We start from the raw sequence: 53,370 nt of genomic DNA on the forward strand, positions 1-53,370 counted from the left end.
CGAAATACATCGCATGGCGGTCGCGCGGGATCACCTGCGTCGAGACCGGCTCCGGCTCCAGCCCGAGCTTCTCGCAGACATATTCCTCGACGCGCGGGTCGATATTGGCGAATGTGCCGACTGCACCCGAAATCGCACCGGTGCGGATCTCGTCTTTCGCGGCTTTCAGACGGCGCAGGTTGCGGTCCATCTCGGCGTAAAACCGTGCGAAGGTCAGGCCCATCGTGGTCGGTTCGGCATGGATGCCATGGCTGCGGCCGATGCGGACGGTGTCCTTGTGTTCAAAGGCGCGGGTTTTCAGCGCGGCCAGAACCCGTTCGACGCCCGCGATCAGGATGTCGGAGGCGCGCACCAGCTGGATGTTCAGCGTGGTGTCGAGCACGTCGGAAGAGGTCATGCCCTGATGAACAAAGCGCGCCTCATCTGCGCCGATGATCTCGGCCAGATGGGTGAGGAAGGCGATCACGTCATGTTTGGTGACGGCTTCGATCTCGTCGATCCGGGCCACGTCAAAGGCCACATCCTTTGCCTTCCAGACGGCGTTCGCATTCTCGCGCGGGATCACGCCGAGATCGGCCTGGGCGTCGCAGGCATGGGCCTCGATCTCGTACCAGATGCGGAATTTGGTCTCGGGCGACCAGATGGCGACCATTTCGGGGCGGGAATAACGCGGGATCATCACGGACCTCTGACTGGCGGCTTGGTTGGCCTTCCCTTAAAGAGCGGTCGGGGCAGGTGCAAGCAATCGCAGGAACAGATGCGCAGAAATGGCGCACAGAAATGGCAGGTCGAAATGGCAGGACGGATGTGGAAAGCCGGGGCGCTGGTGTTGAGCCTTGCGACCGGTATGGCGCATGCGGCGGCGGACTGGGCCACGGTGCCGGATGACCGGGTCGAGACGGTGCTGGCCGCACGGACCATCGGTTTTCCGGATGGCGTGACCTGGGGGTTCTTTGCCGATGGCCGTGTCCTCTCAGGGGAAACCTGGGGGCGGTGGAGCCTCGGCGACGAGACGGTCTGCCTGTTATGGCCCGGGGCCGAGGCCGTTTGCTACCGGCTTGACGAAAAGGGCATCGACCTGCGGTTTACCCCGGTTTCTGGCGGTGCGGCGCGGGTGGGGCGCTATATCGACCTCTGACGCACGCTCAGGGGGGGCGCCGTTGGTGCCGCAGCAGCCGCAGGAAAGGCCCTGGAATGCGCGGCGGCTTGCAGCGATTCCTTAACTTTCGGGCTTCAGTCTCCGGGGAAGGACCCTATGGCGACTGAAGGAACCCGCGATGAGACTGCTGCTGCGACCAGAGGACCGGAGCGACCGACACGACCGGAAAACCTCTCCCTGCGGCCAGGTCTTTGTTTCGGGCGGCATTCATCGCGCCATGTCGCAACGGCCGCCGGGACAGGGTGGATCCGCCATGGCCGACACCGGCCCGAAGACACTGGTCGAGGCCGGCCTGACACAGATGCCCGCGACCGCCTGGCGGGTGCCCGGTTTCACCCGGCCCGCGCGGCTGAGCCGCAGTGACTGGCTGATCCGGGCCTTTGCATTGCTCGCCCGATCCGGGCATCCTGCGCTGAATATCGCGGTTCTCTGTGATTGCCCGGGGGCATCAAGGGCCGGGTTTTACGGTTTTTTTCCCGATCTGGCGGCCTATCGTCTCGAAGTGATTGCGCTGTGGGAGCGGACCTCGCAACAGCAGGTTCTGTCTCTCGCCCCGGCTGAAAGCGGCGCCCCCCGGCTGGCTTTGGCGCGCCTGCTGGATTTGGCGGATGAGGCCATGGCCCCCCAATTTGCCACAATCAGAGATGGCGACCCCGACGCGCCTTGCGCCGTGATGATCGAACGCGCGATTCGCGACTGGGCGCGGTGTGATGTCATGGTGGCGGCGGCGCTTGCGCGTGTTGATGGCTGGCGGCTTGCGCAGGTGCAGGATCTGCTGGTCAGAGCAGGCCTGTCACAGCGCCGCGCGGCAGAGCGGGCGGCGGTTTTCTACGCGGCGCGGCTTGGCTTTGACCGGCTGCGCGACAGCACCGATATCGTCGCGGCGTCGCCGATGCGGGCGCTGGCGCTGGCTATTCTCGGCGGACGGGACATGGGCGGGGCGATGCCGATGTGCTGAGCCTGCCCGGTGCGGCATTCGGGGATGGTGGCCAGGTGAAGCGCGCATACTGATCCGGGTGTTGCCCGCTTTCGGACGGTGAGCAGGTCCGGGCCGAACTGCCTGCGAAACCCGGAACAATGCCATGATTGTGCCGGTTTCAGGTCTTTTCCCAGGCGCATTCCTGCCGCCTGACATTCCGGCAGGAGGGGCCCTGAGCAGGGGGCCGTCCGGGGCGTGAGTTGTGCAAGGGCCGGGGCCGCTGGTGTGGTTTCGCGATTTATGTGAACGACGGATTTAACGATGATGAAAAGTGACAGTGATGAGTCCCGTCCGGCAATCTGGGCAGAGGGCAGTCAGAAGCCCCCGTTCGAGCCGCGCGCTTTTGCCCGCGTCGCCCTGAAGATCGGGCGCGAGACTGTTTCTGGCATCCTTGCGCGCTGTGGCAGCAGTGCCAGAGATATCGGCGGCGATCTGCGCGCCGGAAGATTGCGGATCCCCGAAGAGCGGCTCGGCCATACCGGTCGCTTTCTGCCTTCGGCGTCCGGCACCGGGCGCGCGGTCCTGGGCGGGGCCGGAATTTTGCACCGCGCGTCAGAAATTACCCGGCCCAATGCATTTGTCCGCGCGCCAAAAGACATCGACGCCGCCTATCGCGACCTGTTTCGGGGGCGCGTCGCGCCTGCAGAGGCCGCACCCCTGGCGCAGCCCTTGACGGATCAGCTTGCCGCGATCCGGGATATGCTGCGCAACCCGCAGCAGGATGCGGCGGAGACCGCGAGAAAACCGGGCCACAATGACGGCGCGCCGGAGCAATTGCCCGGGGCCCGCGCAGAGAGCATCTCTTTGACACGCAGGCTGCGCCATGCGGCCGGGGAAGGGGCTGCGCTCATCCTCGGCTGCTGGATGATCGCTTTCGCGTTACCCTATGGTGCGATCCGTGCCGGGCTTGCCCATTTCAGGGGTGAAGACCTGCGCAAGATCCGCAGCCGCGGCGAATAATCCGCAGACTTTGCGGGTGGGGCGAGGGGCGCGTTCCCCGACGCCGGTCAATGCACCGCTGCCAGCAAGGCGGCATGTTCGTCCGCCGTCACCGTATCGGCCCGGACCAGCCAGGTATGGATCGCAAACACCACTGCCCTGGTGACCGGCAGCCGGATCAGGGCCTGCTTCTCGCAGCGGATATAGCGGTGCTCTTGTGGCCGTGGGCGCGGCTGGCTTTCGGGGCGCGGCTGATGCAGCTCCGGATCGTCATAGGTCAGGTAATTCATCCGCCAGAGCGGCTGTTCCGGCCGGATCGCATCAAAGAGCCGCTGCACCCCCCGGGCGAGGCGCTCATCATAGGGCTCGACCGGCTCATGGATGCGCAAAAGCGAGCGACCGATCTTTTGCGAGAGCGTCCAGCCCGCCGGGAAACACAAAAGCGCGCCGGTCAGACGGTGGCTGTCCTCGCCGGTCTCTAAAATGCAGAGATCCTCCTGCACCAGCCGCCCGAGCGTCAGCAGCGGCTGGCGAGAATCGGGGCGAATGGTCACCCCATCGGGGCGCGTGATCGCAGCACTGTCTGCCGAAAACCGATAGCCCGGATCGCGAGCCAGCCGCGCCAGCACCATGTCATACAGCTCGCACGCGGCAGGTCCGGCCTCGGGCAAAAGCGCGTGGACGCGGTCGGGGATATCAGAGATCAGGGTGTCGCGCCGCGCCATCTGGCCGGCGAAAGCCTCGTCGCGCGCGATCCAGCTGTCATCGGTCAGGGGCTGGATGCCAGGCAGGCGGGTACTGCGCGGATCCATCCAGGGCAAAAAGGGCAGGCGGGTCTGCAGGATGGCGGAATCGGCTGTCACTGTCGTGTCGGTCTCAAAGGGGTATTGCCGCAGACCCTAATCCGGCTGGTCGCGCCAGGGCAAGGGCAGAGCCGGACGAGGAACCGTCCAAAGAAAAAGGCCGCCCCCGAAGGTGCGGCCCGTTTTCATCGACTGACAGGAAGATCAGAGCTCGTCGAGAGCCTCGACCGCCTTTTGCAGATCGTCTTTCGAGACGTCTTTCTCGGTCACTTTCGCGAGGCCGACGATGTGATCGACAACCTTGTCTTCGAAGATCGGTGCGCGCAGCTGCTGCTGGATCTGCGGGTTTTTCTGCACGAATTCGAAATAGGCGCGCTCCTGGCCCGGATACTGGCGGGCAGTCTGGATCACGGCCTGGGTCATCTCGGCATCGGACACGGTGACCTCAGCCTTGCGGCCGATTTCAGCGAGCAGCAGCCCCAGACGCACGCGGCGCTCGGCGAGCTTCTTATGCTCGTCGGTTGCTTCGATATTGCCGTGGTTATGGCCATGCTCTTCCGGGTGCTCTTCATGCCAGAGCTGATGCGCGATCTGGCTGGCTTCCGCCTCGACCAGTTTCGACGGCAGCTCGAACGACACGAGACCATCCAGCTGGTCCAGCAGGGCACGTTTCAGAACGGCGCGCGAAGCACCTTTATATTCGGCTTCGAGACGCTCACCGATCTGGGTTTTCAGACCTGCAAGATCTTCGGCGCCGAATTTCTTCGCCAGCTCGTCGTCGATCTCGGCGGCTTTCGGCGCCTTGACCTCATGCACGGTGCATTTGAAGAGGGCTTCTTTTCCGGCCAGATGTGCCGCGCCATATTCGGCCGGGAAGGTCACTTTGACCTCAACCTCGTCACCGGCTTTGGCACCGGTCAGCTGATCCTCGAAACCGGGGATGAAGCTGTTCGAGCCCAGAACCAGCGGATAGCCTTCGCCCTTGCCGCCCTCGAAAGCTTCGCCATCGACGAAACCTTCAAAATCGATCACGACCTGATCGCCCTCTTTGGCTTTCGAGCCTTTCTTGCGGGCTTCGAAATCTTTCGCATTGTCGGCGAGGTTTTTCAGCGCTTCGTCCACATCGGATTCGGCGGCCTTCACGACCAGCTTTTCCAGTGCGACTTTCGCGGTGTCGAGTTCCGGGATCTCGGGCAGGGTCTCATAGGCGACCTCGACCACGACGTCCTTCTCGGGCGACCAGCTTTCGCCGCCTGCCATCTTGACTTCGGGCTGCAGCGCCGGGCGGTCACCGGTTGCCTCGAAATGGTCCTTCATGGCACCATCGACGGCATCCTGCATGGCTTCGCCCATCAGGCGGTCGCCAAACTGCTTGCGCAGGATCGCCAGCGGCACTTTGCCCTTGCGAAAGCCCTTGATTTCAATGTCGGGCTGCGCTTCGAGCAGCTTTTCCTGCACTTTCGCATCCAGCTCTGCCGCGGTCACCGTGATGGTATAGCCGCGCTTCAGGCCGTCTTTCAGGGTCTCGGTGACCTGCATCTGTTTACCTTCCCAATCCTCAAATGGTGCGGGTGGAGGGACTTGAACCCCCACGCCGTAAGGCGCCGGAACCTAAATCCGGTGCGTCTGCCAATTCCGCCACACCCGCATCGCTCATGTTCTTCCAGGATAACGAAACGGGGACCAGACCCTGATGTGACAGGCCGGCCCCCGCATATGCCCGGAAAATCCGCGCCCTTCTAGCAAAGGCCCGATTGGGATGCGAGCGGAAAATCATCGCAACAATCCTGCCGGAAGGCGGACATTCCTGCCACAAAACCGGTGCATCTGGCGGCAAAAGCCTGGAAATAAGCGCAGCCCTGACCAATTCCTGCCATAGTTCGGGGCAAAACTGGGCCGGATAGCGCGAAGATCAGGGATTGAGACCATGATGATCGAAAGCCTCCTCAGCGTTGAAACCGGCCTTGCGGCTGTCGAAGCCACCGCAGAGGCCGGTCTTACGGTCGGCACCACGGTTCTCACCCTTGAGGGCGATTTGCCGGTTCAGTTTCTCGCCCCGGGCGACCATGTTGTCACCCGGTCCGGCGCTAAAATTCTGAAATCGATCAAAGTTTCGGTGATGCGCGATGCCGGTATGATCCGCGTCAACGCGTCGGCGCTTGGCCATGACCGCCCGGAAGCCGATTGCTTCCTTGCGCCGGGCCAGAAAATCATGCTGCGCGACTGGCGGGCCCGGGCCCTTTATGGTCAGGACGTTGCCATGATCGAGGCACAGCGCCTGTGCGACGGCGATTACATCCGCTTTGAGACAGTGTCGGAGATCCGCCTTTTCACGCTGGCCTTTGATGGCGACGAAATCATCTATGCAAATGGCATGGAACTGCATTGCGCCGGTGCCCCGGTCACCGCCTGATCCGTGCTCCTGGTTTAAAGGCGTGGCGCGACCCGACCTGCCGCGCTTTGCCATGTCACCCTGACACAATTACGCCTGCCGGAGGCGGCCCGAAGGCAGCCTGAGGCCCGCTCCACCGCCCTGTCGCGCTGAGAACCTTTGGCAGCGCCTCAGGCAGATCTTCCGCGATCAGCCCCGGCCCAAAGCTGCGCGCCGCTTCGACATGAAGCCAGGCGCCGAGACAGGCAGCCTCAAATGCCCCGATCCCGCGTGCCAGCACTCCGGTGATGATCCCGGCAAGGACGTCCCCCGATCCTGCTGTCGCGAGCCAGGGCGCCTCTCGTCCATAGGCTGCCGAATTGATGACCACGGCGCCAGCAGGATCGGCGATCACAGTGTCGCGCCCCTTCAGCAAAACGATACAACCCGCCTGCCGCGCCGCCGCGCGCGCGGCGTCTATGCGCGAACAGGCTGGTGCCGGGCCGGGTGGTGCCGTCAGTTGCGCTGCAATTTCAGGAAAGAGACGCACGAATTCGCCACCATGCGGAGTCAGAACCATATCCTTATGCAATCGCGCAAAGAGGTCGGGATGGCCTGCCAGCAGGGTCAGTGCATCTGCATCCAGCACCGCGGGCCGACCGGTGTCCAGCACCGCCCGAAGCAGCCCGGCCTCGCGAGAACCGGTCCCAAGGGCAGGGCCAATACAAAGCGCGTTGATCCGCGGGTCTTCAAGCAAAGCGGTCAGGGCCGCCGGATCGGCGACCGGTGACAGCATGATCGCATCAAGCCGCGCCGCATTCTCGGCCATTGCCTCCGGCGGGCTTGCCAGGGTCACAAGGCCTGCACCGATCCGCAACGCGCTGCGGGCCGAAAGCCGCGCCGCGCCGCTGCGCCCGGCGGCCCCGCCTGCGACCAGCGCATGGCCATGGCTGAATTTATGGCCGCCGGTGTCTTGCCAGCCCTTGTCGAGCCTGCCTTTCCTGCCCGAAAATCCCGGGCGTAGGCTGCGGCCATCCTCGATCCGGATCAGCGCAGACATGTCATATTCCCCGTGCCTGCCGTTGGTATAACTGCGGCGAAAAAGCCGTGACGGCGCCTGCGGATCCAGCCCGATATCGCAGCAGACAAGCCTGCCGGAAAAGGAGGGGCCGTCTGCGAGAAAATGGCCGCATTTGAAAAAGCCGAAGGTGACGGTCAGGTCGACAGCGATCAGGTTGCCGAAGGCCTTACCGCTGTCAGCACAAAGCCCCGAGGGAAGATCAACCGCGAGTGAAAGCACCTCTGCCAGCGCCACCGCCTCGCTGAGCTTTTCCAGCGCCGCGAGCATTGGCCCGGATATCGGGCGCGAGATGCCGGTCCCGAGCAGGGCATCCACCACCAGATCCGGGCGGGTATCCCAGGGATCGCAGGCGGCAGGGTCCCGGATCGGGCCGAGTTGCAGCCAGCGGTCGCGGTTGATGCGCGCATCCGCCGGCAGGCGTGCCGGATCGCCGGTCAGAAATACATCAACGCTCCAGCCCTGATCATGCAGCAGCCGCGCGATGACGAACCCATCGCCGCCATTATTGCCCGGGCCGCAGAAGATCATGGCACGTCCCGACAGCGGTCGCGCGGCGGGCCATGAGGCGATAATCGCATCAACCACCGCCTGACCGGCGCGCTCCATCAGTTCCAGGCCGGTGACCGCACCCGAGGCAATGGCGTCATTTTCAACCGCCCGCATCTGCGCCGAGGTCAGAACTATGCTCATTTTTTGCCTGTTTGCTGCATGGGCGTTCCAGCGTCGCCTGTTTTTGTGACTGTGTGCTTAATTATTGTGCATGTCGCGCGAATTTCCGCCCGGCTTGCGCGCTTGCCGGGGCATCGCGATTGCCCGTCTGATGCGAAAATGGTCGATGGTCAGAGACAAGAACGGAGGAGTCGGCGGATGAAGAAGGTTGAGGCGATCATCAAGCCCTTCAAACTTGATGAGGTCAAGGAAGCCCTGCAGGAAGCCGGAATCCAGGGGCTCTCGGTCACCGAGGTCAAGGGATTCGGTCGCCAGAAGGGCCATACCGAACTTTATCGCGGGGCCGAATATGTTGTCGACTTCCTGCCCAAGGTGAAGATCGAAGTGATCCTGGCGGATGACATGGTCGAGGCGGCCGTCGAGGCCATCGTTTCGGCCGCGCGCACCGACAAGATCGGCGACGGTAAGATCTTTGTCTCTCCGGTCGAACAGGCGATCCGCATCCGCACCGGCGAAACCGGCGATGATGCGATCTGACCCGATGATCTGATCCGGCGATCTGATCATACGAATTTCCGAATACGGGCAGGCGCAGACGGCGCGGGCCCGGCGAGTGTTAACCCTGAACGAAAGGCAGTCAGATGAGCGCGGTTGCGAAGGCTCTCAAACTGATCAAGGACGAGGAAGTCGAATATGTCGACGTCCGCTTCACCGACCCGAAAGGCAAGCTCCAGCATGTCACGCTGGTTGTTGATCTGATTGATGAAGACTGGTTCGAAGAAGGCTTCATGTTCGACGGCTCGTCGATCGCGGGCTGGAAGTCGATTGACCAGTCCGACATGAAACTGATCCCGGATCCGACCTCGATCTATCTCGACCCCTTCTATGCCGAGAAAACGCTCGCGGTGCATTGCAACGTGGTCGAACCCGACACCAACGAGGCCTATGACCGTTGCCCGCGTCAGACCGCGACCAAGGCAGAGGCCTATCTGAAAGCCACGGGAATTGGCGATACGGCTTTCTTCGGCCCGGAAGCTGAATTCTTCATCTTCGACGACGTGCGCTATTCGATCACGCCGCAGAAGGTGTCGTTCCAGATCGACGCCGAGGCGGCTGCCTGGAATACCGATGCCGAAATCGAAGGTGGCAACCTTGCCCATCGCGCCGGCCATAAGGGCGGCTACTTCCCGGTCAATCCGGTGGATGAGGCCCAGGACCTGCGCGGCGAGATGCTCTCGACCATGAAGCGTATGGGCATGAAGGTCGACAAGCATCACCATGAGGTCGCCACCTGCCAGCACGAGCTGGGGATGATCTTCGGTGGTCTGGTCGAACAGGCCGACAACATGCAGAAATACAAGTATGTGATCCACAATGTGGCGCATGCTTACGGCAAGACCGTGACCTTCATGCCAAAACCCATGAAGGGTGACAACGGCTCGGGGATGCATGTGAACATGTCGATCTGGAAGAACGGCAAGCCGCTCTTCGCAGGCGATAAATATGCTGACCTGTCACAGGAAGCCCTGTGGTTCATCGGCGGCATCCTCAAGCATGCGAAAGCGCTTAATGCGCTGACCAACCCGTCGACCAACAGCTACAAGCGTCTGATCCCGGGCTTTGAAGCACCGGTTCTGCGGGCATATTCGGCCCGCAACCGCTCGGGCTGCGTTCGTATTCCGTGGACGGAATCGCCGAAGGCAAAGCGTGTTGAAGCGCGTTTCCCCGATCCGGTCGCGAACCCCTATCTGGCGTTTGCAGCGCTGCTGATGGCTGGCCTTGATGGCATCAGGAACAAGATCGATCCGGGCCCGGCATCGGATAAAGACCTTTACGACCTGCCGCCCGAAGAACTGGCCGCGATCCCGACCGTTTGCGGCTCGCTTCGTGAGGCTCTGGAAGAGCTGGAAAAGGACATGGACTTCCTGGTCGCAGGCGATGTGTTCACCAAAGACCAGCTGCAATCCTATATCGCCCTGAAATGGGAAGAGGTTTATGCCTATGAGCATACGCCGCATCCGATTGAATATGCGATGTATTATTCCTGCTGATCGGCGGGAACGAATTGGAAAGGGCGGCCTTCGGGCCGCCCTTTTTTCTTTGGTCTGCTTTGTTTGCCTGCCTCGTTTCTGTGTTGTGCGGGGTCAGTGCGCGTTCATCTCGGAGACGATCTCTGCCCCGCTGAGACCGGCCGGATAATAGGTGGGCCAGTTGGTCAGCTCTTTCAGCAGTTCTGCACGGTCATCGCCGAAATAGAGATGGAAATGCCCGGATTTTTCGGGCGCGATGATATGGTCGCTGAACTGGATGAAGCCTGGCGCCTGCGCATCGCCGGCGGTCTTTCTGAAGATGAAGCGAACACCCCGATTGCCCTTCTCATAGGTCAGGATCTCATAACCATCCGCGGCATAGGTGCCGGTTGCCGCGCCGCCAGCGGTCTGGAAGGTGATCTGGTCGCCGGTGATGGTGATGCGGTCGGTTTCGGTGGCATAGCCAGTCTCGTAATAGGCTTTGTATTCTGCCGCAGATTTGTCGCCATGCGCGGCCTTTTCAGCCATAACGGGGTCAAGCGTGCCGTCTTTCAGCAGCGGATAGACCGATTGCCAGTCGCCTTCCCAATCGGAAAGCGCGCGGTCGCCGATCTGGCTGTCTTCGAAATATCCCTTGTAAATCTGGCTCTTCGCCTCGTCATGGCTGTGGGAATGGTCATGCGAATGGTCATGATCTTTCTTTGCAGTATCGGCCATGGCAAGCGAAAGCGAGGCGGTGAAAGCAAGCACGCCGAGGAGCAGCGGGCGGTGAAGGAGGGTGGCCATGGTCTTTATCCCCTGGATCGGGCGGAAGGCTCCGCGATTCGTTATGTGATAGTATAACTATTTTTGACTAACGAGGAGCACAGGGCAGGGCAAGGGAAACCTGCCGGCCGGGGCAGGGATCCGCCGCAGGGATCCGCGAATGAAAAAGGCCGCGCCCGGTGGGGCGCGGCCTTTCGATCCGGAGATCCGGATTTGATTATTCGTCTTCCGACGCGGCAGAGCCCATCTCGTCGAACAGCTCGGAGATCTCGAATTCCGCCTGGGCTTCCGCCTCGGCTGCGAGTTCCTGGACCGACTTGCCCGAAGCCTGCAGAGCAGCTTCTTCGACCGAACGGGCCACGTTCACCGAAACGCTGACCGAAACTTCCGGATGCAGCACGACGGTGATCGGGTGGATGCCGAGATACTTGATCGGCTGGTCCTGTGCGACCTGGCCACGGGCGATGGTGTAGCCCGCAGCGGTAGCCGCTTCGGATACGTCACGACCGGTGACCGAACCGTAAAGCGCGCCCGATTCGGAGGCCGAACGGATCACGATGAAGGTCTGACCGTCGATCTTTGCAGCGGCGGCTTCGGCTTCTTTTTTGGTCTCGAGGTTGTCGGCTTCGAGCTGCGACTTGCGCGCCTCGAAGGACTTGATGTTGGCCTCATTGGCGCGCAGCGCCTTGCCTTGCGGCAGGAGGTAGTTGCGGGCATAGCCCGGCTTGACGTTGACGACTTCGCCCATCTGGCCGAGTTTCGCCACGCGCTGGAGCAGGATCACTTGCATGGTTCGGTGCTCCTCACTTCACGGCATAGGGGAGAAGCGCGAGGAAACGTGCGCGCTTGATGGCCCGTGCCAGTTCACGCTGTTTCTTCGCCGAGACGGCGGTGATGCGCGACGGAACGATCTTGCCGCGCTCGGATACGTAGCGCTGCAGGAGACGGGTGTCTTTGTAGTCGATTGCCGGTGCATTGTCGCCCGAGAAGGGGCAAACCTTGCGGCGGCGGAAAAACGGTTTATTCGCCATGGTTTATGGACCTTTCTTCAGGCGTTGATCAGCGACGCTCGCGGCGTTCGTAACCGCCACGGTCGCCGCCTTCGCGGTCGCCACGGCCTTCACGCTCGTCACGTTTCTGCATCTGAACCGAGGGGCCGTCGGTATGCTTATCGACCTTGATGGTCAGGATACGCATCACGTCGTCATGCAGACGCATCAGACGTTCCATTTCCTGCACTGCAGCAGCCGGAGCATCCGACTTCAGCAGGGTGAAATGGCCCTTGCGGTTCTTGTTGATCTTATAGGCCATCGTTTTGACGCCCCAGTACTCGTGCTCGACGACTTTGCCGCCGTTATCTGCGAGAACCGTGGAGAAATGTTCGATGAGGCCTTCGGCCTGCGCGTTGGAGAGATCCTGGCGCGCGATGAAGACATGCTCGTAAAGCGGCATGAGGCTTCCTTGCTGACAGGGCGGCTTCATAGGACGGGCAAAGACCTTTCCGGGCCCGTCCACGAGAGGCTACGCCGGTTCATGGGTATTCGGAAAGGATGGGGCCTTATACAGGGAAAGCAGAGGGGCGCAAGGACGAAGGGCGGCAGCCGGGACAATGGCAAAAGCCCGCCGTTCACGGAAGGTCTGGCGGAATTGTGACTGTTCACAGGTGCAGGGATGCTGTTCGCTCCTGCCGGATTGTGCGGCTGCAGCATGACCGGCAGTCTCGCACCATCTTAAGTCCATTCATGGAGACAGGTATGAACCGTCCGCTTTCTTTCGCTCTTGCCGCCGCCCTGGCTGCTTTCACCGCCCCCGCTTTTGCAGAAGCCGTGAAGTACAATGTCGATCCGGGGCACAGCCAGATCCTTTTCAGCTATAATCACCTTGGTTTCTCGACCAATTACGGCATGTTCTCGGGCTTTGACGGCGTGGTGAATTTCGACGCGGATGCACCGGCGGAATCGTCGGTGGAAGTGTCTTTCCCGGTTTCGACCCTGATCACCGGTTTCCAGGCGCGCTATGATCACTTCATGACCGCCGATTTCTTCAATGCCGAAGTGAACAAGGACGTGACCTTCAAATCGACCTCGATCGAGGTGACCGGTGAGAAGACCGCGAAGATCACCGGCGACCTGACGCTGAACGGTGTGACGAAATCGGTGGTGCTTGACACCGTGCTGAACCAGGCCGGCGAGCATCCGATGGAGAAAAAGCCGTGGATCGGTCTGACCGCGACCACCACGCTGATCCGGTCGGAATACGGCCTGGGCATGGTGGCGCCCTTTGTCAGCGACGAAGTGCCGGTGACGATCAACCTCGAGGCCGGCAAGGCTGACTGACCGGTTTCGACGCAGGAAGATATCAGGCCGTCCGGAGAGATCCGGGCGGCCTTTTTCTATGGCGGTCGGGGAGGCTTCCGGCGGGAGTATTCTTCGCACGAGGAAGTTGCGGCTTGTGTGTTTTGCGAAAACCCGGGGGCGTACAAATACGCGCGCCCGTGGAGGAGGGCGCGCGTATAAATTGGACGGCGGGGGGCTGTCAGTTCTGGCGTTTCGCGGTCAGTTCGATGGTGACGAGGACCGGGAAGCCGACCTGGGATTCGTCGCCGAAGCTGGTGCCCATGCCGAAATCACGGCGGTCGATGGTGGTTTCGCCTTTCATCACGGCGGTATCGCCGGTGATCGTGAGGCTGAAGGGCAGGCTGACCGGTTTCACCTGGCCGCGCAGATCAAGCGTGCCTTCGGCGATATAAGCCGTGCCTTCGGGGCGGATAGTTGCGGTGAAGGTGGCACCGGGATGGTTGGCCACGTCGAAGAAATCGGCACCTTTCGCCTGGTCGGAGACCGAGCCGAGGCTGAGGCTCCTGGTGTCGATCTTTACGGTGACGGTGCCGTTGCGGCCATCGGTCGGGGTTTCCTCGAACGCGATATCGGCGGACCAGGTGGCGAACTGGCCTGCCACGGCGCTGCCCATTTGCTGCACCGAAAGCGCGAGGCTGCCGCTTTCCACCTGCCAGGTATTGGCGCCGGTGTCGGCGGGGGACACAGGCTGCGATTGCGTATCCGGGGTGGGGGCAGAGGCTACAGCCGTATTGGGCAGGGTGGTAGCGGGGCGGCTGATCTCCCATGCGGCAAAGCCGGCGGCGGCCCAGAGCAGGAGCGCGGCCAGGACAGGCGCGCGGGCCTGATGCGGATGGCCAGCCATGGAGGGCGTGCCTTTGACCATGCGCGCCAGCGTTTCATCGCGGTCGATGATCACATGTTTCAGCGCCCCGGCAATATGGAGGACCAGCGAGGCCAGCAGGATCCAGACGAAAAGCCCATGGGCTGCACCGAAGACCTGGCCGATGGTTTCGGATTTCGGCACGAAGGGCAGGTTTTGCCCAAAGGGCCACAGGATCGGGGCAAAGCCATCGACCGCCGCGTGATGGATCCAGCCTGTCAGGGGCACGAGCACCAGCGAGATATAGAGCGACCAGTGGACCGCTTCGGCCGCGAAGGTTTCGAGTTTGCGGCCGGGATGGACCGGCGCGGGGCGGGTCTCGGTCAGGGCCCAGAGGATGCGGGCCAGCGCCACGAAGAACACCGTGACCCCCAATGTCTTATGGATCGAGAAGAGCTGCGCCTTGAGCGCGAGTTCTTCCGAGGTGGCATAGGGCAGGTTTTCGGCGATCAGGCCGAGGGGGAAGGTGGTGATGATCAGGGCGGCGGTCAGCCAGTGGAAGATGCGGCTGACGCGGCCATAACTGGCAACCGTGTTGCGGGCTTGCATTATGGGCTCCGGAATTGGTCTGAAGAGGTGTCTGGCTGGCAGAGTAGCAGTTTCGGGGCCCAGGTGACATCGCGGATCAGGGCACAGCGTCTGTGCGGCGCTTTTGCTCAACATTGCGAGAGGGGGGGGATCGCGCTATCTGAGGGGAAATTCATGGAGGATCACGCATGAGCCGTGCATTTGTTTTTCCCGGTCAGGGCGCTCAGGCGATCGGGATGGGAATGGAACTGGCCGCGACCTGGCCGGTCGCGCAAGCCGTCTTTGATGAGGTGGACGAGGCTTTGGGCGAAAAGCTCTCGGTCCTGATCCGCGAAGGCGATATCGCCGAACTGACGCTGACGCAGAATGCGCAACCGGCGCTGATGGCCACATCGATTGCGGCAGTGCGGGTGCTGGAGGCCGAGGGCTTTCCGCTGAAGGGCACGGCGGATTTCGTGGCCGGGCACAGCCTTGGCGAATATTCGGCGCTTTGTGCAGCGGGCAGTCTGAGCCTTGCGGATACGTCGCGGCTGCTCCGGGTGCGCGGCGTCGCGATGCAGGAGGCGGTGCCGGTGGGCGTCGGCGCGATGGCTGCGCTCCTCGGGCTTGATTTCGCGACGGCCTCAGAGGTGGCGGCAGAAGCGGCGCAGGGCGAGGTCTGCCAGGCGGCGAATGACAATGACCCCGCCCAGGTGGTGGTGTCCGGCCATAAGGCCGCGGTCGAGCGTGCGGTCGAAATCGCAAAAGCGCGTGGCGCGAAGCGGGCGATCCTTTTGCCGGTCAGCGCCCCTTTCCATTGCGCGCTGATGCAGCCTGCGGCGGCCCGGATGGCAGAGGCACTGGCCGGGGTGGTGATTTCCGACCCGGTGGTGCCGCTGGTCGCCAATGTTCGGGCCGAGGCGGTGACGGAGGCGTCGAAGATCACCGATCTTCTGGTGGCGCAGGTGACCGGCTCGGTCCGGTGGCGTGAATCGGTTCTGTGGATGGAACGTGCGGGCGTCACGGAATATTGGGAAGTCGGCGCCGGTAAGGCTCTGGCGGGGATGATCCGGCGGATCCAGAAAGAAGCCGTTGTGAAGCCTGTGGGCACGCCTGCGGATGTGGCGGCGCTGAAGGGCTGAGGCTTTCGAAAGGGGGCACGGGTCGGGAACCGGCCCCCTGCGACAATCGGTTTCCCGAACCAGTGGCACGGGCAATGGTCCCGCCCCGGGATGTTTAAAGACAGATGAAAAGGCCTCAGGCCTTTGGGAGAATGGTTTATGTTTGATCTGACGGGAAAGACGGCGCTGGTAACCGGCGCTTCTGGCGGGATCGGCGCGGATATTGCGCGGGCGTTGCACAAGGCCGGCGCGGTTGTCGGGCTGTCGGGGACGCGGGTTGCGCCTTTGGAGGCGCTGGCGGCAGAACTTGGCGCGCGGGCGCATGTGCTGGAATGCAATCTCTCGGTCGCGGAAGAGGTCGAGGGTCTGGTGAAACGCGCAGGCGAGGCGATGGGATCGGTCGATATCCTCGTCAACAATGCCGGGATCACCCGTGACGGGCTTGCGATGCGGATGTCGGATGAGGATTGGGCCAGCGTCATCGACGTCAATCTGACCGCGAGCTTCCGGCTCTGCCGTGCCGCGATCCGGGGGATGATGAAAGCGCGCAAAGGGCGGATCATCAATATCTCATCCGTCGTCGGCACCACCGGCAATCCGGGCCAGGCGAATTACTGCGCCTCGAAGGCGGGGCTGGTGGGGATGTCGAAAGCCCTTGCTACGGAAGTCGCAAGCCGGGGCATCACCGTGAACTGCGTGGCACCTGGCTTTATTGAGACCGCGATGACCGACAAGCTGAATGAGGCACAGAAGGGGGGGATTCTCTCGGCGGTGCCTGCGGGTCGGATGGGGCGCCCCGAAGAGATTGCGGCGGCGGTGATCTATCTGGCTTCGGATGAGGCAGGCTATGTCACGGGCGCCACTTTGCATGTGAATGGCGGAATGGCGATGATCTGAGCCAGGACACAGGCGCTGATATGAGGTTTTCTGGGTCTTCGGACGGGTTCGGCGGGGCGTCGGCACTTGACCTTTGGCCTGGAAAGCATTTGCCATGGAGCGCGGCTGTGCTATAGCGCCCGCCAGAATCCGGGGGCTCGCCCCGGTGCTGCCGTGATCGGGGAGTCCATCCCCGGTGCGGATAACCAGGCCGGGGGCATGACCCCGCGAACGGAGTAGAGGACGAAACATGAGCGACATCGCAGATCGCGTGAAAAAGATCGTTGTCGAGCATCTCGGCGTTGAAGAGGACAAGGTCACCGAGACCGCTTCCTTCATCGACGACCTGGGTGCTGACTCGCTGGACACGGTCGAGCTGGTCATGGCTTTCGAAGAAGAGTTCGGAATCGAAATTCCGGATGACGCCGCTGAAACCATCCAGACCTTCGGCGATGCGGTCGGCTTCATCTCGAAAGCTGTCTGATCGTTTTGTCCCTTTCGGGATAAGAGAGGCTCCCCGGTTTCGGGGAGCCTTTTTGTTTGCGCAGGTTTGCGCTGCGCCCTGCTAAGTTGCGGGCGAGGGGCGGGAAATCCTGACCTCTGGCAGTGGACCCCGCCGATGCCGGCTGACCCGGGCTCTGGGCTGTGCAACCCTGCGGCGGTGAGGGATTTGGTCAGGGGGAACGGGGATGAAATGGCATCTGGCGCTGGGGCTGGCGATTTTGCAGGCAGGGACAGATGCTGCGCGGGCGACGCCGCCGGATATCATCGATCTGCGTGACGAGATTTTCGGCTTCAGCGAGCAGAGCATTTTCCTGCTGCGCAGCACCTGGGACAATCTGGGCGTCTACAGTTCCGAGCAGCGCGAGGTGTTTCTGGTGGTGGTCGATCGTCAGAGCGGGGCGGAAAGCCTTGCGCCAGTCTACCAGGTGCGCCGTGACGAGGATCAGGCGCGAGAGGCATCCGGGCCAGGCACGACCTGGTGGATGACGCGGGCGGTTGTGCCTGCGGAGGCGGTCAATCCCTGGCAGGTGCTGGCAGAGGCGCGGGGTGTTCCCTACGGGGCCGGCGGGCAAGGGGATTCGGGTCCGGCGCCGGTTGAAGGGTCACTGGCCCCGGGGGGAGAGATCCATATCGGCCTGGAAACCGGCTGGTCCTGGCGCGGCGAGGGGGCGGTGCTGGTCGCGGGGATCGGGTCGCGGCTTGACGGGATCGCGGCGGCGCTGGGCGAGCCGCAACGGATCGCGCCGGTGACGGTCAGGGATTTGCTGGCGGGGCAGGTTTTCACCGATCAGGATTGCGATATCGCCGGGGGGCAGGTGCTGGATCGGGCGGCGGGCGGGCCGCCTTCGGCCCTGGTGCGGATTGACTGCGTTGAGGGGGAAGGCGGGCAGCTGGCCTCGCTCCTGATTGTCTTGCCCGAGGCATGGCGCGTGGCAGCTGCGCCCTGAAGGCCGCATTCGTATCCATAAGGTTGGCGTTGCTTTGCCCGCCTTCTACCCCTTCTGTTGCGGGCGCGCGGGCGCGCGTGTATCAGGCGAAGGGAAATGATCGCCTTTCGAGGGAGTGCAGATATGCGCCGTGTCGTCGTTACGGGTCTGGGAATGGTCACACCGCTGGCCTCCGGTGTGGAAGAGACCTGGAGCCGCCTGCTGGAGGGGAAATCCGGCGCGGGCCCGATCACGCGGTTTGATGCGTCGAATGTGGTTACGCAATATGCCTGTGAGATCCCGCGGGGCGATGGCAGCGATGGCACCTTCAATCCCGATAACTGGATGGAGCCGAAAGAGCAGCGCAAAGTCGATGACTTCATCCTTTACGGGGTGGCGGCGGCGGTGCAGGCGGTCCGGGATTCGGGCTGGGAGCCGGCTTCTGAAGAAGACCGCGAGCGCACCGGCGTGATGATCGGCTCGGGGATCGGCGGGCTTTCGACGATTGCGGACACCGCGCTGCTGATCAAAGAGAAAGGGCCGAAGCGGGTTTCGCCCTTCTTCATCCCGGCCGCGCTGATCAACCTGATCTCGGGCCAGGTCTCGATCCGTTTCGGTTTCAAGGGGCCGAACCATGCGGTTGTCACGGCCTGTTCGACCGGGGCGCATGCGATTGGCGATGCGGCGCGGCTGATCAGCTTCGGCGATGCCGATGTGATGGTGGCGGGCGGGGCGGAGAGCCCGATCTCGGAAATCGGGATTGCCGGGTTCAACGCCTGCAAGGCGCTGTCGACGAAACGCGCCGATGATCCGACCAAAGCCAGCCGGCCCTATGACGCGGACCGTGATGGATTCGTGATGGGCGAGGGCGCGGGCGTGGTGGTGCTGGAAGAATATGAGCACGCAAAAGCCCGCGGCGCGAAGATCTATGCCGAGGTTCTCGGCTATGGTCTTTCGGGTGATGCCTATCACATCACCGCACCGTCGGAAGATGGCGATGGTGGCTTCCGTTCGATGAAAGCGGCGCTGGCACGGGCCGGGATCACGCCCGACCAGGTGGATTACATCAACGCACATGGCACCTCGACCATGGCGGATACGATTGAGCTGGGGGCGGTGGAGCGCCTTCTGGGCGATGCGGCGGGTAATGCGGTGATGTCGTCGACCAAATCCTCGATCGGTCACCTGCTGGGGGCGGCCGGAGCGGTAGAGGCGATTTTCTGTATCCTCGCAATCCGCGACCAGGTGGCGCCGCCGACGATCAATCTTGATAATCCGGCAGTGGCGCCGAAGCTGAATCTGGCTGCGAACAGGAAGGTCGAACGCAAGATCGATATCGCTTTGTCGAACAGCTTTGGCTTTGGCGGCACCAATGCGAGCCTTGTTCTTGGTAAGGTCAAGTAATCTATGTGGAAAAGTATCGCCTCTAACGCGCTGACGTTATTCATCGTTCTGTTGATCGCGGCGGCGGCGCTGGTGGCCTGGGGGCGCAATGTCTATGTCAGCCCCGGGCCGCTGACGGAGGCGGTCTGTGTGCAGGTCGAGCGGGGCGCAAGCCTCGCCTCGGTCTCGCGCACCCTTGAGACGCGCGGTGCGGTGGCCGATGCGCGGATCTTCCGGATCGGCGCGGAATATTCGGGGCGGGCCAAGGATCTGAAATTCGGCTCTTACCTGATTCCTCCCGGTGCCACGATGGATGACGTGCTGGGGGCGCTGACGCTGGGCGGGGCTTCGACCTGCGGGCAGGAGATCCAGCTGGTGATCGGTGTGGCCAGCGCGAATGTGGTGCTGCGCGAGCTGGACCCGGCGACCAACCGATTTGTCGAAGTGGCGAAATTCGCGCCCGATGCGGTTGAGCGGCCGGCGGACTATACCGAAGCGGCGGCAAAGCCCGATATGCGGTTCACGGTGACGGTGGTGGAGGGCGTGACCTCCTGGGCGGTGGTTGATGCGCTGAAAAAGGTGGATTTCATGTCGGGCGAGATTGCCGGCGTGCCACCGGAAGGATCCCTTGCACCGCAAAGCTATGACGTGGTTCGCGGCGGCGACCGGGCGGGCCTGATCGCGCAGATGAGCGCCAATCAGGAACGGATCATGGCCGATCTGTGGATGGGGCGCGACGAGGATCTGCCCTATGACACGCCGGAACAGGCGATGATCATGGCCTCGATCATCGAGAAGGAAACTGCGGTTCCCGACGAGCGCGGGCTGGTCGCCAGCGTCTTTGTCAACCGGCTGCGGCAGGGGATGCGGCTTCAGACCGACCCGACGGTGATCTATGGGATTACCAAGGGCGAGGGCGTGTTGGGCCGGGGGCTGCGGCAAAGCGAGCTGCGCCGTTCCACCCCTTATAACACCTATGTTATTAACGGGTTGCCGCCGACCCCGATTGCCAATCCGGGGCGGGCCTCGATTGCTGCGGCACTGCATCCGGACCAATCGGATTATGTGTTCTTTGTTGCGGATGGCACTGGCGGACATGCCTTTGCGGTGACCCTTGCAGAGCATAATGAGAATGTCGCGCGCTGGCGCAAGATTGAGGCGCAGCAGGGGCAGGCGGGTCAGGGCGGCGTACAGAGTGCGGAGTGAACGGACCTGAATTCTTAACAAATCGTAAACGTAGAGACCGTTTAAGATATTGGTTTCGTTGGTAATTTTTCTTGACTCTGCGCCCGCTCTGACGTAGAGATTATGACATGCTGAAAGAGGTGAGAAAGCGGCCAGGGGGCGACCCCGGGGCCGCTTTTTTATGTCGCAGGTTCGCAGGCCCGAGACGGCCCGCAACCAGCAGGGCTGGCTTTTGAAGGCGCGGCAAAAGGGCGGCATCTATGACGATCATATTTGCGGAAGGGGGCGGCGACCCCGCCCGCGCGCGTGAGGCGGCGGGCGCGCTGAACCTGACTGAAGAGCTTTACCGGATCGCGGTGGAGGAGCTGAACGAGGCTTTCGCGGGGATCCGCGCGGGCCGGTTCGAACTGGCAAAAGAGGGCCGCAGGGCGGTCAGGGATCTCACCGATTTGTCAAAGGCGCTGCTGGAGGAGAGAAGGAATGTCGAGAAACTCCGCAAAGAGCTTGCCGGCGGGGGCGCAGGAGACGGCGAACTCGACCTCGGGGCGGCGCGGGATGAGATCGGGCGCCGACTGGCTCGCCTCCGCGCTGCCCGGGGAGATTGATGAATTTCTGGGCGGCTTGAGTGACAATGCGTTGCGGGCGCTGCCGTGGATCTTCGATTTCTGGGCGCTGCCGCATCAGCTGCCGCCTGAAGGCGCGTGGAAATCCTGGGTGATCATGGGCGGTCGTGGTGCGGGGAAGACACGCGCCGGAGCGGAATGGGTGCGTTCCATGGTCGAGGGTGACACGGCTGAAGCGCCGGGGCTGGCGCGGCGCGTGGCGCTGGTCGCGGAAACGCTGGAGCAGGCGCGTGAAGTGATGGTGCTGGGAGAAAGCGGCATTCTGGCCTGCTCGCCGCCGGACCGGCGACCGAAATGGATTGCGTCCAGGAACCGGCTGGAATGGGTGAATGGCGCGGTGGCGCAGCTTTTTTCGGCGCATGATCCGGAACGGCTGCGGGGGCCGCAATTCGACGCGGCCTGGGCGGATGAGCTGGCGAAATGGCCGAAGGCAGCAGAGACATGGGATCAGCTGCAGTTCGGTCTGCGGCTGGGGGATAATCCGCAGCAGGTGGTGACGACGACGCCCCGGAATGTGGCGGTGCTGAAGGCGATTTTGCAGAACCCTTCGACGGTGGTGACCCATGCGCCCACCGAGGCTAACCGGGCCTGGCTGGCCGAGAGCTATCTTGAGGAGGTGAAGGCGCGCTATGGCGGCACCTCGCAGGGGCGACAGGAGCTTGAGGGGCTTTTGATCGAGGAGGCCGAAGGGGCGCTCTGGTCACAGGCGATGATCACCGAGGCGCAGGCGGCGGCCGAGGTCCGGCCGCTGCGGGTGGTGGTGGCTGTCGACCCTCCGGTGACGGCGACCAAGAAATCCGACGAATGCGGCATCGTGGTGGTGGGCGCGGATACGAGCGGAGCGCCCGGCGAGTGGCGGGCAGTGGTGATGGCGGACCGAACAGTGCGCGGCGCGAGCCCGGATGGCTGGGCGCGGGCGGCAGTTGCGGCGATGGAGGAATTTTCGGCCGAGCGGCTGGTCGTCGAGGTGAACCAGGGCGGCGATCTGGTCGCGGGTGTTGTGCGCCAGGTTGATCCGCTGGTGCCGGTGCGCGAAGTGCGGGCGATGCGGGGCAAGATGCTGCGCGCCGAACCGGTGGCGGCTTTGTACGAACAGGGCCGGATCGCGCATCGGCGGGGGCTCGGGGATCTCGAGGCGCAGATGGTCCGGATGACGCGGACCGGCTGGCAGGGGCAGGGAAGCCCGGACCGGCTGGACGCTCTGGTCTGGGCACTGACCGAGCTGATGATCGTACCTTCTTCGCGGATCGGACAGCCGGGGGTGCGCACGATCTGAGGCTGCGCTGCGGAAGTGCGGCCGGGGACCCTCGCCCGGACCCCCGGAGTATTTGGATCAAAAGGAAATGAGCGGCGGAGTGCCTTTTCGGGGCGGCTTTCGCATGGCTTACAAAAGGAGCGGCTTTGTGTTCGATTTCCTGAAAGGCAGGTCGAGGGTGCCGCCGGTGCCCGGGCAGAAGGCGAGCGCGACGGGGCGGGTGATCGCCCGCAGCGTGGTGACGGGAAGTGGAGGCCGGGTTGCGGGCGGTGCGCGCGACGCCGTCTCGCTGACCCGGGCGGGGTTTCAGGGCAATCCGGTCGGATTCCGTGCAGTCAGGATGATTGCCGAAGCAGCGGCGGCTTTGCCGGTGATCTGTCAGGATTGCGAGCGTCGCTATGAGGCGCATCCGGTGCTGGCGCTGCTGGCGCGGCCCAATGGGGCGCAGGGGCGGGCGGAGCTTCTGGAGGCGGTTTACGGCAATCTTTTGCTCAGCGGCAATGCCTATGTGGAGGCGGTGCCCGGGCCGGGCGAGCCGGGAAGCGGTGCGCTGCCGGGGGAACTGCATGCTTTGCGCCCCGACCGTATGTCGCTGGTGCCGGGGGCGGATGGCTGGCCGGTGGCGTTTGACTATACGGTGGCGGGCCGGGTGCATCGCTTTGATGTCACTGAAGGGCTGAGCCCGGTCTGCCATATTCGTAGCTTCCATCCGCAGGATGATCATTATGGCCTGTCGCCGATGCAGGCGGCGGTGGCGGTTGATGTGCATAATGCGGCATCGGCCTGGTCGAGATCGCTTCTGGACAATGCGGCGCGGCCTTCGGGGGCGATCATCTATAAGGGCGCCGACGGGCAGTCCGTTCTGACGCCGGACCAGTATGACCGGCTGGTGTCTGAGATGGAGGCGCATCATCAGGGGGCGCGGAACGCCGGACGACCGATGCTGCTGGAGGGTGGGCTGGACTGGAAGCCGATGGGGTTCTCGCCCTCGGATATGGAATTTCACGAGACCAAGCTTGCGGCGGCGCGCGAAATTGCGGTCGCCTTTGGGGTGCCGCCGATGCTGATGGGAATCCCCGGCGACGCCACTTACGCCAATTATCAGGAGGCGAACCGGGCCTTTTACCGGCTGACGGTCTTGCCGCTCGCGTCGCGGGTGCTGGCAGCGCTGTCGCATTGGCTCGCCGGATTTGGGGGGGAGGCGGTCGGGCTGCGGCCTGATCTGGACCAGATCCCGGCACTGGCGGTCGAGCGCGACCAGCAATGGGCACGGGTTGGGTCGGCATCTTTCCTGAGCGAGGCGGAGAAACGCGCGCTTCTGGGTCTGCCGCGTCTGCCGGAGCCGGATGAGGAACCGGGCGATGAGGGGAGCGCATGAACCAGCGCAAAGAGGGGGCGGGGTCGCGCTTTATCTTTGACAGTTTTGACGCCGCCCATGCCCGGATCGAGGCCAATGAACGGGTGATGGAGGAGCGTTGGGCGGCGCTGGAATTCCGCCTTGGCCAGATCGACGCGGCGCTGGAGCGGCTGGAGCGGCGGATCTGGCTTGGGGTCTGCGGGGGGGCGGCGTTTTTGCTGGCACAGGGCGCGGAAGCGGTAATCCGGGCGGCGATGAAATGAGGGTGAGCGATGCTGGAACATAAATTCTGCCGGCCCGAAGCAGGGCTGACCCTGAGCGAGGGGTGCGAGTTGTCGGGCTACGCCTCACTGTTCGGGGTGAGGGACCAGGGCGGTGATCTGGTGGCGCCGGGGGCCTACGCGAAATCGCTGGCGCGTCTTAAGGCGAAAGGCGGCAGGGTGCGGATGCTGTGGCAGCATGATCCGACCCAGCCCATCGGCATCTGGGATGAGGTCCGCGAAGATGCGACCGGGCTTTGGGTCAAAGGGCGCCTCCTGACCGAAGTGGCAAAGGGGCGCGAGGCGGCGGCTCTGCTGGAAGCGGGCGCGCTGGACGGGCTGTCGATCGGTTACAGGACGCTGCGGGCCGAGCGCGAGGGCGCCGGTCAGAGTGCCGGCAAGGGCAAGGGGCGCAGGCTGTTGGAAGTCGAGCTTTGGGAAGTTTCTCTGGTGACTTTCCCGATGCTGAGCGAGGCGCGGGTGGCGGCAAAATCCGAAGAGGTGACGTCGGTTTTCGACGGGCTCGCCGCGCTGTTTGAGAGCGCAAGGCGTGACCTTGCAGGGCGCTGAGCGCGCCCCCGGGAATTCTGCCAGACAAAAGGAAGAACGGATGACGGAGAAAGAGATCCGGGCCGGGGAGATCACCCCGGGCCTGAGCCCGGCTGCCGAGGTGAAAACCGCTATGGCCGGATTCCTGAAGGAATTCAGTTTCTTTCAGGCTGACGTGAAACAATCGCGGCAACATCAGGAAGAGCGACTGACCATGCTTCAGAAGAAAACCATGGCCTGGGGTCGTCCGGCACTTTCCGCCGTGCCGGAGGAAAACGCGCCGCATCGCCAGGCGTTCAATGCCTATCTGCGATCGGGCGATGACGAGGGCTATCGCGGGCTGAGCCTTGAGGGCAAAGCAATGTCGACGGCCGTGGCGGCGGATGGCGGATATCTCGTCTCGCCGCAGACGGCCGATCAGATCCGCTCCATGCTGGTCTCGACCTCGAGCCTGCGCTCGGTGGCCAATGTCGTGCAGGTCGAGGCGACCTCGTTCGACGTTCTGGTGGACCGTTCCGAGGTCGGCTCGGGCTGGGCGACTGAGGCGGCGGCGACGACCGAGACGGCAACCCCCACGCTTGAGCGGATCCAGATCCGGTTGCATGAGCTCTCAGCCATGCCGAAGGCCAGTCAACGGCTGCTTGATGACAGTGCCTTTGACGTGGAAGGCTGGCTTGCGGGCAAGATCGCCACGCGTTTCATCCGCGCCGAGGCTTCGGCCTTTATCAACGGGGATGGCGTTGACAAGCCGAAGGGCATCCTGCTGCCGGCCAAGGTGGCAAATGCCTCCTGGGCCTGGGGCAATCTCGGTTATGTGCCGACGGGGGCTGCGGCGGATTTCGCGACCAGTAATCCCGCCGATTGCATCATCAACCTGGTCTATGCTCTGGGCGCCGATTACCGCGCCAATGGCACTTTCCTGATGAATTCCAAAACCGCCGGCGCGGTCAGGAAGATGAAGGATGCCGATGGCCGTTTCCTGTGGTCGGATGGACTGGCGGCGGGTGAGCCCGCGCGTCTGATGGGCTATGCTGTGCTGATCTGCGAGGATATGCCTGACGTCGGCGCAAACAGCTTCCCCATCGCGTTCGGGGATTTCCACGCCGGCTATACCATAGCTGAGCGCCCGGATCTGCGCATTCTGCGCGACCCGTTCTCGGCCAAGCCGCATGTCCTCTTCTATGCCACCAAGCGCGTGGGCGGTGACATTGCTGATTACGCAGCCATCAAACTGCTGCGTGTTGCGACCTCCTGACGACCTGATGCCGGGCCGTTCGCGGCCTGGCCCGCTTTCTTCGGCTGAGAGTATTGGGGGGCGCAGGTTATGAGACTGACGGAAGAGACGGTGGTGCCGGTGGCGAGCCTGCCGCTGGACGCGCTGAAGGAACATCTGCGTCTTGGCAGCGGGTTTGCGCTGGCGGCGGATCAGGATGCACTGCTGGAGAGCCATCTGCGCGCGGCGATTGCGGCGATCGAAGGGCGGGTTGCCAAGGCGCTGGTCCGGCGGCGGTTCCTGCTGGAGATGGAGGTCTGGCGCGATGCCGATGCCCAGGCTTTGCCGCTGGCGCCGGTCACGTCTTTGGTGAGTGTCGAACTGGTCTCGCCGGCGGGTGTCGCGAGTGCGGTCAATCCGGCGCGCTACCGGCTGATACAGGATCAGCATCGCCCGCGGGTCGCAGGGACGGGTGCCGCGCTGCCGGAACCTGCGACCGGGGGCGGGATAAGGCTGCTGTTCGAGGCAGGTTTCTCGGCGACCTGGGCCGGGGTGCCTGCTGATCTGCAACAGGCGGTGATGCTGCTTGCAGCAGAATATTACGAATTCCGGCATGATCCGGGCACGCGGGGTGCGGGTCTGCCAGGCGCGGTCGAAAGCCTGATCGGGCGCTGGCGGCTGATCCGCGTGCTGGGCGGGGGGCGGCGATGAGGGTGCCGCAGCTGCGCCAGCAGCTCGCGCTTGAGGAGGCGAGCCGGCTTCCGGACGGCGTCGGAGGGTTCACGCTGAGCTGGGCGCTGGTGGGTCTGCTCTGGGCAGAGATGGTGGCGGGCAGTGGCCGCGATCCTTCGGGTGAGGAAGTAATCCTGTCCTCGGTGGCCTGGCGGATCACAGTGCGCGGCGCAGCCGTCGGGACGCCCGCCCGCCCGCGCCCAGAACAGCGGTTCAGGCTGGGGGCCCGCATTTTTACCATCCTCGCGGTGGCCGAGAATGAGCAGGGCGGCCTGTGGCTGACCTGCACCTGCCGCGAGGAGGCGCCGAAATGAGCTATGCCGCAGCAGCAGCCCTGCAAATGGCGGTCTTCCGGCGGCTGAGCACGGCGCCGGCTCTGGCGGGGGTTGCGGTGCATGACGCACTGCCGCCATCGCCGCCGGGGCTTTTCGTGCTGATCGGGCCGGAGGAGGTCCGCGATGCTTCGGATCAATCGGGAGAGGGCGCGGATCACCGGCTGGTCATCAGTGTGATCAGTGATGCCGAGGGGTTTCTGGCGGCAAAAACCGTTTCAGTGGCGATCTCGGATCTTTTGGCGGGGCCGATGCCGACGCTGTCGCGCGGACGGCTGGTGCGCCTTTCCTTTGACCGCGCTGTGGCGAGACGGATCGGCGAGGGCGCTGTGCGGCGCATCGACCTGACCTTCCGGGCGCGGATCGAACTCTGATCTCCGCATTCACTCTTTCAAGGAGACAACCATGGCAGTTCAGGCCGGGAAAGACCTTCTGATCAAGATCGACCAGACTGGCGATGGCCAGTTCGAAACCATTGCCGGCCTTCGGGCAACCCGCGCCAGTTTCAATGCTGAAACGGTGGAGGTCACCAGTCTTGAGAGCTCGGGTGGCTGGCGAGAATTGCTGGCGGGGGCGGGGGTGAAATCGGCGAGCATCTCTGGGTCTGGCGTGTTTCGAGATGCAGAAACCGATGAGCGCGCCCGCCAGATCTTCTTTGACGGTGAGATCCCGTCCTTCCAGGTGGTGATCCCGGATTTCGGCGTGGTGCAGGGACAGTTCCAGATTACCAGCCTTGAATATTCCGGCAGCCATAATGGCGAGGCGACCTATGAGGTCTCGCTCGCCTCGGCGGGCGCCCTCAGCTTCACGGCGCTCTGATGGTGAACCCTTATGCGGGTGAGGTGGAGATCACGCTTGATGGGGTGCCGCATGTGGCAAAGCTGACGCTTGGCGCGCTGGCGGAGCTGGAGGCGGGGCTGGGTGACGCCTCGCTGATGGATCTGGTCGAGCGATTCGAGGGGGGGCGGTTTTCGGGCCGTGACGTGCTGGCGCTGGTGGTTGCGGGCCTGAGGGGCGGCGGCTGGAGAGGACAGGCGGGCGATCTGGTCGCTGTCGAGATCGGCGGCGGGCCGGTGGCTGCGGCAAAGGCCGCAGCGGAGCTTCTGGCCCGGGCTTTCTCCCTCGGAGAGACGAAATGAACCGCAGCTTCGACTGGCCGGGGCTGATCCGGGCGGGGCTGCATGGGCTGGGGCTGGAACCGCGCGTGTTCTGGAGCATCACGCCGGTCGAGTTGCGGATCATGCTGGGGGCGGAGCGGGGGACTCCGCCCCTGACGCGGGCGCGGCTGGCAGAACTCGCCGCGTCTTTCCCCGATCGGGGGGCAGCACGAATGAAAGGGGACGAAAATGGCGGAACCGGATCTGCTGGCGGAACAGCTGGCGGGGCTTGAGGACAGGCTGGGGGCCTCGGCTGCGATGGTCGCGGCTTTTGATGGTGAGCTGGCACGGCTGAGGGATAGTGCGACCTTCACCTCGCGCGAAGTTTCGACGTTGTCGAATGGTATTGCGGGGGGCCTCAGGCGGGCGTTTGACGGGCTGGCCTTTGACGGGCTGCGGCTCTCGGACGCGCTGAGGGGGGTGGCTCAGACGATTGTGGATACGGTCTATTCGGTCGCGATGCGGCCTATCCACACTGCGGCCGGCGGGGCGATTGCAAATGGGATCAACGGGTTGATGTCGGGGCTGATGCCTTTTGCCAATGGCGCGGGTTTTGCGCAGGGGCGGGTCATGCCTTTTGCCAATGGTGGTGTGGTTTCGGGCCCGGTGTCGTTTCCGATGCGGGGCGGGCATGGGCTGATGGGCGAGGCCGGTCCGGAGGCCATCATGCCACTGAGCCGCGGCGCGGATGGGAGGCTCGGGGTGCTGACCCAAGGCAGCGGCCGGCCTGTGCATGTGGTGATGAACATTTCCACCCCCGATGTGACGGGGTTCCGGCGCTCGGAAAGCCAGATCGCGGCACAGCTGGGGCGTGCGCTGGCACGCGGTCAGCGCAATCGGTGAGGAGAGGCGCATGTTTCATGAAGTAAGGTTCCCCGCCAATCTGAGCTTCGGTTCGGTCGGCGGGCCGGAGCGCCGCACCGAGATTGTGACGCTCACCAACGGGTTCGAGGAGCGCAACACTCCCTGGGCTCATTCGCGCCGGCATTACGACGCGGGGGTCGGGCTCAGATCACTGGACGATCTGGAGGCGCTGATCGCCTTTTTCGAGGCGCGGCGCGGGCAGTTGCATGGGTTTCGTTGGAAGGACTGGTCGGATTATCGTTCCTGTCTGCCATCGGGGAAAGTTGGTCCCCTGGATCAGTTTCTCGGACATGGGGATGGGGTAAATACGGCTTTCCCGCTTCTGAAGTCTTACAGATCGGGTGCGGAAGATTATTCGCGGCCGATCCGCAAGCCTGTGGCGGGGTCCGTGCTGGTCGCGCTGGCCGATGATCCAAAGGTCGGGGGCATCGAGTTCACGGTCGACAGCGCGAAGGGCGAGGTCCTTTTCGAAGTGCCTCCTCCTTTGGGCGCAAGGGTCACTGCGGGGTTTGAGTTCGATGTGCCGGTGCGGTTCGACGCCGACCGGATCCAGGTTTCCGTCGCGAGCTTTCAGGCCGGCGATGTTCCGAATGTCCCGGTGGTGGAGATCAGACTGTGAGACTTGCGCTGGACGAGCATTTGCAGACCGGGGTGACGGGCCTTTGCCATCTGTGGACCATTGAAAGGCCGGATGGCGAGGTGCTTGGCTTCACCGATCACGATTGTGATCTTGCAGTCGAGGGAGTGATCCATCGCGCGGGGTCGGGTCTGACCGCAAGCGCACTTCAACAGGCCACAGGCCTTGCGGTGGACAATTCCGAGGTTGTCGGGGCACTCAGTGCTGCGGCGATCACGGCTGAGGATCTGGATGCGGGGCGGTATGACGGTGCCGAGGTGCGGATCTGGCTTGCAGCCTGGGCGCAGCCCTCAGAGCGGCGCGAGTTGTTTCGTGGCTCGCTGGGCGAGGTGAGCCGGCGTGGCGCGGCATTTCGGGCGGAGTTGCGCGGCCTTGCTGAACCGCTGGGGCAGCCGGGGGGCTTTGCCTATACGCGGAGTTGCTCGGCCGTGCTGGGGGATGTTCGCTGCAAGGTCAGCCTCCAGACCCCTGGCTATTTCTGCGACATCGGACTGCAGCAGGTCAGCGATGATCGCAGAGAGTTCACCTTTGAAGCCCTGCCGGGCTTTGATCCGCGCTGGTTTGAACATGGCCGCCTGAACGTGCTCAGCGGTGCTGCAGCCGGTCTCAGCGCGATGATCCGCTCGGATGATCTGCGGCCCGGGGGGCGGCGCGTCGTACTTTGGGAGGGCATTCGTGCGCCGCTGATGGCGGGGGATCAGCTTCGGCTCTTTGCCGGTTGCGATAAACAGGTTGGAAGTTGTCGGGATAAGTTCAGAAATTTCAATAATTTTCGAGGTTTTCCTCATGTTCCGGAGGAGGATTGGCTGACAAGCTACCCGCGCTCTGACCGACCCGCGACCGGGGGCCGGCGCGTCTTGCCGATCTGGGCGAATACAAATGGGAGAAACTGACGCAACGGTCCGCACGGCATTGCGCGCGGTTTCGGAGGCGCGGCTCTGGCTTGGAACTCCCTATGTTCATCAGGCGAGTTGTGCCGGCGCCGGTGCCGACTGTCTCGGTCTGATCCGGGGCATCTGGCGCAAACTTTACGGGGCCGAGCCCTGTGCGCTGCCAGCCTACAGCGCCGACTGGGCCGAGGCCGGCGCAGGCGAGGTTTTACAGGAGGCGGCCTTCACCTGGCTGATCGCCAAAGAGACCGCGCCTGCCATTGGCGACGTGCTTTTGTTCCGGATGCGGGACGGGGGGGCGGCAAAGCACCTTGGGCTCCAGTCGGCCACGGGGCGCGATGCACGGTTCATCCATGCCTTTTCCGGTCACGCGGTCAGTGAAAGCGCACTCACATTCCCCTGGGCGCGGCGCATTGCTGCGCGCTTTTCCTTTCCGCCGATCTGACAGACGGAGCGATACACGATGGCAACGCTTTTGCTCTCGGCGGCCGGAGCCGCATTTGGTGCGGGCTTTGGCGGCACTGTTCTGGGCCTTTCGGGCGCCGTTATCGGGCGCGCAGTCGGGGCTACTGTAGGTCGGGTCATTGACCAGAAGATCCTCGGCGGGGGCGCGGATGCAGTTGAGGTCGGTCGCATTGACCGGCTCCGGCTGATGAGCGCGGGTGAGGGCAAAGCCATCGCAAAGCTCTGGGGCCGGATGCGGCTGGCGGGCCATGTGATCTGGGCGTCGCAATATGAGGAGCACAGCCGTTCCCGGCGGGGTGGCAAGGGGGCGCCGTCGGGGCCGTCGGTGACGGAGTATTCTTACACCGTCAGCCTCGCGATCGGGCTTTGCGAGGGCGAGATCCTGCGCGTTGGCCGGATCTGGGCCGATGGTACCGAGATCGAGCCGCGCAGCCTTTCGCTCCGGGTCTATCATGGTACCGAGGCGCAACTGCCCGACCCCATGATCGAAGCGGTCGAGGGCGAGGGGGAAGTGCCGGCGTTTCGCGGTCTTGCTTATGTGGTGATCGAGGATCTCGACGTGACCGCTTATGGCAACCGGGTGCCGCAGTTCAGTTTCGAGGTGGTGCGCAGTGCGCAGGGGCCGCATGTGGCCCCAGAGGATACGCTTTCCGGACTGGTGAGTGCTGTCGCGATGATCCCCGGAACCGGAGAATATGCGCTGGCGACGACCCCGGTCCATTTCAGCTATGGCCCGGGCGAGAATGTCGCGATCAACAGCACCTCGCCCTCGGGCCATACCGATTTTCGAACCGGGCTCGATCAGCTCTCTGGCGAGTTGCCGAATTGTGGTTCGGTGTCACTGGTCGTGTCCTGGTTCGGAAGCGATCTGCGCTGCGGCAGGTGCGAGATCCGTCCCAAAGTCGAACAGCGCGACCATGATGGTCAGGGGATGGCCTGGCATGCGGGGGGCGTGACACGGGCAACAGCCGGCGAAGTGCCCAGGCGCGACAGCGGCCCCGTCTATGGCGGCACGCCTGCCGATGCCTCGGTCATCGAGGCGATACGTGCCATCCGGGCGGATGGGAAAGAGGTGATGTTTTATCCGTTTATCCTGATGGAACAACAGCCGGAAAACCGGCTTCCCGATCCCTGGTCGGGCGCGGCGGATCAGCCCGTCATGCCCTGGAGGGGACGCATCACCACCGATCAGGCACCGGGGCGTCAGGGGAGCACGGATCGAACGGCACTGGCCGACACCGAGGTTGCGGCCTTTTTCGGCACGGCACAGCCGGCGCATTTCAGCGCGGCGGGCACTCATATCCTGTATTCTGGCCCGGAAGAATGGGGCTATCGCCGCTTTATCCTGCATTATGCGCATCTTTGCGCCCTTGCCGGTGGCGTCGATGCGTTCTGTATCGGGTCTGAGATGCGCAGCCTGACGCAGATCCGCAATGGAGACGACGCTTTCCCGACTGTGGCAGCATTGATGAAGCTTGCGGCTGAGGTGCGGGTGATCCTCGGGCCGGCGGTCAAGATCAGCTATGCCGCTGACTGGACCGAATATGGCAGCTATGTCGCGGATGGAAATCTCTACTTCCCGCTGGATGATCTCTGGGCGCATCCGGCGGTAGATTTCATCGGGATCGACAATTACATGCCGCTGTCCGACTGGCGCGATGGCGAAGATCACGCCGACGCCGACTGGCTGGCGGTCTGGAACCTGGACTATCTGAAGGCCAATATCGAGGGCGGCGAGGGGTTCGACTGGTATTACGACAGCCCGGAGGGGGAGGCGGCCCAGCTCCGGCTGCCCATTGAAGATGGCGCCTTTGCGGAGCCCTGGGTATTTCGGGTCAAGGATCTGCGCAGCTGGTGGCAGATGCCGCATCACGGCCGGGCAGATGGGGAACGTTCACTCACCCCGACGGCGTGGGAGCCGCAATCAAAGCCGATCCTCTTTACCGAATATGGCTGTGCGGCGGTCGACAAGGGCACCAACCAGCCGAATAAATTCCTCGATCTCATGTCCTCGGAATCGGCATTACCGCGGGCCTCGAACGGGGCGAGGGATGATCTGATCCAGATGCAGTATCTGCGCGCCATGAACAGCTATTGGCGCGATCCGGCGATCAATCCGCGATCCTCGCTCTATGACGGGCGGATGATAGATATGAGCCGCGCCCATGTCTGGGCCTGGGATGCGCGGCCTTTCCCGGAATTCCCTGGCCGCGTGGATAAATGGACCGACGGGCCGGCCTATCTGCGCGGCCACTGGCTGAACGGGCGGGCGACCGGCCAGCCGCTTTCGGCCGTGATCAGAGAGATTTGCGGCAGCCATGGCATCGCGATGGCGGATACGGTGACGGCTCAGGTTGTTCTGCGCGGCTATCTGGTGGATCAGGTGCAAAGCGGGCGCGCAAGCCTGCAACCGCTGTTGCAGATATTCGGCGTCGATGCTTTCGACCTTGGTGGCAAACTGGTCTTCCAGCGCCGTTTGCCAGGCATTGATCACCGGCTCGACCCCGAACTCTATGCGGTGGACGAACTGGAGGGCCAGGCCGAAGTGACGCGCGCGCCAGTGGTCGAGATCGGCGAGTCGATCCGTCTTGGCTTTATCGACGCAGAGGCAGGTTACGAGGCGCGGATGGCCGAGACCCGGCACCCCGGGGACAGGTTGCACCGCGTCGCGGGGACCGAGGTTTCGCTTGCGATGACATCGGCGGAGGGGGTTGGTGTGACCCGGCGCTGGCTGGCAGAATCGCGGATCGCGCGGGATGGTTTGCGCCTCAGCCTGCCGCTTTCGCGTATGGATGTCGGGCCGGGGGATCGGATATCAACGCAAGATGGCTCAGCCTGGCGGGTGGAGCGCGTAGAGCAGACCGAACAGCGCCGTATCGAGGCAGTGCGAATTGAGGGTGGGATCTATGAGGTCCGCGATGAAGGCAGCGTGCCGTCCTCCCTGGCACCCTTTGTCTCGCCGGTTCCGGTCTGGCCGGTGTTTCTCGACCTGCCGCTGCTCAGGGGGGATGAACAACCGCATCGGCCCTATATTGCAGTGGGAGCACGCCCCTGGCCGGGCTTGGTCGCGCTCTGGTCGCAGACTGCGGTTGGCGGCTTTACCTTAAACCGCATTGTCACCGCACCGTCGGTCATCGGGCGTACTGAGACCGAACTTCTTGCCGCGCGGCCGGGCGTCTGGGACCGGGGAGAGCCGCTGCGGATCCGGCTGAGTGCTGGCGTGCTGAGTGCGGCCGATCCGGTTGCGGTACTCAATGGCGCCAATGTGATGGCGATCGGCGATGGCTCTGCCGGCAATTGGGAGGTGATCCAGTTTGCCGGGGCCGAGTTGGTCGCGCCCAGAACCTGGGAGGTTTCGCTCCGGCTGCGCGGCCAGGCGGGGACGGATGGGGTCATGCCTGCAGCCTGGCCCGTGGGCAGTACTGTTGTGCTGTTGGATGGGGTGCCGGCGCAAATGGAACTGGCAGGGGATGCTCTGGGCCTCTCGCGCCGATACCGGATCGGTGCATCTGGGCGTGGCTATGATGATCCGAATGTGGTTGAGATCGCGACGGCTTTCGACGGGATCGGCTTGCGGCCAATGCCAGTCAGCCATTTGCGCAGCGCTGCGCAGGCCGGCCGGGATCTGAGTCTAAGTTGGATCCGGCGGACGCGGATCGGGGGCGACAGCTGGCAACAGACCGAAGTGCCGCTTTCCGAAGAAAGCGAGGGATATATGGTGCGAATTCTCGTCGCGGATGTCATCAGACGAGAGGTGGCAACATCCGCGCCTCACTATGCCTATTCGCTGGCGCAGCAGGTGGCGGATGGCGCGCAGTCCGGCTTTACGGTGATGGTCGCCCAGCTGTCGCCCTCCTTCGGAGCGGGTCCGTTTCGGTCACTGGCAGTGGCCCCCTGAGCCTGGCCGGAACATCTTCCTTTCCGGATTGCCGATTCTGCCTGCATCGGAGATAATCCTTGCTGTTTCCGCCCGCTGATTGCGGCGGCTCGTTACGGGGATTGCCATGGCCGAAACCAGACAACGTGTCACGACGCTCGATCCGGTCTGGACGAGGATCTGCAGCGAAGCGGTGGAGGCTGTCCGCGCCGAGCCGCTGCTGGGTGCCCTGATCCATTCGGGCCTGCTGCACCACGCCACTTTTGAGCGGGCCCTGGCTTACCGCTTTTCGCTAAAACTCGCCTCGGGTGAGATGAGCGAACAGATCCTGCGCGAAATCGCCGATGAGGCCTATGGTGCCGCGCCCGAACTTGGCGCGGCGGCACGTGCCGATCTCATGGCGGTCTATGAACGCGACCCGGCCTGCCATCGCTACCTGCAGCCCGTTTTGTTCTTCAAGGGCTACCAGGCGGTGCAGGCGTACCGGATCGGCCATTGGCTTTGGGAGAAGGGGCGCGTCGATCTGGCCTATTTCGTGCAGATGCGGGTGTCCGAGGCCTTTGGGGTCGACATCCACCCCGCTGCCCGGATCGGTAAGGGCATCATGATCGACCATGCGCATTCCATCGTGATCGGAGAGACTGCGGTCGTTGGCGACAATGTCTCGATGCTGCATTCGGTGACACTCGGCGGCACCGGGAAGGAAGACGGCGACCGGCATCCCAAAATCGGCAATGGTGTGCTGATCGGAGCGGGCGCCAAGGTTCTGGGTAATATCCGGGTCGGCAATTGCTCGCGGATCGCGGCTGGTTCGGTCGTGCTTGAGGAAGTGCCGCCGGAAACCACTGTCGCCGGGGTTCCGGCGCGTGTTGTTGGCAAGGCCGGCTGCGCCCAGCCTGCGCTGAGCATGGATCAGCAATTCAGGGCGGAGTGAGCAGGGCATTTGACGGCAGGTAATGGTTCCAGGGTAAAGGCTTTCTTGCGCAAATCGGCTGCCGCTTTTGCCGGCAGCGCAATCACCCTTTTCGCGCGGATCGTAACTGCTCCGCGCGCTATCTGGTCGGGGATCGAGCCGCTGCCAAAGCAGCGCGTCTATTTCGCCAACCACACTTCCAATGCCGATTTCGTGCTGCTCTGGACGGTGCTGCCGCCGATGCTCAGGGCGCGCACCCGGCCGGTCGCTGCGCTGGAATACTGGCTGAAAACCCCGCTTCGCGCCTTTATTGGCCGCGATGTCTTCAACGCCGTGCTGATTGACCGCCGCCCGGAAGAGCGGGTCGAGGATCCGGTTGCCCTGATGGGCAAGGCCCTGGCCGAGGGATCTTCGCTGATCCTCTTTCCCGAAGGCGTCCGCAATATGACCGAAGAGCCGCTCTTGCCCTTCCGCACCGGCCTTTACCATCTTGCCCGACAAAATCCCGAAATTGATCTCGTGCCGGTCTGGATTTCGAACCTCAACCGGGTGATGCCCAAGGGGGAGATCATTCCGCTGCCGCTGATCTGCACCCTGACCTTCGGCGCCCCGCTGCATCTGGGCGAAACCGAAGAGAAGGCAGATTTCCTCGCCCGCAGCCATGCTGCGCTGATCGCGCTGAAAGAGACGGTGCCGGCATGAGCGCGACTCCGCATCTCATCTGGCTCTTGCTTGGCGTGGGCGTGATCCTGGTGATCGCCACCCTGATCGGCGAAGCTTTGCGCGCAAGGATCGCGCCGGATGGCGACAATCCGGTGATCGAGAACCTGAACGCCCGGATCGCGGCCTGGTGGGGAATGGTGATCCTTTTGTCGCTGGCCTTTCTGGCTGGCAGACCGGGAGTGGTTATCCTTTTCGCGGTGCTCTCTTTCTCGGCGCTCAGGGAGTTTCTGACCCTGACGGCCAAGGCCCGCGCCGATCACTGGTCGCTGGCCGGGGCGTTTTTCATTGTGCTGCCGGTGCAATACTGGCTGGTAGGTCTCGACTGGTACGGGCTCTATGCGATTTTCATCCCGGTCTATGCCTTCCTGCTGATGCCGGTCGTCTCGGCGCTCAGGGGCGAGACGAAAAGCTTCCTGACCCGCGTTGCTGAAACCCAATGGGCGCTGATGATCTGTGTCTATTGCGTGAGCCATGTGCCCGCGCTTCTGACGCTGCATATCGAAGGGTATGAGGGCCGTTCGGTTATCCTGATCGCCTGGCTTATCTTTACGGTGCAGCTTTCAGATGTGATGCAATATGTCTGGGGCAAGCTGTTTGGCAGCCGCCTTGTGGCACCGCAGCTCTCGCCCTCGAAAACCTGGGAAGGGCTGATCGGCGGCGTGATGACCGCAACCACCGCCGGGGCCGCACTTTGGTGGATGACGCCTTTCTCCATGCTCCAGGCGGCCGGTATGGCGCTTGCGGTGACGCTGATGGGGTTCTTTGGCGGATTGGTGATGTCTGCGATCAAACGCGACAAGGGCGTGAAGGATTGGGGGCACCTGATAGCAGGTCATGGCGGGTTTCTCGATCGGCTCGATTCAGTTGTCTTTGCCGCGCCAATTTTCTTCCATCTCACCCGCTGGTTCTGGACCTGACCCATGACAGATGACGACATGCAAGATCCCCGTGCCATCTTTCAGGCGGAACCCCGGCCGGATGCCGAAGCGGCGAACCGTCGCCCGATCCGTGCCCGCCGCAACCGGCTGATGGTCCGCCTCGCGCAATCCCTGGTGCAACGCCAGGTCACGCCGAACCAGATTTCCCAGGCTTCGGTGGTCTTTGCCGCGCTTGGGCTGCTCTTTTTCTGGGCGGCCTCGGCTTCGGGGCCGATCGGGCAGGGGCTCTTGCTTGTACTTGCCGCCCTGACGATCCAGCTGCGCCTTTTATGCAATCTGCTCGATGGCATGGTCGCGGTTGAGGGTGGCACGGCGACCCCCTCTGGCGCTTACTGGAACGAAGCCCCGGACCGCGCCGCGGATCTGTTGCTTTTCTGGGGGGCAGGGCTGTTCGCGGCGGCGCCGGCACTCGGCCTCGGGGTCGGAGCGCTCGCGCTGATCACCGCCTGGCTGCGGGAACTGGGCCGCGCCGAAGGCTTTGCGCCCGATTTCCGTGGCCCGATGGCGAAGCCGCACCGGATGGCGGCGCTGACCGTTGCCGCTTTGCTCGCCGCTTTTTTGCCGGTCAGCACCGATGGCGCGACCCTGATGACCTGGGCGCTCTGGCTGATCGGAGCGGGCGTCATCGCAACTGTCGCACGCCGCAGCATCACCCTGTTGAAACATCTCGAAGCACGTGGCTGATTTCATCTGCGCCTGAATATCCCGGGGAAGCCTTCGCATTGAAAATGCGAAGGCGGGGGCAGAGCCCCCGCCTTGTGCGGTTTCCAGATATTCTGCGGGCTCAGGCCAGCATGGTGACCGGGTTCTCAAGCGCCTCGACCACCGCCTTGAGGAACTGAGCCCCCAATGCGCCATCGATGACGCGGTGATCGACGGAAAGCGTCATCGACATCATCGTCGCCACGCCAATCGAGCCATCATCAGCCACCACCGGCTTTTTCAGCCCGGCCCCGACGGCAAGGATCGCGCCGTGTGGTGGGTTGATCACGGCGTCGAAATTCTCAATCCCGAACATGCCGAGATTGGAGATCGCAAAGCTTCCGCCCTGATATTCATGCGGTGCAAGCTTTTTCGATTTCGCGCGATGTGCCAGATCCTTCATCTCAGCCGAAAGCGCCGAAAGCGATTTCTTATCCGCATCGCGCAAAACCGGCGTGAAGAGCCCGCCCTCGATGGCCACGGCAACAGCGACATCCGAGGGTTTCAGCTTCAGGATCCGGTCGCCGGCCCAGACCGCATTGGCATCAGGCACCTCCTGCAGCGCAATCGCGCAGGCTTTGATGATGAAGTCATTGACCGAGAGCTTCACACCGCGCCCGGTGAGGGCGTGGTTCAGCTCGGCCCGGAAGGCTATCAGTGCATCGAGTTTCACGTCGCGGCGCAGGTAGAAATGCGGGATGGTCTGTTTGGCCTCGGTCAGACGCGCGGCGATCGTGCGGCGCATGCCGTCGAGCGCGACTTCTTCGAACTGGCGATCCTGATACATTTTCAGAACCGTCTCCGGCGAGAGCCCGGCGGGTGCGGCCTTTGCCGGGGCCGGGGTCGCCGTCGCTGCGGGTATCGAGCCCGCAGCGACGGCCGCTGCCGCAGGCGCCGTTGCCGGCGCGGTCCCCGATTTCGCCTGTTCCACATCGGCCTTGACGATGCGGCCATGCGGCCCGGTGCCCTTCACCGCTGTCAGATCGACGCCTTTGTCTTTCGCAATCCGCCGCGCGAGCGGCGAAGCAAAGACGCGCGCGCCGCTGGCGACCGGTGCCGCAGCAGGTGCCGGTGCTGTAGCCGAAGCCACGACCGGGGCCGTCTCGGCCGGGCTTTCCACTGCTGCGGCTTGCGCTGCAGCGGCGGGCGCAGAGGCTGCCGAAGCATCCTCGCCCTCTTCCAGCAGCACGGCAATCGGATCATTGACCTTTACGCCGGCAGTGCCTTCCGCGATCAGGATCTTGCCGATCACGCCCTCATCGACCGCCTCGAACTCCATCGTCGCCTTATCGGTCTCGATCTCGGCGATGATCTGGCCCGATTTGACCACATCGCCCTCTTTCACCAGCCATTTCGCCAGCGTGCCTTCCTCCATGGTCGGGGAAAGCGCGGGCATCAGGATCTGAATTGCCATCTTTTTTCCTCCCTCAGCGGTAGCAGACCGATTTCACGGCAGTGACGATTTCGGCAGGCGTGATCAGCGCCAGCTTTTCCAGATTGGCCGCATAGGGCATCGGCACATCCTTGCCGGTGCAGGTCACAACCGGCGCGTCCAGATAGTCAAACGCGCGCTGCATGATCGTCGATGCCAGGTGATCGCCGATAGAGCCCACCGGGAAGCCCTCTTCGACCGTCACGCAACGATTGGTCTTCTGCACCGAGGCCAGCACCGTGTCATAGTCAATCGGCCGCAGGGTGCGCAGGTTGATCACCTCTGCCTCGATCCCCTCTTTGGCCAAAAGCTCCGCTGCGGCCAGCGAATGGGCAACGCCGATTCCGAACGAAACCAGTGTTACATCTGTCCCCGTCCGCATCACCGAGGCCTTGCCAAAGGGGATGGCGAAGTCATCGCCCACCGGCACCTCGAAACTCCGCCCATACATGATCTCGTTTTCGAGGAAGATCACCGGGTTGTTGTCGCGGATCGCCGTCTTCAGCAGGCCCTTCGCATCCGCCGCCGAATAGGGCATGGCAACTCTCAGCCCCGGGATCGCCGCATACCAGGCCGCATAGTCCTGGCTGTGCTGGGCGCCAACCCGGGCTGCCGCCCCGTTCGGGCCACGGAACACGATGGGAGATCCCATCTGACCGCCCGACATATAAAGCGTCTTCGCGGCCGAGTTGATGATGTGGTCAATTGCCTGCATGGCGAAGTTGAAGGTCATGAACTCGACGATCGGGCGCAGCCCCCCCCAGGAGGCGCCGACCGCAATCCCGGCAAACCCATGCTCGGTGATCGGGGTGTCGACCACGCGCTTCGGGCCGAACTCGTCCAGCAAACCCTGGCTGATCTTATAGGCGCCCTGGTATTCGCCAACCTCTTCCCCCATCAGGAAGACATTGCCGTCCCCGCGCATCTCTTCCGCCATGGCCTCGCGCAGCGCTTCCCGCACGGTCATGGTCTTCGTCGCCACACCTTCGGGCAGGTCGCTGTGCGGCCAGCCTTTGGCGGCTTCCACCGCCACCGGGCGTGCGGCAGCTGCCGCCGGGACGGCCTCGATGGCCGGCGCGGCGGCGGCCACCGGAGACGCAGTCGGAGCAGCGACCGGGGCAGGGGCGGCAGCCACGGCATCCGCGCTTTCGCCCTCTTCTACCAGAACCGCAATCGGCGTGTTCACTTTCACGCCTGCGGTGCCCTCGGTCACCAGCAACCGGCCGATGATCCCCTCATCCACCGCCTCGAATTCCATCGTTGCTTTATCGGTCTCGATCTCGGCAATGACCTGGCCCGATTTGACCACGTCACCCTCTTTCACCAGCCATTTCGCCAGCGTGCCTTCCTCCATCGTCGGAGACAAAGCCGGCATCAGAACTTCAACTGCCATGATCTCTCTCCCCCTCAGACGGTAATATCGGTCCAGAGATCGCTCAGCGGCGGCTCCGGGCTTTCTTTCGAGAATTCAGCCGCCTCATTCACCAGCGCCTTAATCTCTTTGTCGATGTTCTTCAGATCGTCTTCCGAGGCCAGACCGCCCTGCAACAGCAGATCGCGGACATGCTCGATGCAATCCTTCTCGGTTTTGATCTTCTCGACCTCTTCACGCGTCCGGTATTTCGCCGGATCCGACATCGAGTGACCACGATAGCGATAGGTCATCATTTCGAGGATATAGGGGCCCTTGCCCGCACGGCAGTGGGCCACGGCCTTCTCGCCTGCCGCCCTGACCGCCAGCACATCCATCCCGTCAACCTGCTCACCGGGGATTCCGTAGGCCACGCCGCGCTCGAACAGGGTCGTCGATTTGGTCGAGCGCTTCACGCTCGTCCCCATGGCATACTGGTTGTTTTCAATGACGAAAATCACCGGAAGATCCCAGAGTTCCGCCATGTTATAGGTCTCATAGACCTGGCCCTGGTTGGCCGCGCCATCGCCGAAATAGGTGAAGGTCACATTGTCATTGCCGAGATATTTATCGGCAAATGCCAGCCCCGCGCCCAGCGGCACCTGTGCACCAACGATCCCGTGGCCGCCGTAGAAATGCTTCTCTTTCGAGAACATATGCATCGAGCCGCCCTTGCCCTTCGAGTAGCCCCCGATGCGCCCGGTCAGCTCTGCCATGACGCCTTTCGGGTCCATGTCGCAGGCCAGCATATGGCCATGGTCGCGGTAAGAGGTCAGGCGCTTGTCACCCTGCTTGGCCGCAGCCTCCAGGCCCACGACCACAGCTTCCTGGCCGATATAGAGGTGACAGAACCCCCCGATCAGCCCCATGCCGTAAAGCTGGCCCGCCTTTTCCTCAAAGCGGCGGATCAGCAGCATCTCGCGGTAGTATTTCAGAAGATCTTCTTTCGAGACATTGGGTCTCGCATCGGGCTTGCGTGCCATTGGGCTCCTCCCCGGAGTAGGTTCAGCAAATGGTTTAGCGTTAAACCATCTATACAGCATCGGGGATTATTGGGTCAAAGTGAAAATGAGCGCAAGCTGCGCGGCGCGGTGAGAGGCGTCTGGCCTTCCTCCGGGCCTCTGCCTATGCTGCCACAAAGTGAACAGTGACCCCGTGCAACCGGATGTCTGCCCATGTCAGAGCGACTGAATTATTATAAGGCGGCCCCGGCGGCCATGAAGGCGATGCTGGATCTCGAGGCGCAGATCAAATCGCTCTCCATCCCGATTCCTCTGCGTGAATTGCTGAAAATGCGGGTCTCACAGATCAATGGCTGTGCCTTCTGTCTCGATCTGCATGGCGGCGAGGCGAGGGCGGCCGGGGTTTCGCAGCAAAAGCTGGACGTCTTGGCGGCCTGGCGCGAAAGCAGCGCCTTTGATGCACGCGAGCGGGCGGCTCTTGCCTGGGCGGATGCGCTGACGCTTTTGCCACAAAGCCGGGCAGCGGATTCAGATTACGCGCCCCTTGCAGCAGAATTTTCGCCCCAGGAGCAGGTGGAACTGACCTTGATTGTGACCACGATCAACGCCTGGAACCGCTTCGCAATCGGCTTTCGAAACACGCATCCGGTGCGCGGTTAAAGCCCTGATTGCGCAGAGTTTTCAGCGGATCACGATCTCATCTGCACGCATATAGCCCAGCACATCGCGGGCGCGTTCGTCGAGCAGATCCATATCGAGGTAATCATCCGACAGCCGATGCGTCAGGTTCCGCATATCGGCCAGTTGCACTGCCAGTTTGTCGCGCTCTGCCGCCAGGCCGCTGGCCTCAGCGCGGATTTCGACCCGGCGAAACACGCCATAATCGCCCTGCACTGCGGCAAAGGTGAAATAGGCACCCAGAGTGAACATCAGGGCGAAGTAGATGAGCCCGCCCATATTATGGCGACGTTGTTGCCTGGTCATGTCCTGTCCGTCTCGACTGTCACCCCTCTTTCCGGGGGCCATTGGGAAAGATCATGCCATCAAACGAATCAGAAGGGAATCCCCCATATGGCGGGATTCCCTTCAGTTTTATGCGAAAGCTGTTGAGCCCGCGCCAGTTCTGGCGGGCGCCTGATCAGCCGGCGACCGAGGCCGCATGGATCGAATCGACTGCCGCTTTCAGCGTGGAGTCGAATTCGGCCTCGGATTGCCGGGCATTCAGACCCTCCGACAGCGCGCGCGAGAAGGACGCGATCATGCCGCGGTTCTTCGCAAGCATCTTATTCGCCTCGTCACGCGAATACCCGCCCGAAAGCGCCACAAGCTTCAGGACAGCGGGGTGATCGACCAGAGCTGCGTAGAAGTTCGCCTCCGACGGGATCGTGAGTTTCAGCATGACCTGCGTGCCTTCGGGCAGGGCATCCAGATGCGTAAGGATCTCGCGGCGCAGGATCGCTTCTGCGGCGGCTTTATCGGCGATCGAGATCGTCACTTCCGGCTCGACGATCGGCATAAGCCCGTGGCTGATCACCTGTTTCGCGATGGCGAATTGCTGACCGACCACCGCCCTGATGCCGTCTTCATTGGCGGCGGAAATCACCGAACGTTCCTTGGTGCCATAGATCCCGGCGCGCACGGCCTTCTCCAGCAGCGTATCAAGCTCTGGCATCGCCTTCATCACCTGGCAGCCATTAACCTCGGCCTCGAGCCCCTTGTCGATCTTCAGGAACGGCACAACGCCGCGCTTTTCCCACAGATAGGTCGCGGTCGGGATGCCGTCGATATCGCGGTCCATGGTCTGCTCAAACAGGATGGCGCCGATGACCTTCTCGCCGGAAAAGGCGGGCGATTTGATGATGCGGGCGCGCATGGCATGGACCAGGTCGAACATGCCGGCCTCGTCGGACCAGGCATCGGCCTCAACGCCGTAAAGCTTCAGCGCCTTGGGGGTCGAGCCGCCGGACTGGTCGAGGGCAGCGATAAAGCCCTGGCCCTTGCCGATCTGCGCCGTCATTTTTTCCTTGGTCATCGTCGTCTTCCTCTGCCGGAGCTAGATTAGGTTTTGCACGCGCCATAGCCTTTCCGCCGGGCTGCGTGCAATGCTGTTAGCGCGAGCAGCGGCCCTCAGGCGAGCAGTGCCGCCACGCCGGGCAATTCCTTGCCTTCCATCCATTCCAGGAAGGCGCCGCCGGCGGTCGAGATGAAGGTGAAAGCCCCTGCTGCCCCGGCCTGGTTCAGCGCGGCAACGGTGTCGCCGCCGCCTGCAACCGAGATCAGCCTGCCGGCCTCGGTCAGCCTCGCGGCCTCTTTCGCCGCCGCCACCGTCGCCGCGTCAAAAGGCGGGATCTCGAAGGCGCCGAGCGGGCCGTTCCAGATCAGCGTTGCAGACTGGCCCATGACCGCTTTCAGCCGCGCCACCGTTTCCGGGCCGGCATCAAGGATCATCGCATCGGCAGGACATCCCGATGCATTGGTGATCTGGCTGGCCGCGCCCGCTTTGAACTCGCGCGCCACCACCACATCGACCGGCAGGTGGATCTGGCAGCCGGTCTCTTCGGCCTTTTTCAGAATCGCGCGCGCCGTCTCGGCCATGTCGCGCTCTGCAAGTGATTTGCCGACCTCGATGCCTTGCGCAACGAGGAAGGTATTCGCCATGCCGCCTCCGATCGCCAGGTGGTCGACCTTGCCGACAAGGTTCCCCAGAAGATCAAGCTTGGTCGACACTTTCGCGCCGCCGACCACGGCGATCACCGGGCGGGCAGGGGTGCCAAGCGCTGCGTCCAGCGCTTTCAGTTCGGCCTCCATCAGCCGGCCCGCCGCATGGGGGAGTGCAAGCGCAAGGGCTTCGGTCGAGGCATGTGCCCGGTGCGCGGCCGAAAACGCGTCATTCACATAGACATCGCCAAGCGCCGCAAATTCTGCCGCAAGCGCGGGATCGTTCTTTTCTTCGCCGGCATGGAACCGGGTGTTTTCCAGCAGCACGACATCGCTCTGCGCCGCCGCAGCAATGGCGGCCTTCGCCACATCGCCGGTGCTTTCCGTCGCGAAAATTACCTTGCGGCCAAGGCTTGCCTCAAGGGCCGGGGCGATGCGGCCAAGGCTCATCTCCGGCACGACCTTGCCCTTTGGGCGGTCGAAATGCGCCAGCAGCACCACTTTGCCACCGCGCGCGATGATATCCTCGACTGTCGGGCGGATTTTGTCGATCCGGGTCGTGTCGGTCACCCGGTCCCCCTCCATCGGCACATTGATGTCGACCCGTGTCAGCACGGTTTTGCCGGCCAGTGCGATATCATCCAGCGTTTTCCAGCTCATCGGTCTCTCCCAATATGCATCATTCGGGGTGGTTTAGCGCTAACAGGCGGGGTGCATCCTGCTTTTCGCGCATTTCTTTCCGCCCATTTTGCCGCCCCGTCAACCGATCACGCCCATTTGCCCTTCCCCCCTGAGGCGCTTGCGGTTAATTTCCCGCCCGACCAGAAGCCTGCAAGGGAAGCACAATGGCCGAGATCAAGGACCCCGAGAACACCATCATCCTGACGCTGAAAGACGGCGAAGTGGTGATCGAGCTTCTCCCGGATGTCGCACCAAAGCATGTCGAGCGTATGAAGCAGCTCGCCCGCGACAAAGCCTATGACAATGTGGCTTTCCACCGCGTGATCGAGGGCTTCATGGCCCAGACCGGTGATGTAGAGCACGCCAATATGGAAAAGGACTACAATCCGCGCCGTTCGGGCACGGGTGGGTCGCAATATGATGATCTGCCGGCAGAATTTTCGAAACTGCCGCATGATCGCGGCACGATCGGCGCCGCGCGGTCGCAGAACCCGAATTCGGCAAACAGCCAGTTCTTCATCAATTTCAAGGACAACTCCTTCCTGAACGGCCAGTATACCGTTTACGGCCGGGTGATTTCCGGGATGGAATTTGTTGATAAGATCACCCGGGGCGAGCCGCCGGTCACCCCCGACCGTATGATCACTGTGAGGGTTGCGGCAGATGTTGCGTAAGGTTCTCATGGCCTCCCTGCTGATGGCGGCACCTGCTTTCGCGCAGGACGTGCCGGATCTGCCGGGGCCGAATCTGGTGCTCGACATCCAGGGCGAGGCGAATGGCCGCGTGGTCATTGATCTCCTGTCGGACAAGGCGCCGAAACATGTGGAACAGATCGTCACCCTGGCAAAAGAGGGCGCCTATGATGGCGTGGTCTTTCACCGCGTGATCGACGGTTTCATGGCCCAGACCGGCGACGTGCAGTTCGGCAAACCGGCGACGCTGGCCGAAGAGCTTGCCAAATTGCCGAAAGGTGCGGCTGAAGGCACCTATAAGCTCCATGGGATGGAGATTCCGGCGGAATTCGTCAGCGCCGGCATGGGTGGCTCGCATCTGCCTGATATTCCCGCAGAGTTTTCGGATATCTCGTTCCAGCGCGGCATCGTCGGCATGGCACGCAGCCAGGATCCGAATTCGGCCAACAGCCAGTTTTTCATCATGTTTGCGCCTGGTGATTTCCTTGACGGACAATATACCGTTGTCGGTCGCGTGATCTCGGGCATGGATGTGGTCGACAAGATCAGGCGCGGCCCGGCAGAGCAGAATGGCGCGGTTGCCGAGAATCCCGATGTGATCGTCAAGGCGAGCATCGAGGACGCGGCAGCTACCAGCGTCGAGCCGGCAGAATCTGCTCCTTCTGAAGCGCCCGCAGAAGCTCCGGCTGACGTTCCCGCTGAGGCCCCTGCGGACGCTCCGGCGCAATAAGTCAGGGCTGACACTCAGAAAGGGCGGCGTGCATTCCAATGCGCGCCGCCCTTTTCCATATGGCGCTGTTTACCTCGGGCACAGTGCGGGATATGCGCGGGTCAAGACTGGCGGCAATCACGCGCGGAGGCCCGCAATGGCGCAATTCCTTTCCACCCGGGATCCGGGCTTCGAGGCGGATTTCACCGCTTTTCTTGGCATGAAGCGCGAGGACAGTCCCGAAGTCGACGATGTTGTCGCCGCGATCATCGCCGATGTGCGGGCGCGGGGCGATGCTGCGGTGACCGAGCTCACCGCCCGCTTTGACCGGCTTGAGCTGACAGCGGATCAGCTGGCCTTCACGCCTGAAGAGATCGAGGCGGAATGCGCGAAAGTCTCGCCCGAAGATGCGGCGGCACTGACGCTCGCGGCGGAACGGATCCGCGCCTATCACGTCCGCCAGATGCCGCAGGACCAGATGTGGACCGACCCGGAAGGGGCAACGCTTGGCTGGCGCTGGACGCCGGTTTCAGCTGCCGGGCTTTATGTTCCGGGGGGGCTCGCCTCTTACCCGTCTTCGGTTCTGATGAATGCGATTCCGGCCCGGGTGGCAGGGGTTGAGCGCCTGGTGATCACCTGTCCGACCCCGGGCGGCGAGGTCAATCCGCTGGTGATCTATGCGGCCCGGCTTGCCGGGGTCGATACGATCTACCGGATCGGTGGCGCGCAGGCGGTGGCGGCTTTGGCCTACGGCACCGCGACGATCCGCGCGGTCGATAAGATCACCGGGCCGGGCAATGCCTTTGTCGCGGCAGCGAAGCGGCGGGTGTTCGGTAAAGTGGGGATCGACATGATCGCCGGCCCATCCGAGATCCTTGTGATCGCCGATGGCACGGCGGATCCGGATTTCGTGGCGCTGGATATGCTGAGCCAGGCCGAGCATGACGCATCGGCCCAGGCGATTCTGGTCACGCCGGATGAGGCTTTTGCCCGTGCCTGTGTGGCGGCGCTGGAGAAGCGCCTCGAGACGCTGGAGCGGCGCGAGATCGCGCAAGCGAGCTGGCGCGACAATGGCGCGGTGATCCTGGTGCGCGACCTTTCCGAGGCGGCAGAGCTTTCGAACCGTGTCGCGCCCGAACATCTGGAGATCTGCACCGAAGACCCGGAATCTGTCTCGGCGCAGATCACCCATGCCGGCGCGATTTTCCTTGGTCAATGGACGCCCGAGGCCATTGGCGACTATATCGGCGGCCCGAACCATGTGCTGCCAACGGCGCGTTCGGCGCGGTTCTCGTCGGGGCTTTCAGTGCTGGAATTCCTCAAGCGCACCACGATTGCGAAAATGACGCCGGCTGCGCTGGCGGCCATCGGGCCCGCGGCAGAGCGCCTGGCGAAGTCGGAAAGCCTGGAGGCGCATGGGCTGAGCGTGCGGGCGCGGCTCGACCGGCTGAACGCGGGGTGAGGCGGCGCAGCTGGGGGTTTTCCACCCCCAGACCCCCGGAGGATATTCAGAGACAGATGAAAAGCGCCCGCTGACTTACGTCGGATGGGCGGGTGCTGTGCTTGCTTGTGGGCGCGCGCTCGGGCATCAAGGGGTGACGCATTTTCCGGAACGCCCGCATGACCAACCGCATCTGCCATATTGAGATTGATGAGAAAGGTCTTATGCGCCCGACGCCGGAGATCGAGCAGGAGCGCAAGGTCGCGATTTTCGATCTGCTGGAGGAGAACAGCTTCGGCCTTCCCCCCCGCGAGGGGCGCGAGGTGCCGCCCGGCCCCTATCGCCTGGCGCTGGCGATCCGGGAGGGGCGGCTGGTCTTCGGGATTGCCCGCGAAGATGAGGCCCAGGTCGGGGAATTCCATCTGAGCCTTGGCCCGTTCCGCCAGGTGGTGAAGGATTATTTCCAGATCTGCGAGAGCTATTTCGAGGCTGTGAAGCGCCTGCCGCCGAGCCAGATCGAGGCGATCGATATGGCGCGGCGCGGGATCCATAATGAGGGGGCCGCGATCTTGCAGGAACGGCTCGAGGGCAAGGCCGAGGTCGACCGCGACACGGCCCGGCGGCTCTTTACCCTGATCTGCGTGCTGCACTGGGGGTAAGCTTGGTCGATTTCCCGCAGTCCATCCTGTTCTGCTGCGACCATAATGCGGTGCGCTCCCCCATGGCCGAGGGGATGGCGAAGAAATTCTACGGCCAGCGCGCCTATGTCCAATCGGCGGGCGTGAAGAATGACATGGAGGTGGACGGCTTTTCGGTCGCGGTCTGCCAGGAGATCGGGGTGGAACTGTCGCGCCACCGCGCCCGGTCTTTCGAGGAAATGCAGGAATGGGGCGATGATCTGGGGCAGTTCGACCTGATTGTGGCGCTGTCGCCCGCGAGCCAGCGCCAGGCGCTGGAGCTGACGCGCTGGCATCATCTTGAGGTTGAATACTGGCCGATACTTGATCCGACCGGCCTTGGCGAAAGCCGCGAGGCCAAACTTTCCGCCTATCGCCAGGCGCGCGATCAGATCCGCGACCGCATGATCCAGAGATTTGGCCCGCCCTTGCCGGTCGGGGGGTGAAGAGCCGCTCCTCCGGCGCCTGTGGATCAGGGCAGGAGTGAGACCCGACACGCCACTTTGATGTCTGCGCCGTTTGTGGAGTGGGATTGTGGCGGATTGTGCTGCTTCGCCCCGTTAAGGTCAGCCTTGCGCCGGATATGCGCCGTGGCAGCCATGGTCTCGCTGCTTGTTGCGGCAAGTTGTGTCGCCTCGCTTCCCAGCCCGTCTCTGCAGAGGCTGAGATAGCGAACACTAGTATTTCATGCGGTTTTTCGACATCGCGTCGCTGCTGGGTGCCTTTGGCTGGGCTATGACCAGATATGCGCTTCTGTCGGCCTTTCAGCCCTGCGGCCGCGCGATTGCTGTTCATAGCGTCCGGGAAACCGCAACCGGCTTGCGGCAGAACCGGCGAAATGGGGCGAAGTGCTACGTGAAATCAGGGGCGGCGGAGAAGAAGCCGGCACTGATTCCCCTGCGGGGGCGCGGGCTGCGGCCTGATTCGGTCACCTTGTCGGGCAGGCAGCATCGCCTAGGCTATCAGCCCCGCTCCGTTTCGCGTTCGGCCAGAGCTGCGTCACTGTCTGAGCCGTTTTTACCGGCGGCGAGAATAGTCTCCAGCTCTGCCTCGATCCAGCCGACCAGGCCGATCAGCCGCGCCGCCGCCGTCTGACCAAGGGCCGTCAGCTCATAATCGACATGCGGCGGCACCACCGGATGCGCGGTGCGCAGCACAAACCCATCTGCCTCAAGATCCTTTAGCACCTGTGCCAGCATCCTTTCACTGACCCCCGCCACCCTGCGCCGCAATGCGGCGAAACGATGTGGCCCGGTGGCCAGCGCCACCATCACCAGAACGCCCCAGCGGCTGGTCAGATGTTGCAGGATGCGCCGCGACGGGCATTCGGCGGCAAGGACATTGCCCTCGCGCCAGCCCTGCATCAGGCGCTGTGCATCTGTCGTGATGAGGCTGTGCGTCATTGTTCCATACTTACAAATTGGTGCGTACTTATTTTTTGTAAGTATGGTGCTATTATTGTCCTGTCAAATCCGGAACAGGAGAAACCAATGACCATCGCCATCACCGGAGCCACCGGCCAGTTGGGCCGCCTCGCCATTGCCGCGGCCAGCGCCCGTGGCGCCAGCCCCATCGCCCTTGTGCGCAGCCCGGAAAAGGCTGCTGATCTGGGCGTCGAGACTCGCGCTTTCGACTATGACAAGGCAGATCACGCCGCGCTGAACGGTGTCGATACGCTGGTGCTCATCTCGGCCAATGAGGTGGGCAAGCGTTTCGCCCAGCATAAGGCGGTGATCGATGCCGCCAAAGCCGCCGGCGTGAAGCGGATCATCTATACTTCTCTCCTGAAGGGCGACGCCTCGCCGATGAAACTTGCCGCTGAACATGTCGAAACCGAAGCGGCGCTGAAGGAATCGGGGATCACTTACACGATCCTCAGGAATGGCTGGTATACCGAGAACCTGACCGGCGCCCTGGCGCCAGCGATCGAACATGGCGCGATTATCGGCTCGGCCGGGGAGGGGCGCTATTCGGCGGCCGCGCGTGCGGATTATGCCGAGGCGATTGCGGTCACCGCGATTGAGGCGGGCCATGAGAACAAGGTCTATGAGCTTGCCGGCGATACCGGCTTTACCGGTGCCGAACTGGCGGCCGAAGTGGCCAGACAGGCCGCGAAGCCGGTCGCCTATGTGAACCTGCCCGAGGCTGACTATGCCAAAGCCCTTGAAGGGTTCGGTCTGCCGGCGGGATTCGCCGCAATCCTTGCCGACAGCGATGCACAGACCGCGAAGGGGGCGCTGTTCGATGACAGCAAAACGCTTTCGCGCCTGATCGGGCACCCGACCACGCCGCTGACTGCTACCGTGGCCGCTGCTCTGGCCTGATCGCTTTCCGGGCGGCCTGTCCCCAGGGGCCGCCCGGAGACGATGAAAGGGCGTTTTCAGGCTTTCCCCTGCGCGGCAACCGGCTATCCTCGCGCCCAAAATGAAAGGGAGAGCCATGTCCGCGTCCGCCACCCGTAAGCTGATCGAATCCTATTACACCGCCTTCAACGCGCTGAACCCCGAAGGGATGACGGCGCTTGTCAGCGAGGATATCGAGCACCGCGTCAATGAAGGCGGCATCCGCCGGGGGCGCGAAAAATTCGCGGAATTTGGCTCGCATATGGGTGTCTCCTACCGTGAAGAGCTCAGGGATATTGTGATCTTCGTGACCGAAGACGGCAGCCGCGCGGCGGCTGAATTCGTCGTTCATGGCGAATATCTGAAGACCGATCCGGGCCTGCCCGAGGCTAAGGGCCAGAAATACATCCTGCCGGCGGGGTCGTTTTTTGACGTGAATGACGGACGGATCACCCGCGTCACCACCTTCTACAACCTCAATGACTGGATCGAACAGGTCTCGAAATGAGCCTGACCGTCCGCGCGCTGAAGGGGGCCGAGCTTGAGGCCGCGCTGGACGATATGGCGCGGCTTCGCATCACGGTGTTCCGCGCCTGGCCCTATCTCTATGACGGTACGCTCGATTACGAGCGTACCTATCTTCAGGCCTATCGCGACAGTCCGGGTGCGCTGCTGGTGGCGGCAATTGATGACGGCAGGATCGTCGGCGCCTCGACCTCGGCGCCGATGGAGGATCATGCGGCTGAATTCGCCGAACCGATGCGCCAGACCGGTCTCGCGCTGGAAAAAATCCTCTATGGCGCCGAATCGGTTCTTTTGCCGGAATATCGGGGCAGGGGTGTCGGACACCGTTTCTTTGACCTGCGCGAAGAACATGCCCGCAGCCTTGGTCGCAGCCATGTCGCATTCTGCTCGGTGATGCGACCCGGGGATCACCCGCTGCGCCCTGACACATATCGCAGCAATGACGCCTTCTGGACGAAACGCGGCTATGCCCCGCTGCCGGGCGCCATCGCGCATTTCAGCTGGCGCGACCTCGGAGAAGTCAGCGATAGTGAAAAACCACTGCAGTTCTGGATCCGCCAGCTCTGAGCCGCCAGTTCTCAACTGTCAGCGCGAAGGGCAGGCCGGAGAAGCCGGCTCTTCGCGCGATCAGCCAGGCGCGCAAACCAGATAGCCCTTGTAAACCCCCGGCACAAAGCGCATATGCCCAGGTCAGAAGGCCTGCGTTTCCCGCGGGTCCTTATCCTATTCGGAGTGAACATGGCCAAGGAAGACATTCTCGAATTCCCGGGTGTCGTGAAGGAACTCCTGCCCAATGCGACATTCAAGGTCGAACTCGATAATGGCCATGAACTGATCGCAACGATGGCAGGCAAGATGCGCAAGAACCGCATCCGTGTTCTGGCAGGCGACAAGGTCCAGGTGGAAATGACCCCCTACGACCTCTCGAAGGGCCGCATCAACTACCGCTTCAAGTAAGCTGTTATCTTGCGACTGATCCTCGGATCCGCCTCGCCGCGCCGCAAAGAACTGTTGGCGCAAATGGGGATCACACCCGATCTCATCCTGCCTCCCGATATCGACGAGGATCCCCGCAAAGGAGAGCTGCCGCGCCCCTATGCGGCGCGTCTCGCACGGGAAAAGGCGCTGGCGGTAGAAGCCGGGCCTGATGATATCGTGCTTTGTGCCGATACGACGGTGGCGCTTGGGCGCCGCATTCTCGGCAAGCCCGCAGACGCGGTCGAAGCGGCCTCGTTCCTTGCGCTGCTGGGCGGCCGCCGCCATGAGGTGATCACTGCCATCGCTTTGCGCAAAGGCGCGCGGATCTGGGCGCGTGAAAGCGTCTCGGCCGTTAAGATGAAGCGGCTCTCGGATGATGAAATGAATGCCTATCTCGCCAGTGGCGATTGGCAGGGCAAGGCCGGCGGCTATGGCATCCAGGGCCCGGCCGGCGCGTTCATTCCATGGATTTCAGGATCTTACAGCGGAATCATGGGCCTTCCGGTCGCCGAAACCGCGCAGCTTTTGACGGCGGCCGGCTATCCGGTCTGGAGGCAGGGATGAAGGGACGGGTTGTTCTTCTCGATCAGATAGATGGGCGCGAGGCGGCGGCTTTGCTGGTCGACGGGATCCTGGAAGAGATCGCGATTGATCCGGCCAGCGTCGATCTGGCACCGGGCGCGATCTGCCGTGCCATTGCCGACCGGCCGGTCAAAGGGCAGGGCGGCGTTTTTGTCAAACTCCCGGATGGTGCGCGCGGGTTTCTGCGCCAGGTCTCGGGCATCGCGCCGGGCCAGCGGCTGATCGTCCAGGTGTCAGGCCCGGCCGAACCCGGCAAAGCGCTGCCGGTTTCGATCC

The 53,370-nt window shown here is 63.1% G+C and carries 62 protein-coding genes and 1 tRNA gene (2 of these 63 running past the window's edge); 46 read left to right on the plus strand and 17 right to left on the minus strand.

Features of this window, described 5'->3' with window-relative positions:
* Positions 1-679: the 5' portion of an adenylosuccinate lyase gene (purB, locus tag BLW25_RS04120; RefSeq protein ID WP_092896582.1), read on the minus strand. The gene continues 626 nt to the left of window position 1, outside the view; only the first 679 of its 1,305 coding nucleotides appear in the window; the start codon lies at positions 677-679; its stop codon lies off the left edge, out of view.
* Positions 680-757: 78 nt separating this feature from the next.
* On the opposite strand from purB, the gene BLW25_RS04125 reads away from it, so the two are divergent.
* The 3 genes from BLW25_RS04125 (at position 758) to BLW25_RS04135 (ending at position 3,098) form a co-directional block, all read left to right on the plus strand.
* A complete protein-coding gene (locus BLW25_RS04125; RefSeq protein ID WP_092896584.1) occupies positions 758-1,138 on the plus strand; it encodes a hypothetical protein in 381 nt (126 codons plus the stop codon).
* A 139-nt stretch (positions 1,139-1,277) separates the two neighbouring features.
* Entirely contained in the window at positions 1,278-2,117 is an 840-nt protein-coding gene (locus BLW25_RS04130; protein WP_143040436.1) for a hypothetical protein, read from the plus strand.
* 282 nt (positions 2,118-2,399) lie between these two features.
* Positions 2,400-3,098: a hypothetical protein gene (locus tag BLW25_RS04135; protein ID WP_092896588.1), complete on the plus strand. Its 699-nt coding sequence runs from the start codon at positions 2,400-2,402 to the stop codon at positions 3,096-3,098.
* A gap of 47 nt (positions 3,099-3,145) precedes the next feature.
* On the opposite strand, the gene BLW25_RS04140 is transcribed toward BLW25_RS04135, so the two are convergent.
* The 3 genes from BLW25_RS04140 to BLW25_RS04150 form a co-directional block, all read right to left on the minus strand.
* Positions 3,146-3,940 (minus strand): heme-dependent oxidative N-demethylase family protein, encoded by a 795-nt coding sequence (locus tag BLW25_RS04140; protein ID WP_253188206.1) that lies wholly within the window; start codon positions 3,938-3,940, stop codon positions 3,146-3,148.
* A gap of 144 nt (positions 3,941-4,084) precedes the next feature.
* Complete coding sequence (gene tig / locus BLW25_RS04145) at positions 4,085-5,419, minus strand: trigger factor (protein WP_092896590.1); 1,335 nt, start codon at positions 5,417-5,419, stop codon at positions 4,085-4,087.
* 24 nt (positions 5,420-5,443) lie between these two features.
* Positions 5,444-5,528: transfer RNA gene (locus tag BLW25_RS04150), tRNA-Leu, on the minus strand.
* Positions 5,529-5,810: 282 nt separating this feature from the next.
* On the opposite strand from BLW25_RS04150, the gene BLW25_RS04155 reads away from it, so the two are divergent.
* Positions 5,811-6,293, plus strand: a complete 483-nt coding sequence (locus tag BLW25_RS04155; protein ID WP_216279329.1) for a Hint domain-containing protein — start codon at positions 5,811-5,813, stop codon at positions 6,291-6,293.
* Between the two features lie 55 nt (positions 6,294-6,348).
* On the opposite strand, the gene BLW25_RS04160 is transcribed toward BLW25_RS04155, so the two are convergent.
* Positions 6,349-8,022, minus strand: coding sequence for an NAD(P)H-hydrate dehydratase (locus BLW25_RS04160; protein WP_092896594.1), 1,674 nt, complete (start codon positions 8,020-8,022; stop codon positions 6,349-6,351).
* A gap of 177 nt (positions 8,023-8,199) precedes the next feature.
* Here BLW25_RS04160 and BLW25_RS04165 point away from each other — a divergent pair, with 177 nt between their 5' ends.
* Positions 8,200-8,538, plus strand: coding sequence for a P-II family nitrogen regulator (locus BLW25_RS04165; RefSeq protein WP_092896596.1), 339 nt, complete (start codon positions 8,200-8,202; stop codon positions 8,536-8,538).
* A 104-nt stretch (positions 8,539-8,642) separates the two neighbouring features.
* Entirely contained in the window at positions 8,643-10,052 is a 1,410-nt protein-coding gene (glnA, locus tag BLW25_RS04170; protein ID WP_092896598.1) for a type I glutamate--ammonia ligase, read from the plus strand.
* A gap of 93 nt (positions 10,053-10,145) precedes the next feature.
* Here the strand turns inward: glnA and BLW25_RS04175 are convergent, their stop codons facing one another.
* From BLW25_RS04175 to rpsF, 4 genes are all read right to left on the minus strand, one after another.
* On the minus strand, positions 10,146-10,817 hold the full coding sequence (locus BLW25_RS04175) for a ZinT family metal-binding protein (protein WP_092896599.1): 672 nt from the start codon (positions 10,815-10,817) through the stop codon (positions 10,146-10,148).
* Positions 10,818-11,013: 196 nt separating this feature from the next.
* Complete coding sequence (rplI, locus tag BLW25_RS04180) at positions 11,014-11,586, minus strand: 50S ribosomal protein L9 (protein ID WP_092896601.1); 573 nt, start codon at positions 11,584-11,586, stop codon at positions 11,014-11,016.
* Between the two features lie 13 nt (positions 11,587-11,599).
* Positions 11,600-11,827 (minus strand): 30S ribosomal protein S18, encoded by a 228-nt coding sequence (rpsR, locus tag BLW25_RS04185; RefSeq protein WP_022704737.1) that lies wholly within the window; start codon positions 11,825-11,827, stop codon positions 11,600-11,602.
* 28 nt (positions 11,828-11,855) lie between these two features.
* Positions 11,856-12,248 (minus strand): 30S ribosomal protein S6, encoded by a 393-nt coding sequence (rpsF, locus tag BLW25_RS04190; RefSeq protein ID WP_092896604.1) that lies wholly within the window; start codon positions 12,246-12,248, stop codon positions 11,856-11,858.
* A gap of 302 nt (positions 12,249-12,550) precedes the next feature.
* Between rpsF and BLW25_RS04195 the strand changes: the two genes are divergently transcribed.
* On the plus strand, positions 12,551-13,132 hold the full coding sequence (locus BLW25_RS04195) for a YceI family protein (RefSeq protein ID WP_092896606.1): 582 nt from the start codon (positions 12,551-12,553) through the stop codon (positions 13,130-13,132).
* A gap of 199 nt (positions 13,133-13,331) precedes the next feature.
* Here BLW25_RS04195 and BLW25_RS04200 read toward each other — a convergent pair whose 3' ends face one another.
* Positions 13,332-14,564 carry a cytochrome b/b6 domain-containing protein gene (locus BLW25_RS04200; protein ID WP_092896608.1) on the minus strand — a complete coding sequence of 411 codons (1,233 nt, stop codon included), beginning with the start codon at positions 14,562-14,564 and terminating at the stop codon, positions 13,332-13,334.
* Between the two features lie 167 nt (positions 14,565-14,731).
* Here BLW25_RS04200 and fabD point away from each other — a divergent pair, with 167 nt between their 5' ends.
* The 27 genes from fabD to BLW25_RS04335 all read left to right on the plus strand — a co-directional run bounded on the left by fabD (position 14,732) and on the right by BLW25_RS04335 (position 37,986).
* A complete protein-coding gene (fabD, locus tag BLW25_RS04205) occupies positions 14,732-15,664 on the plus strand; it encodes an ACP S-malonyltransferase (RefSeq protein ID WP_092896610.1) in 933 nt (310 codons plus the stop codon).
* 138 nt (positions 15,665-15,802) lie between these two features.
* Positions 15,803-16,540 carry a 3-oxoacyl-[acyl-carrier-protein] reductase gene (gene fabG, locus BLW25_RS04210; RefSeq protein ID WP_092896612.1) on the plus strand — a complete coding sequence of 246 codons (738 nt, stop codon included), beginning with the start codon at positions 15,803-15,805 and terminating at the stop codon, positions 16,538-16,540.
* Between the two features lie 229 nt (positions 16,541-16,769).
* Positions 16,770-17,003 carry an acyl carrier protein gene (locus tag BLW25_RS04215; RefSeq protein WP_092896614.1) on the plus strand — a complete coding sequence of 78 codons (234 nt, stop codon included), beginning with the start codon at positions 16,770-16,772 and terminating at the stop codon, positions 17,001-17,003.
* A 205-nt stretch (positions 17,004-17,208) separates the two neighbouring features.
* Positions 17,209-17,970 (plus strand): hypothetical protein, encoded by a 762-nt coding sequence (locus BLW25_RS04220; RefSeq protein ID WP_092896616.1) that lies wholly within the window; start codon positions 17,209-17,211, stop codon positions 17,968-17,970.
* A 123-nt stretch (positions 17,971-18,093) separates the two neighbouring features.
* Positions 18,094-19,353, plus strand: coding sequence for a beta-ketoacyl-ACP synthase II (gene fabF / locus BLW25_RS04225; protein ID WP_092896618.1), 1,260 nt, complete (start codon positions 18,094-18,096; stop codon positions 19,351-19,353).
* 3 nt (positions 19,354-19,356) lie between these two features.
* Positions 19,357-20,538, plus strand: a complete 1,182-nt coding sequence (gene mltG, locus BLW25_RS04230; protein WP_092896620.1) for an endolytic transglycosylase MltG — start codon at positions 19,357-19,359, stop codon at positions 20,536-20,538.
* Between the two features lie 239 nt (positions 20,539-20,777).
* Positions 20,778-21,122, plus strand: coding sequence for a hypothetical protein (locus BLW25_RS04235; protein WP_253188208.1), 345 nt, complete (start codon positions 20,778-20,780; stop codon positions 21,120-21,122).
* A complete protein-coding gene (locus BLW25_RS04240; RefSeq protein WP_171909473.1) occupies positions 21,073-22,416 on the plus strand; it encodes a DNA-packaging protein in 1,344 nt (447 codons plus the stop codon). Before BLW25_RS04235 ends, BLW25_RS04240 begins: the two co-directional genes overlap by 50 nt.
* A 103-nt stretch (positions 22,417-22,519) precedes the next feature.
* Positions 22,520-23,773, plus strand: coding sequence for a phage portal protein (locus BLW25_RS04245; RefSeq protein WP_092901497.1), 1,254 nt, complete (start codon positions 22,520-22,522; stop codon positions 23,771-23,773).
* A complete protein-coding gene (locus tag BLW25_RS04250; RefSeq protein WP_092896622.1) occupies positions 23,770-24,015 on the plus strand; it encodes a GTA head formation protein, RCAP_rcc01685 family in 246 nt (81 codons plus the stop codon). The genes BLW25_RS04245 and BLW25_RS04250 overlap by 4 nt, the downstream gene beginning before the upstream one ends.
* A gap of 9 nt (positions 24,016-24,024) precedes the next feature.
* Positions 24,025-24,582, plus strand: coding sequence for an HK97 family phage prohead protease (locus BLW25_RS04255; protein ID WP_092896624.1), 558 nt, complete (start codon positions 24,025-24,027; stop codon positions 24,580-24,582).
* Positions 24,583-24,622: 40 nt separating this feature from the next.
* Positions 24,623-25,816, plus strand: a complete 1,194-nt coding sequence (locus tag BLW25_RS04260; protein ID WP_092896626.1) for a phage major capsid protein — start codon at positions 24,623-24,625, stop codon at positions 25,814-25,816.
* A gap of 69 nt (positions 25,817-25,885) precedes the next feature.
* A complete protein-coding gene (locus BLW25_RS04265; RefSeq protein ID WP_092896628.1) occupies positions 25,886-26,485 on the plus strand; it encodes a head-tail connector protein in 600 nt (199 codons plus the stop codon).
* Positions 26,482-26,820, plus strand: coding sequence for a head-tail adaptor protein (locus tag BLW25_RS04270; protein WP_092896630.1), 339 nt, complete (start codon positions 26,482-26,484; stop codon positions 26,818-26,820). The genes BLW25_RS04265 and BLW25_RS04270 overlap by 4 nt, the downstream gene beginning before the upstream one ends.
* A complete protein-coding gene (locus BLW25_RS04275) occupies positions 26,817-27,212 on the plus strand; it encodes a DUF3168 domain-containing protein (protein ID WP_092896632.1) in 396 nt (131 codons plus the stop codon). The genes BLW25_RS04270 and BLW25_RS04275 overlap by 4 nt, the downstream gene beginning before the upstream one ends.
* Before the next feature lie 31 nt (positions 27,213-27,243).
* On the plus strand, positions 27,244-27,657 hold the full coding sequence (locus BLW25_RS04280) for a phage major tail protein, TP901-1 family (protein WP_092896634.1): 414 nt from the start codon (positions 27,244-27,246) through the stop codon (positions 27,655-27,657).
* Entirely contained in the window at positions 27,657-27,977 is a 321-nt protein-coding gene (locus tag BLW25_RS04285; RefSeq protein WP_092896636.1) for a gene transfer agent family protein, read from the plus strand. The genes BLW25_RS04280 and BLW25_RS04285 overlap by 1 nt, the downstream gene beginning before the upstream one ends.
* On the plus strand, positions 27,974-28,228 hold the full coding sequence (locus tag BLW25_RS04290) for a rcc01693 family protein (protein WP_092896638.1): 255 nt from the start codon (positions 27,974-27,976) through the stop codon (positions 28,226-28,228). The genes BLW25_RS04285 and BLW25_RS04290 overlap by 4 nt, the downstream gene beginning before the upstream one ends.
* Entirely contained in the window at positions 28,185-28,838 is a 654-nt protein-coding gene (locus tag BLW25_RS04295) for a phage tail tape measure protein (RefSeq protein WP_092896640.1), read from the plus strand. Before BLW25_RS04290 ends, BLW25_RS04295 begins: the two co-directional genes overlap by 44 nt.
* A 10-nt stretch (positions 28,839-28,848) precedes the next feature.
* Positions 28,849-29,478: a DUF2460 domain-containing protein gene (locus tag BLW25_RS04300; RefSeq protein ID WP_092896643.1), complete on the plus strand. Its 630-nt coding sequence runs from the start codon at positions 28,849-28,851 to the stop codon at positions 29,476-29,478.
* Positions 29,475-30,389, plus strand: a complete 915-nt coding sequence (locus BLW25_RS04305; protein WP_092896644.1) for a DUF2163 domain-containing protein — start codon at positions 29,475-29,477, stop codon at positions 30,387-30,389. The genes BLW25_RS04300 and BLW25_RS04305 overlap by 4 nt, the downstream gene beginning before the upstream one ends.
* Positions 30,376-30,831 carry an NlpC/P60 family protein gene (locus tag BLW25_RS04310; RefSeq protein ID WP_092896646.1) on the plus strand — a complete coding sequence of 152 codons (456 nt, stop codon included), beginning with the start codon at positions 30,376-30,378 and terminating at the stop codon, positions 30,829-30,831. The genes BLW25_RS04305 and BLW25_RS04310 overlap by 14 nt, the downstream gene beginning before the upstream one ends.
* Positions 30,832-30,849: 18 nt before the next feature.
* Complete coding sequence (locus BLW25_RS04315) at positions 30,850-34,749, plus strand: baseplate multidomain protein megatron (RefSeq protein WP_092896648.1); 3,900 nt, start codon at positions 30,850-30,852, stop codon at positions 34,747-34,749.
* Positions 34,750-34,855: 106 nt separating this feature from the next.
* Positions 34,856-35,662 (plus strand): serine O-acetyltransferase, encoded by an 807-nt coding sequence (gene cysE / locus BLW25_RS04320; RefSeq protein WP_092896650.1) that lies wholly within the window; start codon positions 34,856-34,858, stop codon positions 35,660-35,662.
* Positions 35,663-35,707: 45 nt separating this feature from the next.
* Positions 35,708-36,343, plus strand: a complete 636-nt coding sequence (locus BLW25_RS04325; protein ID WP_092896652.1) for a lysophospholipid acyltransferase family protein — start codon at positions 35,708-35,710, stop codon at positions 36,341-36,343.
* Positions 36,340-37,281 (plus strand): phosphatidate cytidylyltransferase, encoded by a 942-nt coding sequence (locus BLW25_RS04330; RefSeq protein ID WP_092896654.1) that lies wholly within the window; start codon positions 36,340-36,342, stop codon positions 37,279-37,281. The genes BLW25_RS04325 and BLW25_RS04330 overlap by 4 nt, the downstream gene beginning before the upstream one ends.
* A gap of 18 nt (positions 37,282-37,299) precedes the next feature.
* The gene (locus BLW25_RS04335) at positions 37,300-37,986 is read left to right on the plus strand and encodes a CDP-alcohol phosphatidyltransferase family protein (RefSeq protein WP_092896656.1); all 687 of its coding nucleotides are present in this window, start codon (positions 37,300-37,302) and stop codon (positions 37,984-37,986) included.
* A 100-nt stretch (positions 37,987-38,086) separates the two neighbouring features.
* Here BLW25_RS04335 and BLW25_RS04340 read toward each other — a convergent pair whose 3' ends face one another.
* From BLW25_RS04340 to pdhA, 3 genes are read right to left on the minus strand one after another with little or no spacing between them, the layout of a single operon-like run.
* A complete protein-coding gene (locus BLW25_RS04340; RefSeq protein ID WP_092896658.1) occupies positions 38,087-39,418 on the minus strand; it encodes a pyruvate dehydrogenase complex dihydrolipoamide acetyltransferase in 1,332 nt (443 codons plus the stop codon).
* Positions 39,419-39,431: 13 nt separating this feature from the next.
* Entirely contained in the window at positions 39,432-40,829 is a 1,398-nt protein-coding gene (locus tag BLW25_RS04345; protein ID WP_092896660.1) for a pyruvate dehydrogenase complex E1 component subunit beta, read from the minus strand.
* Positions 40,830-40,843: 14 nt separating this feature from the next.
* Complete coding sequence (pdhA, locus tag BLW25_RS04350) at positions 40,844-41,830, minus strand: pyruvate dehydrogenase (acetyl-transferring) E1 component subunit alpha (protein ID WP_092896662.1); 987 nt, start codon at positions 41,828-41,830, stop codon at positions 40,844-40,846.
* Positions 41,831-42,022: 192 nt separating this feature from the next.
* Between pdhA and BLW25_RS04355 the strand changes: the two genes are divergently transcribed.
* Entirely contained in the window at positions 42,023-42,469 is a 447-nt protein-coding gene (locus tag BLW25_RS04355) for a carboxymuconolactone decarboxylase family protein (RefSeq protein ID WP_092896664.1), read from the plus strand.
* A gap of 21 nt (positions 42,470-42,490) precedes the next feature.
* Here the strand turns inward: BLW25_RS04355 and BLW25_RS04360 are convergent, their stop codons facing one another.
* The 3 genes from BLW25_RS04360 to BLW25_RS04370 all read right to left on the minus strand — a co-directional run bounded on the left by BLW25_RS04360 (position 42,491) and on the right by BLW25_RS04370 (position 45,127).
* A complete protein-coding gene (locus BLW25_RS04360) occupies positions 42,491-42,793 on the minus strand; it encodes an FtsB family cell division protein (RefSeq protein ID WP_092896666.1) in 303 nt (100 codons plus the stop codon).
* 154 nt (positions 42,794-42,947) lie between these two features.
* The gene (locus BLW25_RS04365; protein ID WP_092896668.1) at positions 42,948-43,841 is read right to left on the minus strand and encodes a fructose bisphosphate aldolase; all 894 of its coding nucleotides are present in this window, start codon (positions 43,839-43,841) and stop codon (positions 42,948-42,950) included.
* Positions 43,842-43,936: 95 nt separating this feature from the next.
* Entirely contained in the window at positions 43,937-45,127 is a 1,191-nt protein-coding gene (locus tag BLW25_RS04370; protein WP_092896670.1) for a phosphoglycerate kinase, read from the minus strand.
* 185 nt (positions 45,128-45,312) lie between these two features.
* Between BLW25_RS04370 and BLW25_RS04375 the strand changes: the two genes are divergently transcribed.
* The 5 genes from BLW25_RS04375 (at position 45,313) to BLW25_RS04395 (ending at position 49,113) form a co-directional block, all read left to right on the plus strand.
* Entirely contained in the window at positions 45,313-45,822 is a 510-nt protein-coding gene (locus tag BLW25_RS04375; protein ID WP_092896672.1) for a peptidylprolyl isomerase, read from the plus strand.
* On the plus strand, positions 45,812-46,570 hold the full coding sequence (locus tag BLW25_RS04380) for a peptidylprolyl isomerase (RefSeq protein WP_092896674.1): 759 nt from the start codon (positions 45,812-45,814) through the stop codon (positions 46,568-46,570). The genes BLW25_RS04375 and BLW25_RS04380 overlap by 11 nt, the downstream gene beginning before the upstream one ends.
* Positions 46,571-46,706: 136 nt before the next feature.
* Positions 46,707-48,011, plus strand: coding sequence for a histidinol dehydrogenase (gene hisD, locus BLW25_RS04385; RefSeq protein ID WP_092896676.1), 1,305 nt, complete (start codon positions 46,707-46,709; stop codon positions 48,009-48,011).
* 158 nt (positions 48,012-48,169) lie between these two features.
* Positions 48,170-48,649 carry a UPF0262 family protein gene (locus BLW25_RS04390; protein ID WP_092896678.1) on the plus strand — a complete coding sequence of 160 codons (480 nt, stop codon included), beginning with the start codon at positions 48,170-48,172 and terminating at the stop codon, positions 48,647-48,649.
* Between the two features lie 62 nt (positions 48,650-48,711).
* Entirely contained in the window at positions 48,712-49,113 is a 402-nt protein-coding gene (locus BLW25_RS04395) for an arsenate-mycothiol transferase ArsC (RefSeq protein WP_092901500.1), read from the plus strand.
* Positions 49,114-49,629: 516 nt separating this feature from the next.
* Here BLW25_RS04395 and BLW25_RS04400 read toward each other — a convergent pair.
* Complete coding sequence (locus BLW25_RS04400) at positions 49,630-50,070, minus strand: winged helix-turn-helix transcriptional regulator (protein WP_092896680.1); 441 nt, start codon at positions 50,068-50,070, stop codon at positions 49,630-49,632.
* Positions 50,071-50,157: 87 nt separating this feature from the next.
* On the opposite strand from BLW25_RS04400, the gene BLW25_RS04405 reads away from it, so the two are divergent.
* From BLW25_RS04405 to BLW25_RS04430, 6 genes are all read left to right on the plus strand, one after another.
* Entirely contained in the window at positions 50,158-50,991 is an 834-nt protein-coding gene (locus tag BLW25_RS04405; protein WP_092896682.1) for an SDR family oxidoreductase, read from the plus strand.
* A 115-nt stretch (positions 50,992-51,106) separates the two neighbouring features.
* Positions 51,107-51,517: a ketosteroid isomerase-related protein gene (locus BLW25_RS04410; RefSeq protein ID WP_092896684.1), complete on the plus strand. Its 411-nt coding sequence runs from the start codon at positions 51,107-51,109 to the stop codon at positions 51,515-51,517.
* Positions 51,514-52,101, plus strand: a complete 588-nt coding sequence (locus BLW25_RS04415; protein WP_092896686.1) for a GNAT family N-acetyltransferase — start codon at positions 51,514-51,516, stop codon at positions 52,099-52,101. The genes BLW25_RS04410 and BLW25_RS04415 overlap by 4 nt, the downstream gene beginning before the upstream one ends.
* 171 nt (positions 52,102-52,272) lie before the next feature.
* Positions 52,273-52,491: a translation initiation factor IF-1 gene (gene infA, locus BLW25_RS04420; RefSeq protein WP_045389309.1), complete on the plus strand. Its 219-nt coding sequence runs from the start codon at positions 52,273-52,275 to the stop codon at positions 52,489-52,491.
* Between the two features lie 9 nt (positions 52,492-52,500).
* Positions 52,501-53,076: a Maf family protein gene (locus BLW25_RS04425; protein WP_092896688.1), complete on the plus strand. Its 576-nt coding sequence runs from the start codon at positions 52,501-52,503 to the stop codon at positions 53,074-53,076.
* Positions 53,073-53,370 carry the 5' end (the start) of a ribonuclease E/G gene (locus tag BLW25_RS04430; protein WP_092896690.1) on the plus strand. 743 nt of this gene lie beyond the right edge of the window, so the window shows 298 of its 1,041 coding nt (coding positions 1-298); the start codon lies at positions 53,073-53,075; its stop codon lies beyond the right edge, outside the window. Before BLW25_RS04425 ends, BLW25_RS04430 begins: the two co-directional genes overlap by 4 nt.

The organism is Rhodobacter sp. 24-YEA-8 (assembly GCF_900105075.1).
Taxonomy (GTDB): domain Bacteria; phylum Pseudomonadota; class Alphaproteobacteria; order Rhodobacterales; family Rhodobacteraceae; genus Pseudogemmobacter.

What these genes read in the sequence shown, in the direction of transcription:
- BLW25_RS04125 (WP_092896584.1), top strand. Translation starts at nt 758, where the DNA reads ATGCGCAGAAATGGCGCACAGAAATGGCAGGTCGAAATGGCAGGACGG.
- BLW25_RS04130 (WP_143040436.1), top strand. Translation starts at nt 1,278, where the DNA reads ATGAGACTGCTGCTGCGACCAGAGGACCGGAGCGACCGACACGACCGG.
- BLW25_RS04135 (WP_092896588.1), top strand. Translation starts at nt 2,400, where the DNA reads ATGATGAAAAGTGACAGTGATGAGTCCCGTCCGGCAATCTGGGCAGAG.
- tig (WP_092896590.1), bottom strand. Translation starts at nt 5,419, where the DNA reads ATGCAGGTCACCGAGACCCTGAAAGACGGCCTGAAGCGCGGCTATACC.
- BLW25_RS04155 (WP_216279329.1), top strand. Translation starts at nt 5,811, where the DNA reads ATGATCGAAAGCCTCCTCAGCGTTGAAACCGGCCTTGCGGCTGTCGAA.
- BLW25_RS04160 (WP_092896594.1), bottom strand. Translation starts at nt 8,022, where the DNA reads ATGAGCATAGTTCTGACCTCGGCGCAGATGCGGGCGGTTGAAAATGAC.
- BLW25_RS04165 (WP_092896596.1), top strand. Translation starts at nt 8,200, where the DNA reads ATGAAGAAGGTTGAGGCGATCATCAAGCCCTTCAAACTTGATGAGGTC.
- glnA (WP_092896598.1), top strand. Translation starts at nt 8,643, where the DNA reads ATGAGCGCGGTTGCGAAGGCTCTCAAACTGATCAAGGACGAGGAAGTC.
- BLW25_RS04175 (WP_092896599.1), bottom strand. Translation starts at nt 10,817, where the DNA reads ATGGCCACCCTCCTTCACCGCCCGCTGCTCCTCGGCGTGCTTGCTTTC.
- rplI (WP_092896601.1), bottom strand. Translation starts at nt 11,586, where the DNA reads ATGCAAGTGATCCTGCTCCAGCGCGTGGCGAAACTCGGCCAGATGGGC.
- rpsR (WP_022704737.1), bottom strand. Translation starts at nt 11,827, where the DNA reads ATGGCGAATAAACCGTTTTTCCGCCGCCGCAAGGTTTGCCCCTTCTCG.
- rpsF (WP_092896604.1), bottom strand. Translation starts at nt 12,248, where the DNA reads ATGCCGCTTTACGAGCATGTCTTCATCGCGCGCCAGGATCTCTCCAAC.
- BLW25_RS04195 (WP_092896606.1), top strand. Translation starts at nt 12,551, where the DNA reads ATGAACCGTCCGCTTTCTTTCGCTCTTGCCGCCGCCCTGGCTGCTTTC.
- BLW25_RS04200 (WP_092896608.1), bottom strand. Translation starts at nt 14,564, where the DNA reads ATGCAAGCCCGCAACACGGTTGCCAGTTATGGCCGCGTCAGCCGCATC.
- fabD (WP_092896610.1), top strand. Translation starts at nt 14,732, where the DNA reads ATGAGCCGTGCATTTGTTTTTCCCGGTCAGGGCGCTCAGGCGATCGGG.
- fabG (WP_092896612.1), top strand. Translation starts at nt 15,803, where the DNA reads ATGTTTGATCTGACGGGAAAGACGGCGCTGGTAACCGGCGCTTCTGGC.
- BLW25_RS04215 (WP_092896614.1), top strand. Translation starts at nt 16,770, where the DNA reads ATGAGCGACATCGCAGATCGCGTGAAAAAGATCGTTGTCGAGCATCTC.
- BLW25_RS04220 (WP_092896616.1), top strand. Translation starts at nt 17,209, where the DNA reads ATGAAATGGCATCTGGCGCTGGGGCTGGCGATTTTGCAGGCAGGGACA.
- fabF (WP_092896618.1), top strand. Translation starts at nt 18,094, where the DNA reads ATGCGCCGTGTCGTCGTTACGGGTCTGGGAATGGTCACACCGCTGGCC.
- mltG (WP_092896620.1), top strand. Translation starts at nt 19,357, where the DNA reads ATGTGGAAAAGTATCGCCTCTAACGCGCTGACGTTATTCATCGTTCTG.
- BLW25_RS04235 (WP_253188208.1), top strand. Translation starts at nt 20,778, where the DNA reads ATGACGATCATATTTGCGGAAGGGGGCGGCGACCCCGCCCGCGCGCGT.
- BLW25_RS04240 (WP_171909473.1), top strand. Translation starts at nt 21,073, where the DNA reads ATGAGATCGGGCGCCGACTGGCTCGCCTCCGCGCTGCCCGGGGAGATT.
- BLW25_RS04245 (WP_092901497.1), top strand. Translation starts at nt 22,520, where the DNA reads ATGGCTTACAAAAGGAGCGGCTTTGTGTTCGATTTCCTGAAAGGCAGG.
- BLW25_RS04250 (WP_092896622.1), top strand. Translation starts at nt 23,770, where the DNA reads ATGAACCAGCGCAAAGAGGGGGCGGGGTCGCGCTTTATCTTTGACAGT.
- BLW25_RS04255 (WP_092896624.1), top strand. Translation starts at nt 24,025, where the DNA reads ATGCTGGAACATAAATTCTGCCGGCCCGAAGCAGGGCTGACCCTGAGC.
- BLW25_RS04260 (WP_092896626.1), top strand. Translation starts at nt 24,623, where the DNA reads ATGACGGAGAAAGAGATCCGGGCCGGGGAGATCACCCCGGGCCTGAGC.
- BLW25_RS04265 (WP_092896628.1), top strand. Translation starts at nt 25,886, where the DNA reads ATGAGACTGACGGAAGAGACGGTGGTGCCGGTGGCGAGCCTGCCGCTG.
- BLW25_RS04270 (WP_092896630.1), top strand. Translation starts at nt 26,482, where the DNA reads ATGAGGGTGCCGCAGCTGCGCCAGCAGCTCGCGCTTGAGGAGGCGAGC.
- BLW25_RS04275 (WP_092896632.1), top strand. Translation starts at nt 26,817, where the DNA reads ATGAGCTATGCCGCAGCAGCAGCCCTGCAAATGGCGGTCTTCCGGCGG.
- BLW25_RS04280 (WP_092896634.1), top strand. Translation starts at nt 27,244, where the DNA reads ATGGCAGTTCAGGCCGGGAAAGACCTTCTGATCAAGATCGACCAGACT.
- BLW25_RS04285 (WP_092896636.1), top strand. Translation starts at nt 27,657, where the DNA reads ATGGTGAACCCTTATGCGGGTGAGGTGGAGATCACGCTTGATGGGGTG.
- BLW25_RS04290 (WP_092896638.1), top strand. Translation starts at nt 27,974, where the DNA reads ATGAACCGCAGCTTCGACTGGCCGGGGCTGATCCGGGCGGGGCTGCAT.
- BLW25_RS04295 (WP_092896640.1), top strand. Translation starts at nt 28,185, where the DNA reads ATGGCGGAACCGGATCTGCTGGCGGAACAGCTGGCGGGGCTTGAGGAC.
- BLW25_RS04300 (WP_092896643.1), top strand. Translation starts at nt 28,849, where the DNA reads ATGTTTCATGAAGTAAGGTTCCCCGCCAATCTGAGCTTCGGTTCGGTC.
- BLW25_RS04310 (WP_092896646.1), top strand. Translation starts at nt 30,376, where the DNA reads ATGGGAGAAACTGACGCAACGGTCCGCACGGCATTGCGCGCGGTTTCG.
- BLW25_RS04315 (WP_092896648.1), top strand. Translation starts at nt 30,850, where the DNA reads ATGGCAACGCTTTTGCTCTCGGCGGCCGGAGCCGCATTTGGTGCGGGC.
- cysE (WP_092896650.1), top strand. Translation starts at nt 34,856, where the DNA reads ATGGCCGAAACCAGACAACGTGTCACGACGCTCGATCCGGTCTGGACG.
- BLW25_RS04330 (WP_092896654.1), top strand. Translation starts at nt 36,340, where the DNA reads ATGAGCGCGACTCCGCATCTCATCTGGCTCTTGCTTGGCGTGGGCGTG.
- BLW25_RS04335 (WP_092896656.1), top strand. Translation starts at nt 37,300, where the DNA reads ATGCAAGATCCCCGTGCCATCTTTCAGGCGGAACCCCGGCCGGATGCC.
- BLW25_RS04340 (WP_092896658.1), bottom strand. Translation starts at nt 39,418, where the DNA reads ATGGCAATTCAGATCCTGATGCCCGCGCTTTCCCCGACCATGGAGGAA.
- BLW25_RS04345 (WP_092896660.1), bottom strand. Translation starts at nt 40,829, where the DNA reads ATGGCAGTTGAAGTTCTGATGCCGGCTTTGTCTCCGACGATGGAGGAA.
- pdhA (WP_092896662.1), bottom strand. Translation starts at nt 41,830, where the DNA reads ATGGCACGCAAGCCCGATGCGAGACCCAATGTCTCGAAAGAAGATCTT.
- BLW25_RS04355 (WP_092896664.1), top strand. Translation starts at nt 42,023, where the DNA reads ATGTCAGAGCGACTGAATTATTATAAGGCGGCCCCGGCGGCCATGAAG.
- BLW25_RS04360 (WP_092896666.1), bottom strand. Translation starts at nt 42,793, where the DNA reads ATGACCAGGCAACAACGTCGCCATAATATGGGCGGGCTCATCTACTTC.
- BLW25_RS04365 (WP_092896668.1), bottom strand. Translation starts at nt 43,841, where the DNA reads ATGACCAAGGAAAAAATGACGGCGCAGATCGGCAAGGGCCAGGGCTTT.
- BLW25_RS04370 (WP_092896670.1), bottom strand. Translation starts at nt 45,127, where the DNA reads ATGAGCTGGAAAACGCTGGATGATATCGCACTGGCCGGCAAAACCGTG.
- BLW25_RS04375 (WP_092896672.1), top strand. Translation starts at nt 45,313, where the DNA reads ATGGCCGAGATCAAGGACCCCGAGAACACCATCATCCTGACGCTGAAA.
- BLW25_RS04380 (WP_092896674.1), top strand. Translation starts at nt 45,812, where the DNA reads ATGTTGCGTAAGGTTCTCATGGCCTCCCTGCTGATGGCGGCACCTGCT.
- hisD (WP_092896676.1), top strand. Translation starts at nt 46,707, where the DNA reads ATGGCGCAATTCCTTTCCACCCGGGATCCGGGCTTCGAGGCGGATTTC.
- BLW25_RS04390 (WP_092896678.1), top strand. Translation starts at nt 48,170, where the DNA reads ATGACCAACCGCATCTGCCATATTGAGATTGATGAGAAAGGTCTTATG.
- BLW25_RS04395 (WP_092901500.1), top strand. Translation starts at nt 48,712, where the DNA reads ATGGCCGAGGGGATGGCGAAGAAATTCTACGGCCAGCGCGCCTATGTC.
- BLW25_RS04400 (WP_092896680.1), bottom strand. Translation starts at nt 50,070, where the DNA reads ATGACGCACAGCCTCATCACGACAGATGCACAGCGCCTGATGCAGGGC.
- BLW25_RS04405 (WP_092896682.1), top strand. Translation starts at nt 50,158, where the DNA reads ATGACCATCGCCATCACCGGAGCCACCGGCCAGTTGGGCCGCCTCGCC.
- BLW25_RS04410 (WP_092896684.1), top strand. Translation starts at nt 51,107, where the DNA reads ATGTCCGCGTCCGCCACCCGTAAGCTGATCGAATCCTATTACACCGCC.
- BLW25_RS04415 (WP_092896686.1), top strand. Translation starts at nt 51,514, where the DNA reads ATGAGCCTGACCGTCCGCGCGCTGAAGGGGGCCGAGCTTGAGGCCGCG.
- infA (WP_045389309.1), top strand. Translation starts at nt 52,273, where the DNA reads ATGGCCAAGGAAGACATTCTCGAATTCCCGGGTGTCGTGAAGGAACTC.